52 protein-coding genes and 1 pseudogene (2 of these 53 running past the window's edge) are annotated in these 56,690 nt (G+C 67.7%); 21 read left to right on the top strand and 32 right to left on the bottom strand.

Features of this window, described 5'->3' with window-relative positions; all coding sequences use genetic code 11:
* The 3 genes and pseudogenes from BLS50_RS16270 to BLS50_RS16260 all read right to left on the bottom strand — a co-directional run.
* Positions 1-902 carry the 5' portion of a sugar kinase gene (locus BLS50_RS16270; RefSeq protein WP_074802643.1) on the bottom strand. 91 nt of this gene lie to the left of the window's left edge, so only the first 902 of its 993 coding nucleotides appear in the window; its start codon is at positions 900-902; its stop codon lies off the left edge, out of view.
* 36 nt (positions 903-938) lie between these two features.
* Positions 939-1,703 (bottom strand): TIM barrel protein, encoded by a 765-nt coding sequence (locus BLS50_RS16265; protein WP_074802642.1) that lies wholly within the window; start codon positions 1,701-1,703, stop codon positions 939-941.
* Positions 1,704-1,935: 232 nt separating this feature from the next.
* Positions 1,936-2,523 (bottom strand): annotated as a pseudogene (locus tag BLS50_RS16260) (LysR family transcriptional regulator); the annotation flags it as partial.
* Between the two features lie 111 nt (positions 2,524-2,634).
* On the opposite strand from BLS50_RS16260, the gene BLS50_RS16255 reads away from it, so the two are divergent.
* Both BLS50_RS16255 and BLS50_RS16245 read left to right on the top strand, forming a co-directional pair.
* Entirely contained in the window at positions 2,635-3,720 is a 1,086-nt protein-coding gene (locus tag BLS50_RS16255) for a YeiH family protein (protein ID WP_074802640.1), read from the top strand.
* Between the two features lie 115 nt (positions 3,721-3,835).
* Entirely contained in the window at positions 3,836-5,569 is a 1,734-nt protein-coding gene (locus tag BLS50_RS16245; RefSeq protein WP_218133158.1) for a ClcB-like voltage-gated chloride channel protein, read from the top strand.
* Between the two features lie 36 nt (positions 5,570-5,605).
* Here BLS50_RS16245 and BLS50_RS16240 read toward each other — a convergent pair whose 3' ends face one another.
* Complete coding sequence (locus BLS50_RS16240) at positions 5,606-6,226, bottom strand: TetR/AcrR family transcriptional regulator (protein ID WP_006475958.1); 621 nt, start codon at positions 6,224-6,226, stop codon at positions 5,606-5,608.
* Positions 6,227-6,414: 188 nt separating this feature from the next.
* Between BLS50_RS16240 and BLS50_RS16235 the strand changes: the two genes are divergently transcribed.
* The 4 genes from BLS50_RS16235 (at position 6,415) to BLS50_RS16220 (ending at position 13,392) form a co-directional block, all read left to right on the top strand.
* A complete protein-coding gene (locus tag BLS50_RS16235) occupies positions 6,415-7,524 on the top strand; it encodes an efflux RND transporter periplasmic adaptor subunit (RefSeq protein ID WP_074802637.1) in 1,110 nt (369 codons plus the stop codon).
* Entirely contained in the window at positions 7,521-10,667 is a 3,147-nt protein-coding gene (locus BLS50_RS16230; protein ID WP_074802636.1) for an efflux RND transporter permease subunit, read from the top strand. Before BLS50_RS16235 ends, BLS50_RS16230 begins: the two co-directional genes overlap by 4 nt.
* A gap of 2 nt (positions 10,668-10,669) precedes the next feature.
* Positions 10,670-12,238: an efflux transporter outer membrane subunit gene (locus BLS50_RS16225; protein WP_074802635.1), complete on the top strand. Its 1,569-nt coding sequence runs from the start codon at positions 10,670-10,672 to the stop codon at positions 12,236-12,238.
* A 125-nt stretch (positions 12,239-12,363) separates the two neighbouring features.
* On the top strand, positions 12,364-13,392 hold the full coding sequence (locus tag BLS50_RS16220) for a MerR family transcriptional regulator (RefSeq protein ID WP_011549746.1): 1,029 nt from the start codon (positions 12,364-12,366) through the stop codon (positions 13,390-13,392).
* Positions 13,393-13,485: 93 nt separating this feature from the next.
* Here BLS50_RS16220 and BLS50_RS16215 read toward each other — a convergent pair whose 3' ends face one another.
* Both BLS50_RS16215 and BLS50_RS16210 read right to left on the bottom strand, forming a co-directional pair.
* Positions 13,486-14,010, bottom strand: a complete 525-nt coding sequence (locus tag BLS50_RS16215; protein ID WP_074802634.1) for a M949_RS01915 family surface polysaccharide biosynthesis protein — start codon at positions 14,008-14,010, stop codon at positions 13,486-13,488.
* A gap of 83 nt (positions 14,011-14,093) precedes the next feature.
* On the bottom strand, positions 14,094-15,476 hold the full coding sequence (locus tag BLS50_RS16210) for a sigma-54 interaction domain-containing protein (RefSeq protein ID WP_074802633.1): 1,383 nt from the start codon (positions 15,474-15,476) through the stop codon (positions 14,094-14,096).
* Between the two features lie 253 nt (positions 15,477-15,729).
* Here BLS50_RS16210 and BLS50_RS16205 point away from each other — a divergent pair, with 253 nt between their 5' ends.
* From BLS50_RS16205 to BLS50_RS16195, 3 genes are read left to right on the top strand one after another with little or no spacing between them, the layout of a single operon-like run.
* Positions 15,730-16,614: an MBL fold metallo-hydrolase gene (locus BLS50_RS16205; RefSeq protein WP_074802632.1), complete on the top strand. Its 885-nt coding sequence runs from the start codon at positions 15,730-15,732 to the stop codon at positions 16,612-16,614.
* A gap of 28 nt (positions 16,615-16,642) precedes the next feature.
* A complete protein-coding gene (locus BLS50_RS16200) occupies positions 16,643-18,313 on the top strand; it encodes a bifunctional protein tyrosine phosphatase family protein/NAD(P)/FAD-dependent oxidoreductase (RefSeq protein WP_074802631.1) in 1,671 nt (556 codons plus the stop codon).
* Between the two features lie 18 nt (positions 18,314-18,331).
* Positions 18,332-19,138 (top strand): sulfite exporter TauE/SafE family protein, encoded by an 807-nt coding sequence (locus BLS50_RS16195; protein WP_074802630.1) that lies wholly within the window; start codon positions 18,332-18,334, stop codon positions 19,136-19,138.
* Positions 19,139-19,242: 104 nt separating this feature from the next.
* Here BLS50_RS16195 and BLS50_RS16190 read toward each other — a convergent pair whose 3' ends face one another.
* The 4 genes from BLS50_RS16190 to BLS50_RS16175 form a co-directional block, all read right to left on the bottom strand.
* Positions 19,243-20,064 carry an ABC transporter permease subunit gene (locus BLS50_RS16190; RefSeq protein WP_006475948.1) on the bottom strand — a complete coding sequence of 274 codons (822 nt, stop codon included), beginning with the start codon at positions 20,062-20,064 and terminating at the stop codon, positions 19,243-19,245.
* The gene (locus BLS50_RS16185; RefSeq protein ID WP_006488137.1) at positions 20,061-20,987 is read right to left on the bottom strand and encodes an ABC transporter permease subunit; all 927 of its coding nucleotides are present in this window, start codon (positions 20,985-20,987) and stop codon (positions 20,061-20,063) included. The genes BLS50_RS16190 and BLS50_RS16185 overlap by 4 nt, the downstream gene beginning before the upstream one ends.
* Entirely contained in the window at positions 20,984-22,144 is a 1,161-nt protein-coding gene (locus BLS50_RS16180) for an ABC transporter ATP-binding protein (protein WP_006488129.1), read from the bottom strand. Before BLS50_RS16180 ends, BLS50_RS16185 begins: the two co-directional genes overlap by 4 nt.
* An 86-nt stretch (positions 22,145-22,230) precedes the next feature.
* Positions 22,231-23,325, bottom strand: a complete 1,095-nt coding sequence (locus BLS50_RS16175) for a polyamine ABC transporter substrate-binding protein (protein ID WP_011549740.1) — start codon at positions 23,323-23,325, stop codon at positions 22,231-22,233.
* A gap of 415 nt (positions 23,326-23,740) precedes the next feature.
* Between BLS50_RS16175 and BLS50_RS16170 the strand changes: the two genes are divergently transcribed.
* Entirely contained in the window at positions 23,741-23,944 is a 204-nt protein-coding gene (locus tag BLS50_RS16170; RefSeq protein ID WP_006493160.1) for a DUF1289 domain-containing protein, read from the top strand.
* A 75-nt stretch (positions 23,945-24,019) separates the two neighbouring features.
* Here BLS50_RS16170 and BLS50_RS16165 read toward each other — a convergent pair whose 3' ends face one another.
* From BLS50_RS16165 to BLS50_RS16155, 3 genes are all read right to left on the bottom strand, one after another.
* On the bottom strand, positions 24,020-24,658 hold the full coding sequence (locus BLS50_RS16165; RefSeq protein WP_011549736.1) for an OmpW/AlkL family protein: 639 nt from the start codon (positions 24,656-24,658) through the stop codon (positions 24,020-24,022).
* A gap of 65 nt (positions 24,659-24,723) precedes the next feature.
* Positions 24,724-25,914, bottom strand: coding sequence for an NAD(P)H-dependent flavin oxidoreductase (locus BLS50_RS16160; protein ID WP_074802629.1), 1,191 nt, complete (start codon positions 25,912-25,914; stop codon positions 24,724-24,726).
* 124 nt (positions 25,915-26,038) lie between these two features.
* Positions 26,039-27,475 (bottom strand): aldehyde dehydrogenase family protein, encoded by a 1,437-nt coding sequence (locus BLS50_RS16155; protein WP_074802628.1) that lies wholly within the window; start codon positions 27,473-27,475, stop codon positions 26,039-26,041.
* 268 nt (positions 27,476-27,743) lie between these two features.
* Here BLS50_RS16155 and BLS50_RS16150 point away from each other — a divergent pair, with 268 nt between their 5' ends.
* Complete coding sequence (locus tag BLS50_RS16150) at positions 27,744-28,109, top strand: hypothetical protein (RefSeq protein WP_074802627.1); 366 nt, start codon at positions 27,744-27,746, stop codon at positions 28,107-28,109.
* Positions 28,110-28,265: 156 nt separating this feature from the next.
* Here the strand turns inward: BLS50_RS16150 and BLS50_RS16145 are convergent, their stop codons facing one another.
* Positions 28,266-28,754: a YjjA family protein gene (locus tag BLS50_RS16145; protein WP_074802626.1), complete on the bottom strand. Its 489-nt coding sequence runs from the start codon at positions 28,752-28,754 to the stop codon at positions 28,266-28,268.
* 337 nt (positions 28,755-29,091) lie between these two features.
* On the opposite strand from BLS50_RS16145, the gene BLS50_RS16140 reads away from it, so the two are divergent.
* Positions 29,092-29,604 (top strand): hypothetical protein, encoded by a 513-nt coding sequence (locus tag BLS50_RS16140; protein WP_074802625.1) that lies wholly within the window; start codon positions 29,092-29,094, stop codon positions 29,602-29,604.
* Between the two features lie 16 nt (positions 29,605-29,620).
* On the top strand, positions 29,621-30,199 hold the full coding sequence (locus tag BLS50_RS16135; RefSeq protein ID WP_074802624.1) for a polysaccharide deacetylase family protein: 579 nt from the start codon (positions 29,621-29,623) through the stop codon (positions 30,197-30,199).
* A 12-nt stretch (positions 30,200-30,211) separates the two neighbouring features.
* Here the strand turns inward: BLS50_RS16135 and BLS50_RS16130 are convergent, their stop codons facing one another.
* On the bottom strand, positions 30,212-31,177 hold the full coding sequence (locus tag BLS50_RS16130; protein WP_074802623.1) for a phosphotransferase: 966 nt from the start codon (positions 31,175-31,177) through the stop codon (positions 30,212-30,214).
* A 25-nt stretch (positions 31,178-31,202) separates the two neighbouring features.
* Between BLS50_RS16130 and BLS50_RS16125 the strand changes: the two genes are divergently transcribed.
* The gene (locus BLS50_RS16125; RefSeq protein WP_074802622.1) at positions 31,203-31,892 is read left to right on the top strand and encodes a cephalosporin hydroxylase family protein; all 690 of its coding nucleotides are present in this window, start codon (positions 31,203-31,205) and stop codon (positions 31,890-31,892) included.
* Here BLS50_RS16125 and BLS50_RS16120 read toward each other — a convergent pair.
* From BLS50_RS16120 to BLS50_RS16095, 6 genes are all read right to left on the bottom strand, one after another.
* Positions 31,849-33,057 carry a glycosyltransferase gene (locus tag BLS50_RS16120; protein WP_074802621.1) on the bottom strand — a complete coding sequence of 403 codons (1,209 nt, stop codon included), beginning with the start codon at positions 33,055-33,057 and terminating at the stop codon, positions 31,849-31,851. The genes BLS50_RS16125 and BLS50_RS16120 overlap by 44 nt on opposite strands.
* Before the next feature lie 7 nt (positions 33,058-33,064).
* The gene (locus BLS50_RS16115; protein WP_074802620.1) at positions 33,065-34,132 is read right to left on the bottom strand and encodes an asparagine synthase-related protein; all 1,068 of its coding nucleotides are present in this window, start codon (positions 34,130-34,132) and stop codon (positions 33,065-33,067) included.
* Positions 34,129-35,007, bottom strand: coding sequence for a radical SAM protein (locus BLS50_RS16110; protein WP_074802619.1), 879 nt, complete (start codon positions 35,005-35,007; stop codon positions 34,129-34,131). Before BLS50_RS16110 ends, BLS50_RS16115 begins: the two co-directional genes overlap by 4 nt.
* 1 nt (position 35,008) lies before the next feature.
* Complete coding sequence (locus BLS50_RS16105; protein WP_074802618.1) at positions 35,009-36,007, bottom strand: phosphotransferase enzyme family protein; 999 nt, start codon at positions 36,005-36,007, stop codon at positions 35,009-35,011.
* Positions 36,008-36,757, bottom strand: coding sequence for an FkbM family methyltransferase (locus tag BLS50_RS16100; RefSeq protein WP_074802617.1), 750 nt, complete (start codon positions 36,755-36,757; stop codon positions 36,008-36,010). It abuts the gene before it with no gap.
* 234 nt (positions 36,758-36,991) lie between these two features.
* Positions 36,992-38,584 (bottom strand): ABC-F family ATPase, encoded by a 1,593-nt coding sequence (locus tag BLS50_RS16095; protein ID WP_011549722.1) that lies wholly within the window; start codon positions 38,582-38,584, stop codon positions 36,992-36,994.
* Positions 38,585-38,753: 169 nt separating this feature from the next.
* On the opposite strand from BLS50_RS16095, the gene BLS50_RS16090 reads away from it, so the two are divergent.
* Positions 38,754-39,206, top strand: a complete 453-nt coding sequence (locus BLS50_RS16090; protein ID WP_006475929.1) for a lipocalin-like domain-containing protein — start codon at positions 38,754-38,756, stop codon at positions 39,204-39,206.
* Positions 39,207-39,303: 97 nt separating this feature from the next.
* Here BLS50_RS16090 and BLS50_RS16085 read toward each other — a convergent pair whose 3' ends face one another.
* Entirely contained in the window at positions 39,304-41,610 is a 2,307-nt protein-coding gene (locus BLS50_RS16085; RefSeq protein ID WP_074802616.1) for an AsmA family protein, read from the bottom strand.
* Positions 41,611-41,762: 152 nt separating this feature from the next.
* Here BLS50_RS16085 and BLS50_RS16080 point away from each other — a divergent pair, with 152 nt between their 5' ends.
* The gene (locus BLS50_RS16080; RefSeq protein ID WP_074802615.1) at positions 41,763-42,464 is read left to right on the top strand and encodes an ABC transporter ATP-binding protein; all 702 of its coding nucleotides are present in this window, start codon (positions 41,763-41,765) and stop codon (positions 42,462-42,464) included.
* The gene (locus BLS50_RS16075) at positions 42,461-43,264 is read left to right on the top strand and encodes an ABC transporter permease (protein WP_034174107.1); all 804 of its coding nucleotides are present in this window, start codon (positions 42,461-42,463) and stop codon (positions 43,262-43,264) included. Before BLS50_RS16080 ends, BLS50_RS16075 begins: the two co-directional genes overlap by 4 nt.
* Before the next feature lie 270 nt (positions 43,265-43,534).
* Here the strand turns inward: BLS50_RS16075 and BLS50_RS16070 are convergent, their stop codons facing one another.
* Positions 43,535-44,086 carry a DUF6013 family protein gene (locus tag BLS50_RS16070; RefSeq protein WP_041489573.1) on the bottom strand — a complete coding sequence of 184 codons (552 nt, stop codon included), beginning with the start codon at positions 44,084-44,086 and terminating at the stop codon, positions 43,535-43,537.
* Between the two features lie 157 nt (positions 44,087-44,243).
* On the bottom strand, positions 44,244-45,260 hold the full coding sequence (locus tag BLS50_RS16065) for a zinc-binding alcohol dehydrogenase family protein (RefSeq protein ID WP_074802614.1): 1,017 nt from the start codon (positions 45,258-45,260) through the stop codon (positions 44,244-44,246).
* A gap of 125 nt (positions 45,261-45,385) precedes the next feature.
* Between BLS50_RS16065 and BLS50_RS16060 the strand changes: the two genes are divergently transcribed.
* Together BLS50_RS16060 and serB are read left to right on the top strand one after the other, a co-directional pair.
* Positions 45,386-46,336 carry a LysR family transcriptional regulator gene (locus BLS50_RS16060; protein WP_011549715.1) on the top strand — a complete coding sequence of 317 codons (951 nt, stop codon included), beginning with the start codon at positions 45,386-45,388 and terminating at the stop codon, positions 46,334-46,336.
* A 169-nt stretch (positions 46,337-46,505) separates the two neighbouring features.
* A complete protein-coding gene (gene serB / locus BLS50_RS16055) occupies positions 46,506-47,351 on the top strand; it encodes a phosphoserine phosphatase SerB (RefSeq protein WP_074802613.1) in 846 nt (281 codons plus the stop codon).
* 87 nt (positions 47,352-47,438) lie between these two features.
* On the opposite strand, the gene BLS50_RS16050 is transcribed toward serB, so the two are convergent.
* The 4 genes from BLS50_RS16050 to rimO form a co-directional block, all read right to left on the bottom strand.
* The gene (locus tag BLS50_RS16050) at positions 47,439-48,620 is read right to left on the bottom strand and encodes a cystathionine beta-lyase (protein ID WP_074802612.1); all 1,182 of its coding nucleotides are present in this window, start codon (positions 48,618-48,620) and stop codon (positions 47,439-47,441) included.
* Between the two features lie 114 nt (positions 48,621-48,734).
* Entirely contained in the window at positions 48,735-49,277 is a 543-nt protein-coding gene (locus BLS50_RS16045; RefSeq protein ID WP_074802611.1) for a hypothetical protein, read from the bottom strand.
* Positions 49,278-49,402: 125 nt separating this feature from the next.
* Positions 49,403-50,329, bottom strand: coding sequence for a sugar kinase (locus tag BLS50_RS16040; protein ID WP_074802610.1), 927 nt, complete (start codon positions 50,327-50,329; stop codon positions 49,403-49,405).
* A gap of 3 nt (positions 50,330-50,332) precedes the next feature.
* Positions 50,333-51,694, bottom strand: a complete 1,362-nt coding sequence (rimO, locus tag BLS50_RS16035) for a 30S ribosomal protein S12 methylthiotransferase RimO (protein WP_027806526.1) — start codon at positions 51,692-51,694, stop codon at positions 50,333-50,335.
* 274 nt (positions 51,695-51,968) lie between these two features.
* Between rimO and BLS50_RS16030 the strand changes: the two genes are divergently transcribed.
* Together BLS50_RS16030 and BLS50_RS16025 are read left to right on the top strand one after the other, a co-directional pair.
* Positions 51,969-52,166 (top strand): transporter suffix domain-containing protein, encoded by a 198-nt coding sequence (locus BLS50_RS16030; RefSeq protein WP_412668058.1) that lies wholly within the window; start codon positions 51,969-51,971, stop codon positions 52,164-52,166.
* 137 nt (positions 52,167-52,303) lie between these two features.
* Positions 52,304-52,558, top strand: coding sequence for a hypothetical protein (locus BLS50_RS16025; RefSeq protein WP_011549708.1), 255 nt, complete (start codon positions 52,304-52,306; stop codon positions 52,556-52,558).
* Positions 52,559-52,769: 211 nt separating this feature from the next.
* On the opposite strand, the gene BLS50_RS16020 is transcribed toward BLS50_RS16025, so the two are convergent.
* The 4 genes from BLS50_RS16020 to BLS50_RS16005 form a co-directional block, all read right to left on the bottom strand.
* Positions 52,770-53,756 (bottom strand): lysozyme inhibitor LprI family protein, encoded by a 987-nt coding sequence (locus tag BLS50_RS16020; protein WP_256334023.1) that lies wholly within the window; start codon positions 53,754-53,756, stop codon positions 52,770-52,772.
* 268 nt (positions 53,757-54,024) lie between these two features.
* The gene (phaR, locus tag BLS50_RS16015) at positions 54,025-54,591 is read right to left on the bottom strand and encodes a polyhydroxyalkanoate synthesis repressor PhaR (protein WP_006478701.1); all 567 of its coding nucleotides are present in this window, start codon (positions 54,589-54,591) and stop codon (positions 54,025-54,027) included.
* A 119-nt stretch (positions 54,592-54,710) separates the two neighbouring features.
* Positions 54,711-55,451: a 3-ketoacyl-ACP reductase gene (locus BLS50_RS16010; RefSeq protein ID WP_074802607.1), complete on the bottom strand. Its 741-nt coding sequence runs from the start codon at positions 55,449-55,451 to the stop codon at positions 54,711-54,713.
* 120 nt (positions 55,452-55,571) lie between these two features.
* On the bottom strand, positions 55,572-56,690 hold the 3' portion of the coding sequence (locus BLS50_RS16005) for an acetyl-CoA C-acetyltransferase (RefSeq protein ID WP_074802606.1). Its footprint extends 63 nt past the window's final position; only the last 1,119 of its 1,182 coding nucleotides appear in the window; its start codon lies beyond the right edge, outside the window; it ends in the stop codon at positions 55,572-55,574.

The following is a 56,690-nucleotide window of genomic DNA, read 5'->3' as shown; positions in this document are numbered from 1 at the left end:
GAATCGCCGATCACCTGGATCGCGAGCGCACCGATCCGGTTGCCGCGTGCGACCGCCTGCTCGACGCTGCGCCCTTCGAGCAGCGCGCTGACCACGCCGACCGCGAAGCCGTCGCCGGCGCCGACCGTATCGACGACCTTGTCGACGCGCTCGCCGGCGACCGTGCCTTCGCGGCCGTCGGCCGTGCGGAAATACGCGCCCTGCTCGCCGAGCTTGATCACGACGCCGCGCGCGCCCTGCGCGAGATAGAAGCCCGCGATGTCGGCCGGCCTGTCGTGCCCGGTGAGTTGCCGCCCTTCGGCGAGGCCCGGCAGCACCCAGTCGGCGAGCGTCGCGAGCGCATTCAGCGTCTTCGCCATCACGTCGGCGGACGGCCACAGCGTCGGGCGCAGGTTCGGGTCGAACGAGATCGTCTTGCCCGCCGCACGCATCTCGCGCGCGAGCCGGAATGCGAGTTCGCACGACGTCGCCGAGATCGCCGGCGCGACGCCGGTCAGGTGCAGGTGGCGCGCGCCGAGCACGTAGTCGGCCACGTAGTCGTCGCACGACAGGTGGCTCGCCGCCGAACCCTTGCGGAAATATTCGACGGTCGGGTCGCTGCCGTCGTCGTTGCGCGACTTCAGCTGGAAACCGGTCGGGTAGCGCGGGTCGACGGTCACGCACGACGCGTCGATGCCCTCGCGCGCCAGCGTGTCGAGCACGTAGCGGCCGAACGAATCGCGGCCGACCCGGCTCATCCAGCCGACCCGGAAACCGAGCCGAGACAGGCCGATCGCGACATTCAGGTCGGCGCCGGCGATCCGCTTCGCGAATTGCCCGGCGTGCGCGAGGTGGCCGGGCTCCGTCGCGACGAACATCGCCATCGCTTCGCCGTAGGTCACGACATCGAGTGCTGCTTTCATGACTGAACTCCTCAGAATCCTGCTGCGGTCACGTGGTCACGCGGTCGCGAGCCACGCGACGCGCCGGCACGCATCGCCGGCCAGGTCGGCCGCGTCGAACGGGAACTCGATGCCGCGCGGCGCGTGCTGCGGCAGCGCCGCGAGCACGCCGGTCACGAGCGGATCGTTCGGCGCCGGTGCGACGGCGAAACGACGCGCACCCTCGCCTTCGATGATCTTGCAATGAATGTATTCCACGTGCGGCGCGAGCACCTGCGCGCAGTCGAGCGGCGCTTCGCCGCGCCACTGCCAGTTGCCGATGTCGAACGTCATGCCGAGCGCATCGGGCAGGCCGGCATCGGCGAGCGCGTCGAACAGCCCGCGGAACTGCACGAACGCGCCGCCGATCTCGGGCTGGCCGTTTTCGACCACCACGCGAGCCCGCGCCCCGCGCGACAGCGCGACGATCTCGGCCGCATGCGCGTCGCCGGCAAAGCCGCCGAGCTGGAATTTCACGAAGCGCGCGCCGAGTGCGTCGGCTTGCGCGAGTGCGTCGCGCAAGGCGTCGACGTCGAGCGCACCCGTTTCCGTATACAGCGAGTCGGGGGTCGAATAGACCGACCACAGTCCGTGGCCGACGATCTGCGCGCCGAGCGCGGCCAGCGCGCCGGGCGCCGTATCGTCGTCCGACGCGAACAGTTCGCGCCGCACCTCGAAACCGGTCGCGCCGGATGCCGCCACGGTCGCGATGAATGCACTGTGGCCCTCCTGGCGCACCCGGTCCATCCCGAATGCGCTCGCCACGATCACGATGTCTGCCATGTTGCCCTTTTTCACCGGAATGGAACCGGTTCCATTTGCTTGAGACGGATGGTGCGCTTCGCTTCGGACCCACGCCATAGAGGAAATCCCTAAGGCTAGGTTGTCCCGTGAATACGCGTCCGCCAGCGCGCAACGCGCGTTCCCGGCACGGTGTCGGCGCCTACGCGAGGTCCTGCGCGAGACTCATTTCGAGGAATTGCGCGGCGACCCGCGACGGCGCGCCGCCATGCGGCACGAGCGGATGCGCGGCCAGCGCGTCGAGCGTCACGCCCGCGTCGTAGCCGGGCGCCGCGAGCGGATGGCCGGCCGGCACGATCGCGACGATCTCGTCCTCGTGCCACGCGTGCACGGCCGTGCCCGGCGGCAGCGCCTCGCCGGGCGGCCCTTCGATCAGCGCGATGTCGAGCGACGGCAGCGCCGCGACCACGTCGGCCGTATTGCCGCTCATCGTCTGGATCGACACACGCGGCGCGTGCGGCTGAAACGCCGCGATCAGGTACGGCAGCAGGTAGCTCGCGGGCGTCGTGCTCGCGCCGATGCGCAGCGTGCCGGCTTCCAGCCCGCGCACCGCATCGCGAAACGCACGCGCCTGCGCGAACGTGTCGCGCTGCGCCTTCGCATACTGCGCGAGCTGTTCGCCGACCGGCGTCAGGCGGATGCCGCGGCCGTCGCGCTGGTACAGCGGCTCGCCGAACTCGTCCTGCAGCAGCCGCAACTGGCCCGACACGGCCGGCTGCGACAGATGCAGCGCCACGGCGGCGCGGCTGATGTTCAGATGCTCGGCGACGGCGGCGAACGTTATCAGTTGATCCGGGGTCATGGGGATGAATTATCAGTTTTCCAGATAGTTTATGTCACAAATCACAATTTTTCATATCGATATAACGAAACTAGGATTACAACATCGCCACACGCTCCATCACGGTGCTCCATGTCCACTGCTCCGACTCCCCCTCTCAGCCACGCCGCGCCGTCGATGCGCGGCCAGTTGAACGGCGTGCTGTTCGTCGCGCTGTTCGCCGCCGCCGTCACGAGCCTGTCCGAGCTTCCCGCGATCGCGGGGCTCGGCCTGTCGCCGCTGATCGTCGGCATCGTCGCCGGCGCGCTGTACGGCAACGCGCTGCGCGACGGCATGCCGGCCAGCTGGGCGGCCGGCGTCAATTTCTCCGCGCGCAAGCTGCTGCGCATCGCGGTCGCGTTCTTCGGCTTGCGCGTAAGCCTGCAGGAAATCGCGCAAGTCGGGCTGCCGGGCCTCGCGGTGTCGATACTGATCGTCGTCAGCACGCTCGCGATCGGTACCTGGGTCGGCATGAAGCTGATGAAGCTCGACCGCGACGCCGCACTGCTGACCGCCGCCGGCAGCGCGATCTGCGGCGCGGCCGCGGTGCTCGCGTTCGAGTCGACGCTGCAGTCGAAGCCGCACCAGAGCGCGATGGCCGTGGGCAGCGTCGTGCTGTTCGGCACGCTGTCGATGTTCCTGTATCCGCTCGCCTATCACGCCGGGCTGCTGAACCTCGATCCGGCCGGCCTCGGCCTGTTCTTCGGCGGCACGATCCACGAAGTCGCGCAGGTGGTCGGCGCGGCGAGCGACATCAGCCCGGAGGTCGTGCACGTCGCGACGATCGTGAAGATGACGCGCGTGATGCTGCTGGTGCCGGTGCTGCTCGCGCTCGGCTGGTGGCTCGCCCGTTCGTCCCGCTCCGCGCGCTCGGCTCACGACACGGCCGGCGGCACGCAACGCCAGCGCAAGGTGGCGGTGCCGTGGTTCGCGCTCGGCTTCCTCGGCTTCGTGATCGTCAATTCGCTGAACGTATTGCCCACGGACGTCACGCATACGCTGAACGTGCTCGACACCTTCGCGCTGACGATGGCCATGACCGCACTCGGCATCGAGACGCGCGTCGCGCAGATCCGCGCGGCCGGCCCGCGTGCGCTGATGACCGGCCTGATTCTGAACGTGTGGCTGATCGCCGGCGGCTACGGGATCACCTGGGCCGTGCAGCACTGGCTTGGCTGAGCCGCACGTCCGTGACGGCTCGCGCGCCGCGCCCGACGGGAAGCCCCACGAGGCGGTCCCGCAGGCGCGGCGCAGTGCTATGCTTCGCGTCGTTTTCCATCGCCCCCTTTCAGCCGTGCTCTCGTTCCTGCTGAAGCTGCGCACTCGCGCCCGAACGCTGTTCCGCCTGTCGGACGCCCATACGATGCTGATCTGGTCGGCCATCGTCGGCGTCGGTGGCGCCTTTGCCACGATGGCGTTCCGCGAGGGCATCGACCTGATGCAGCGGTTGATCTCGGGGCACAGCGGCAGCTTCGTGCAGATGGCCAAGAGCCTGCCGTGGTACGTGCGGTTCTGGATGCCGGCCGCGGGCGGCTTCCTCGCCGGCTGCGTGCTGCTGCTCGCGACGCGCGGCGACAAGGAGGCCGCCAAGACCGACTACATGGAGTCGGTCGCGCTCGGCAACGGCGTCGTGCCGGTACGGCAGAGCCTGTGGCGCAGCGTGTCGTCGCTGCTGACGATCGGCAGCGGCGGCTCGATCGGCCGCGAAGGCCCGATGGTGCAGCTCGCGGCGCTCGCCGCGTCGCTCGTCGGCCGCTTCGCGCACTTCGACCCGCCGCGCCTGCGCCTGTTGGTCGCGTGCGGGGCGGCGGCCGGCATCACGTCCGCGTACAACGCGCCGATCGCCGGCGCGTTCTTCGTATCGGAGATCGTGCTCGGCACGATCGCGATGGAGAGCTTCGGGCCGATGGTCGTCGCGTCGGTCGTCGCGAACATCGTGATGCGCGAATTCGCCGGCTACCGGCCGCCATACGAGATGCCGGTGTTTCCGGCCGTGACCGGCCCCGAGGTACTGCCGTTCGTCGTGCTCGGCGCGCTGTGCGGCGTGCTCGCGCCACAGTTCCTGCACCTGCTCGACGCGTCGAAGACGCAGTTCAAGCGGCTGCCGGTGCCGTTACCCGTGCGGCTCGCGCTCGGCGGCCTCGTCGTCGGCGTGATCTCGGTGTGGATTCCGGACGTGTGGGGCAACGGCTACAGCGTCGTGAACCACATCCTCCATTCGCCGTGGACCTGGCAGGCGCTCGTCGCGGTACTGGTGTTCAAGGTGATCGCGACCGCCGCGACGGCCGGCTCGGGCGCGATCGGCGGCGTGTTCACGCCGACGCTGTTCGTCGGCGCCGTGTTCGGCTCGCTGTTCGGGCTCGCGATGGACGCGCTGTGGCCCGGCCATACGTCCGCGTATTTCGCGTACGCGATCGTCGGGATGGGTGCGTTCATGGCGGGCGCCACGCAGGCGCCGCTGATGGCGATCCTGATGATCTTCGAGATGACGCTGAGCTATCAGGTCGTGCTGCCGCTGCTGGTGTCGTGCGTGTTCGCGTATTTCGTCGCGCGCGCGACGGGCACGACGTCGATGTACGAAATCACGCAGCACCACTACCAGGACGCGCAGGAGCGGCAGCGGCTGCGCACCACGCAGATGCGCGAGCTGATCCAGCCCGCGCAGACGGTCGTGCCGCTCACCGCGAGCGTCGCCGACATGACGCGCGTGTTTCTCGAATATCCGGTGAAGTATCTGTACGTGACCGACGATGCCGGGCGCTTTCGCGGCGCGGTCGCGTTGAAGGACATCACGTCCGACTTGCTCGACAAGCGCGACACGACCGACAAGACGGCCGCGCACTACGCGCACACGCCGTTTCCGCTGCTCACGCCCGACATGCCGCTCGCGACCGCGCTCCAGCGCTTCATGGCGTTCCAGGGTGAACGCCTGCCGGTAATCGAGAGCGAAGCCGAGCCGACGCTCGCGGGCGTGGTCTACAAGACGTCGCTGCTCGACGCGTACCGGCGGATGACCGGCGAACGCTGACGCGCGTCGCCGCACCACTCGCACCGCCCGCGCCGGTCAGTCCGGCGCACGCCCCAGCACGACCCGCGCGAAGAAGCCGCCGAGCACCGACTCGGCCACGTCGGCCGACACGTGCTGCGGATCGGCCGTGTAGTACGACTGCACGCCGTCGCACAGGCACATCAGCCCGAACGCGAGCGTATCGGCCGGCAACAGCAGCGGCGTACCCGAGCGCTCGGCGAAGCGCTGGATGAATTCGGCCATCTGCACGCGCTTGCCGTGCAGGAACTGGTTGAAGCGCACGCGGAACTTCGCGTCGCGCGCGGCCTGCAGCTTCGCCTCGCCCCACAGCAGCGAGTATTCGTCGTCGCGAAACAGCGTCCGGTAGTACGCGAGCGACATCGATTCCATCTGCTCGCGCGTGCCGCCCCCTTCGAAAATCGCGACGAAATCGGCCTGCACCTCCTCGTGGTTGCGCTCCAGCAATTCCAGCAACAGGTCGGACTTGCTGCGGAAATTCGAGTAGAACGCGCCGCGCGTGTAGCCGGCGGCCGCCGCGATGTCCTCGACGCTCGCGGCCACATACCCTTTCTTCAGAAAAATGCGATGCGCGGCTTTCAGCAGACGTTCGCGCGTCTGGTCCCTGCTCTGCTCGCGAGTTAAGCGCTGTGGTTTCATGCCGCGCAGTCTAGCATCCCTTCCCTTTCAGATTCATCTTTGCATTCAGATACAGGTGTGTATTAGAATTCGCCACAGTTTCTGAAGATGTCGTCCGTCTTTCCGTGTGCGCCGCTGCCGGCGCCGCTTGGGGCAAGCGCCCGCCGCGCTTGCCGGCTTCGTTCCGCTCCACCTCACCTGGGGGTTTCGTGAATCGCTCCGGTTCCCGCGCCGCGCTGCTGATCGGCGCCGCGCTCGTCCTTGCCGCCTGTCATCCGAAAGAATCCGCACCGCCCGCCCCGCGCCCCGTCGTCGCGCTGCCCGCGCGGGCCGACACCGCCGCGGCCGCACGCACGCTGCCCGGCGACATCCAGCCGCGCTATGCGACCCCGCTGTCGTTCCGCATCGCCGGCAAGATCATCGAGCGCAAGGTGCGGCTCGGCGATACGGTGAAAGTCGGCCAGATCGTCGCGCTGCTCGATCCGTCCGACGTCGAGAAGAACGCCGCGAGTGCGCAGGCGCAATTCGATGCCGCGTCGCACAGCCTCGCGTTCGCGAAGCAACAGCTCGACCGCGATCGTGCGCAGGCCCGCGAAAACCTGATCGCGACCGCGCAACTCGAACAGACGCAGAACAGCTACACGTCGGCGCTCGCGCAGCGCGACCAGGCGCAGCAGCAGCTCGCGCTCGCGAAGAACCAGCTGCGCTACGCGACGCTCGTCGCCGATCATGCGGGCACCATCACCGCCGAACAGGCCGATACCGGCCAGAACGTGTCGGCCGGCCAGCCGGTCTACCAGCTCGCGTGGTCGGGCGACGTCGACGTGGTCAGCGACGTGCCCGAGGCCGCGCTCGCGTCGCTCGCGCCCGGTCATGCGGCCACCGTCACGCTGCCGTCGCTGCCGGGCCGCCAGTTCGCCGCGAAGGTGCGCGAAATCGCGCCGGCCGCCGATCCGCAGAGCCGCACCTACCGCGTGAAGCTCACGCTCGGCACGCCCGATCCGGCGATCCGGCTCGGCATGACCGCGGACGTCGCGTTCGACGGCGCGCCGGCCGCCGGCGACGCGCAGCCGATCACGCTGCCCGCGACCGCGCTGTTCCACGACGGCCCGCATCCGGCCGTTTGGATCGTGCGCACCAAGGACGACACGCTCGAGTTGCGCCGCGTCGACGTCGCGCGCTTCAACGAGCGCACCGTCACCGTGTCGCACGGGCTGCAGCCGGGCGAGCGCGTCGTGCTGCAGGGCGTGCATACGGTCAGCGCGGGCGAGAAGGTGCGCGCGATCGCGCCGCTGCACCCGGAGGACTTCGCATCGTGAGCGTCTCCCGCGAAGAAGGCCGCTTCAATCTGTCCGCCTGGGCGCTGCGCCATCAGGCGCTGGTCGTCTACCTGATCGCGCTCGCGACGCTCGCGGGCATCCTCGCCTATACGCGGCTCGCGCAATCCGAAGACCCGCCGTTCACGTTCCGCGTGATGGTGATCCGCACCTTCTGGCCCGGCGCGAGCGCGCGACAGGTGCAGGAACAGGTGACCGACCGGATCGGCCGCAAGCTGCAGGAAACGCCGGCCATCGACTTCCTGCGCAGCTATTCGCGCCCCGGCGAATCACTGATCTTCTTCACGATGAAGGATTCGGCGCCCGTGAAGGACGTGCCCGAAACCTGGTACCAGATCCGCAAGAAGGTGGGCGACATCGGCTATACGCTGCCGCCCGGCGTGCAGGGCCCGTTCTTCAACGACGAATTCGGCGACGTCTACACCAACATCTGGACGCTCGAGGGCGACGGCTTCACGCCCGCGCAACTGCACGACTACGCGGACCAGTTGCGCACCGTGCTGCTGCGTGTGCCGGGCGTCGGCAAGGTCGACTATTTCGGCGACCCCGACCAGCGGATCTTCATCGAGGTCAACAACGCGCAGCTCACGCGCCTCGGCATCTCGCCGCAGCAGCTCGGGCAGGCGATCAACGCGCAGAACGACATCTCGTCGGCCGGCGTGCTGACGACCGCCGACGATCGCGTGTTCGTGCGGCCGAGCGGCCAGTTCGACAACGTCGATGCGATCGCGAATACGCTGATCCGCATCAACGGCCGCACGTTCCGGCTCGGCGATCTCGCAACCGTGAAACGCGGCTACGACGATCCTCAAGTCACGCAGATGCGAACCAACGGCCATGCCGTGCTCGGCATCGGCGTGACGATGCAGCCGGGCGGCGACGTGATCCGGCTCGGCAAGGCGCTCGACGCCGAATCGAAGGACCTGCAGGCGCAACTGCCGGCCGGCCTCAAGCTGACGCTGGTGTCGAGCATGCCGCACGCGGTCGCTCATTCGGTCGACGACTTCCTCGAAGCCGTCGCCGAGGCGGTCGCGATCGTGCTGGTCGTGAGCCTCGTGTCGCTCGGGCTGCGCACCGGGATGGTCGTCGTGATCTCGATTCCGGTCGTGCTCGCGGTCACCGCGCTGTTCATGTACCTGTTCGACATCGGGCTGCACAAGGTGTCGCTCGGCACGCTCGTGCTCGCGCTCGGGCTGCTCGTCGACGACGCGATCATCGCGGTCGAGATGATGGCCGTGAAGCTCGAACAGGGCTATACCCGCGCCCGCGCCGCCGCATTCGCGTACACCAGCACCGCGTTCCCGATGCTGACGGGCACGCTCGTCACGGTGTCGGGCTTCCTGCCGATCGCGCTCGCGAAATCGAGCACCGGCGAATACACGCGCTCGATCTTCGAGGTGTCGGCGATCGCGCTGGTCGCGTCGTGGTTCGCGGCCGTCGTGCTGATCCCGCTGCTGGGCTTCCACCTGCTGCCCGAGCGCAAGCGGCACGCGCACGAGGCGCACCTGCCCGACGATCACGAGCACGACATCTACGATACGCGCTTCTACCGGCGGCTGCGCGGCTGGATCGACTGGTGCATCGAACGGCGCCTCGTCGTGCTGCTGATCACGGGCGCCCTGTTCGTCGTCGCGATGATGGGCTTCTCGCTGGTGCCGCAGCAGTTCTTCCCGAGCTCCGACCGGCCCGAGCTGCTGGTCGACCTGCGGCTGCCCGAAGGCGCGTCGTTCGCGGCGACGCTGCGCGAAACCGAGCGTCTCGAGAAAGCGATCGCCAAGCGGCCCGAAATCGACCATGCGGTGAACTTCGTCGGCAGCGGCGCGCCGCGCTTCTACCTGCCGCTCGACCAGCAACTGCAACTGCCGAATTTCGCGCAGTTCGTGATCACCGCGAAATCGGTCGAGGATCGCGAGAAGCTCGCGACCTGGCTCGAAACCACGCTGCGCGACACGTTCCCGGCCGTGCGCTGGCGGCTGTCGCGGCTCGAGAACGGGCCGCCGGTCGGCTATCCGGTGCAGTTCCGCGTGAGCGGCGACAGCATCGCGACGGTCCGCTCGATCGCCGAGAAGGTCGCGGCGACGATGCGCGGCGATGCGCGCACGGTCAACGTGCAGTTCGACTGGGACGAGCCGGCCGAGCGCTCGGTGCGCTTCGAGCTCGACCAGAAGAAGGCGCGCGAGCTGAACGTCACGTCGCAGGACGTGTCGAGCTTCCTCGCGATGACGCTGTCCGGCACGACCGTCACGCAGTATCGCGAGCGCGACAAGCTGATCGCCGTCGACCTGCGCGCGCCGCGCGCCGACCGCGTCGATCCGGCCAAGCTCGCGGGCCTCGCGCTGCCGACGCCGAACGGCCCCGTGCCGCTCGGCTCGCTCGGCCGCTTCACGCCGACGCTCGAATACGGCGTCGTGTGGGAGCGCGACCGCCAGCCGACCATCACCGTGCAGTCGGACGTGCGCGCCGGCGCCCAGGGCATCGACGTCACGCATGCGGTCGACGCGAAGCTGAATGCGCTGCGCGCGCAGTTGCCGGTCGGCTATCAGATCAACATCGGCGGCTCGGTCGAGGAAAGCGCGAAGGCGCAGAAGTCGATCAACGCGCAGATGCCGCTGATGGCGATCGCCGTGTTCACGCTGCTGATGATCCAGCTGCAGAGCTTCTCGCGCGTGCTGATGGTCGTGCTGACCGCCCCGCTCGGGCTGATCGGCGTGGTCGCGACGCTGCTGCTGTTCGGCCAGCCGTTCGGCTTCGTCGCGATGCTCGGCGTGATCGCGATGTTCGGGATCATCATGCGCAACTCGGTGATCCTGGTCGACCAGATCGAGCAGGACATCGCGGCCGGCCACGGCCGTGTCGACGCGATCATCGGCGCGACCGTGCGGCGCTTCCGGCCGATCACGCTGACGGCCGCGGCCGCGGTGCTCGCGCTGATCCCGCTGCTGCGCTCGAACTTCTTCGGGCCGATGGCGACCGCGCTGATGGGCGGCATCACGAGCGCAACCGTGCTGACGCTGTTCTACCTGCCCGCGCTGTACGCGACGTGGTTCCGCGTGAAGCGCGACGAACGCGACCCGCAGGACGGCCCGCCGCCAGGCGGCACGCCTGCCGCGCCGTCGGGAGTCTGACCATGGATCGATCGATGACCCTGAAAACGAAAGCCGTGCGGGCGCTCACGGTGGTGAGCATCGCCGGCCCGCTCGCGGGCTGCGCGTGGTTCGCACCGAGCGGCGAGCCGCCCGCGATGCCGTCGCCCGCGCACTACGGCGCCGCGCCGCAAGTCGAGCAGACCGTGTCCGCACAAGGCGTCGCGCAGCAGTTCGAGGTCGGCGCGCAGCCGGTGCCGGACTGGTGGAAACAGTACCGTTCCGACGCGCTGAACGCGCTCGTCGACGAAGGGCTGCGCAACAGCCCGACGCTGAGCGCGGCGTCGCATTCGCTCGATGCGGCGCGCGAACAGTTGCGCGGGCAGATCGGCAGCTCGATGCTGCCGTCGATCGACGCGGTCGGCCAGGCCACGCGCCAGCGCGCGCTCGGCGTGCCGATTCCCGCGCTCGGCGCGCCGACGCTGCTGTACGACACGTTCGTCGGGCAACTGCAGGCGAGCTATACGGTCGACCTGTTCGGCGTGTCGCGCTTCGCGAACCGCGCGCTCGCGAAACGCGTCGACGTCAGCGCGTTCCAGCTCGAATCCGCGCGGCGCGCGCTGGCCGCGAACATCGTGACCGCGTCGATCACCGTGTCGGTGCTCAATGCGCAGATCGACACGACCGAGCGGCTCGTCGCGCTCGCGAACGACCAGGCGCACGACGCCGAGCGCCGCCATGCGCTCGGTTCGGCCTCGCGCAGCGACGCGCTCAATGCCCGGCAAAGCGCCGACACGTTCGCCGCGAGCCTGCCCGCGCTGCGCCAGCAGCGCGACTCGGCGCGCCATGCGCTGGCGGTGCTGGTCGGCCGCACGCCCGACCGGCCGCCGGCCGATCTCGCGCTCACCGATCTGCACCTGCCCGAGCAGGTGCCCGTCGTCGTGCCGTCGGACCTGCTGCAAAGCCGCCCCGACATCCAGGCCGCCGACGCGGGGCTGAAGGCCGCCGCCGCCGAAGTCGGCCTCGCGACCGCGCAGATGTTTCCGCAACTGTCGCTGTCGGCGGCGATGGGCAAAGGCGGCTTCAGCTGGCCGGCGATGCTGTCGGGCGCCGGCGCGATCTGGAACGTCGGCGCGTCGCTGAGCCAGCCGATCTTCCATGGCGGCGCGCTGCTCGCCCAGCGCCGCGCGGCGAAGGCGACCTACGAGGCCGCGGTCGACCAGTACAAGCAGGCGGTGCTCGGCGCGTTCCAGAACGTCGCCGATTCGCTTGCGGCGCTCGAGCACGACGCGGAGGCGCTCGATGCATCGTCGCGCGCCGCGCTGTCCGCACGGGGCGCGTACGACGACGCGGCCGCCCGCGTGCGGCTCGGTGCGCTGCCGCCGTCGGCGGCGCGCGCGAGCGAGCTGCAGTACCGCAATGCGCGGCTCGACGAGATTCGCGCGACCGGCGCACGGTTCGCGGATACCGCGCGGCTTTACCAGGCGATGGGGACGCCGCCGGCCGGCAACGACGACAAGTCCGGTAAAACCGGTCACGCGGCCGGCGACGGCACGGCCGGCACGCAAGCACGCGCCGCCACGCCCGACGCCGCCGTCCCTTCGGCGCAATAACCAGCCCCCTTCGATCGGATGCGCGTGCGGATTCCCGCCACGCGCGTCCGATCGCCGCTCTTTCGCTTGACCCTCACGTAGCGTAACGTTCGAGACTCCAGTGTGCGCACCGAACGGAGGAACGAATGCGGCTGAAAGTGGGAGACCTGGCGAAACGCAGCGGACTGACCGTCCGCACGCTTCATCACTATCACGCAATCGGTTTGCTGACGCCTTCGGCGCGCGCCGACAACGGCTACCGGCTGTACGACCGCGACGACATCGCCCGGCTTCACCAGATCCAGGCCCTGCGTCGCTTCGGACTGTCGCTCGCCGAAATCGGCGACTACCTGAACCAGCCCGGTACCCCGCTCGTCGATCTCGTCGCCAGGCAGATCGCGTCGCTCGACCGCCAGCTCGCGCAAACCGCGCAGCTGCGCGAGCGGCTCGCGAGCCTGCATGCGCAGCTCGCTGCGGGCACCGAGCCGGAACTGGCCGATTGGCTCACCACACTGGAGTTGATGACCGTGTACGACAAATATTTTTCCGAGGAAGAACTCGCGCGCCTGCCGATGTACCAGAAGAGCCAGGCGGGCGACGCGGAATGGATCGCGCTCGTTGCCGAAGTGCGCGCGCTGCACGAGGCGGGCGTGCCTGCCGAGGACGAACGCGTCCGTGCGCTCGCCGCGCGCTGGATGGCGCAACTGGTGCGCGACACGAACAACGATCCGCGGTTGCTCGCGAAGCTGAACCTGATGCACGAGCACGAACCGTCGATGCAGTCGAAGATCGGCATTTCGACCGCGTTGCGCGACTATGTGCTGCGCGCTTCGGCGGAAACGAAGATGCGGCTCTTCGAGAAGTATCTGGCGCCCGACGAGATCCGCTTCATGCGGGCGCACTACGGCGAACGCTCGATGGAATGGCCGCAACTGATGGCCGACGTACGCGACGCGATCGATGCGGGCGCGCAGCCCGATTCGCCGCAAGGCCGCGCGCTCGCGCAGCGCTGGCTCGAGCTGTTCTGCAGCTACGCGGGCCACGATCCGGCCACGCACGCGAAATTCCGTCACGCGCTGATGAACGAGCCGGCGCTGACGAAGGATTCGTGGACCGACGACACGCTGCTCGGTTTCGTGCGCGAAGCGATGGCGCAGCTGGCGCCGGCGCGTTGATCGCATGACGGGCGGGCGGCAGGCGGGGTTCCCGTGTGCCGCCCGTTTCACCATTGGCAGCCGGTATCGCGCGTACGACGGCCCGGCGCCCGTCTAGTCGTTGCGCACGCTGATCCCTCGCCAGCGCTTCGTCATGTAGCGCAGAAACGCGGGCTGCGCCTTCAGGTCCGCGTTCGGCACGGGCGCCGCGCCACCGTCGACGAACCTGCCGTTGACCGTGACGGTTTCCTCGCCGCGCAGCACGTATTTCGTGCCCGCGTCGATCAGGAAGTACTTCACCTGATCGGCGCTCACGTCTCCCCGGCAACCAATCTTGTACGCGAACAGGAACTGCTTGCGGCCGTTGCCGAGCATGTCGCGCATTTCGATCGACTTCGGCACGACATCGAGAATCACGTCGACCGGGCAATCCTTCACGTAGTCGCGCACCGTCCAGTCGGGGCGGCCGTCGAGCGTCGCGGACACCTTGAGCTCGACGTCGTCGCCGGACGCGGTTCTGGCGAGCGTCACCGCGTGCGCGCCGGCCGCATCGGTCCACGTGTAGTCGGCGGCGTGCGCCGGGCTGGCCAGCGCTGCGACTGCGAGCAACAAGCAACGCGAAAGGGCATGTCTTTTCATCGGCGGGAGCGAAAGCGCTGAAATCGAACGCGCCATTATCGGCAAAGCCGCGTGCCGCCGCCAGCCGCGCGCGACCCGCCCGTTCAGCGCTCGCGCGAGCCGAGGCCGAGCGCCTTCATCCGCCGGTACAGCGTACGCTCGCTTAATCCGAGCTGCTCGGCCAGCGCCTTGCGCGTGCCGTCGAACGTGCGCGCGATACGGACCAGCTCGGCATCCGACACGCCGCGCGCGTCGGCCGCAAGCGCGTGCGGCGCCGCCGCTGCCGCGACGAGTTCGGCCGGCAAATGTTCGACGCGGATCGTCCCGTCGTCCGCGAACAGGCACGCGCGTTCGAGCACGTTGCGCAACTCGCGGATGTTGCCGGGCCACGCATATGCCTCGAGGCACGCCCGCGCGCGCTCGGTCAGCGTGAATGGCCGCGCATTCGCGTCGCCCGCGTTGCCGCGCGCGTTCGCGATCCGCCGCAGGATCGATTCAGCCAGCAGCGCGACGTCGCCCTGCCGTTCGCGCAGCGCCGGCAGCGGAATCGGAAACGCGTTGATCCGGTAGTAAAGATCCTGCCGGAACCGGCCATCGTCGATCATCTCGCGCAGCGGCTTGTGCGTGGCCGCGACCAGCCGGAAATCGGCGCGCAGCGCCTCAACGCCGCCCACGCGCCGGAACGTGCCCGATTCGATCAGCCGCAGCAGCTTCACCTGCATCGGCAGCGGCACGTCGCCGATCTCGTCGAGAAACAGCGTGCCGCCCTGCGCGGTTTCGACGAGGCCCGGCTTGCGCTGGTTCGCGCCCGTGAACGCGCCTTTCTCGTAGCCGAACAGTTCGCTCTCGAACAGCGTCTCGGCGATTCCCGAGCAATCGACGACGACGAACGGCCCCATCGCGCGGTCGCTCGCCTCGTGCAGCGCGCGGGCGAACAACTCCTTGCCGGTGCCCGATTCACCGAGCAGCAACACCGGCAGTGTCGACGGCGCCACGCGCTGCAATGCGCCGAGCGCCGCGTTGAACGCGTCCGAGCCGCCGACGAGCCCTTCCGCGCTCGGCTGCGCCGATGCGCTGCGCACGGTCGTCAGCCGCTCGACATACGCGATCACGTTGCCGTGTGCATCGAAGATCGGCCGCAGCTCGACGTCGACATGCTCGGGGCCGCGCGGCGTGTGATGGATGTGCAGCACGCGGTTCAGCCCGCGCGACTCGAGCGCCTGCTTCATCGGGCAATGCTCGCCCGCCTGGTCGCACGGCACGTCGTAGTGATGCGATACCTGGAAACAGTGCCGGCCCACGTGCTCGACGCCGGCCACGCCGAACTGACGCCGGTACGCATCGTTCGCCGCGAGGATGCGGTAGTCGGGGTCGACCACGATCATCGGCTGCGGGTCCTGCTCGAGATACGCGACGAGCGCGCGCACGTCGGGCATCGCGTCGTGGCGCGGGACGGGGACGATCGGGATGGTGTCGTGCGGATTCATGCGGCGGCTCGCTCGGCGAAGGGGCGCCCGGACGGACTGCCAGGCTGGCTGCCAATTCTGCCACGACACTGCCAGTTGTGGCAGTCCCCGTCTGCCGCCGGATGTCGCCGCCACCTTCTCGGGGCCGCCGACGCGCCCAAAAACCGTGTTGAATCAAGCCCCTGCCACATCGGCGGATGCTGCGCCGCAGACTGGCACGCTTCTTGAAGTAAAGGTCCTGATTGCAGATGCAGAACCCGATCGAGGACACCCCGTGAGCAACACCCCCGCCCTGTCGGTCGAAGGCTTTTTCGACCCAGCGACCCACACCGTCAGCTATCTGCTGCTCGATACCGCGAGCCGCGCGTGCGCGCTGATCGACAGCGTGCTCGACTACGACCCGAAATCCGGCCGCACACGCACCGCGAGCGCCGACCGGCTGATCGCGCGCGTCGCCGAACTCGGCGCGACCGTGCACTGGCTGCTGGAAACGCATGTGCATGCCGACCACCTGTCGGCTGCGCCCTACCTGAAAGCACGGGTTGGCGGCCAGATCGCGATCGGTTCGCACGTGCGCCGCGTGCAGCACGTGTTCGGCACGCTGTTCAACGCAGGGCCGGGCTTTGCGGAAGACGGCCGCCAGTTCGACCGGCTCGTCGACGACGGCGACACGCTCGCGCTCGGCGCGCTGACGATCCGCGCGCTGCACACGCCGGGCCACACGCCCGCGTGCATGACCTACTGCGTGGACGACGCGACGCAGCGCGCGGCGTTCGTCGGCGACACGCTGTTCATGCCCGACTACGGCACGGCCCGCTGCGACTTCCCCGGCGGCGACGCGCGCACGCTGTACCGCTCGATCGCGCGGGTGCTCGCGCTGCCGCCCGACACGCGCCTGTACCTGTGCCACGACTACCAGCCGGGCGGCCGCGACGTGCAGTTCGTGACGACCGTCGCCGAGCAGCGCCGTGCGAACGTGCACGTGAGGGACGGCGTGACCGAGGACGATTTCGTCGCGATGCGCACCGCGCGCGACGCGACGCTCGACATGCCCGTGCTGATGCTGCCGTCTGTGCAGGTCAACATGCGCGCCGGCCACCTGCCCGAACCCGAGAACAACGGCGTGCGCTACCTGAAGATTCCGCTCGACGCGATCTGAGCGCCTGCACCCCACCGAGAACCCCGACATGACCACCCTCCGCAAGCTGACCGACACGCTGTCGGTCTCGCCGCAGATCGCGGCGGCCGACCTGCCCGCGCTTCACGCGGCGGGCATCCGCGCGATCATCTGCAACCGGCCCGACGGCGAAGGCGCCGACCAGCCGACCGTCACCGAGATCCGCGCGGCCGCCGCGCCGCTCGGCATCGACGTGCATTACCTGCCGGTCGATACCGGCAAGGTGACCGACGATCAGGCTGCGCAGTTCGGCGCGCTCGTCGCGTCGCTCGACGGGCCCGTGCTCGCGTACTGCCGCAGCGGCACGCGCTCGGCCACGCTGTGGGCGCTGTCGCAGGCGGAGCTGCGTCCGCTGGACGACCTCGTCGCCACCGCCGGCGCAGCCGGCTACGACCTGAGCGCGCTTGCATCGCGTATCGCGCAGGACAGCCGCCAGAGCACGCCCGCCGTCGACGCACGGCACGACATCGTGATCGTCGGCGCGGGTGCGGCCGGCATCGCCGTCGCGTCGAGCCTGCTCGCGCGCGACGCGTCGCTCGACATCGCGATGATCGATCCCGCCGACGTCCACTATTACCAGCCCGGCTGGACGATGGTCGGCGCGGGCGTGTTCCAGCCCGAAACGACCGCGCGCAGAATGACCGACGTGCTGCCGCGCGGTGTACACCGCATCCGGGCCGCCGTCGCGGGCTTCGAGCCCGACGCGCACGTCGTTGTGCTCGACGGCTGCCGGCGCATCGGTTATCGCAAGCTCGTCGTGTGCCCGGGGCTCAAGCTCGACTGGCACGCGATCGACGGCCTCGCCGACACGCTCGGCCGCAACGGCGTCACGTCGAACTACCGCTACGATCTCGCGCCGTACACGTGGGAGCTCGTGCGCGCGTTCCGCGGCGGCAATGCGCTCTTCACGCAGCCGCCGATGCCGATCAAGTGCGCGGGCGCGCCGCAAAAGGCGATGTACCTGTCATGCGATCACTGGCGGCGCACGGGGCGCCTCGACGCCGCGAACGTCGAATTCCTGAATGCAGGCGGCGCGTTGTTCGGCGTCGCCGATTACGTACCCGCGCTGATGGAGTACGTGAAAAGCTACGACATCGCGCTGGCGTTCGGCCACAACCTCGTCGCGATCGACGGGCCCGCGCGCCGTGCGACGTTCTCGCGCGCGCTGCCCGACGGCGGCAAGGAAACCGTCGAGCGTTCGTTCGACATGATCCACGTCGTGCCGCCGCAGAAGGCGCCCGATTTCGTGCGCGCGAGCCCGCTCGCCGACGCGGCCGGCTGGATCGACGTCGATCCGGCGACGCTGCGCCACAAGCAGTTCGAGGACATCTACGCGCTCGGCGACGTCACCAACACGACCAATGCAAAAACGGCCGCGGCCGCCCGCAAGCAGGCGCCCGTCGTCGCGCACAACCTGCTCGCGTCGCTCGGCCGCGCGCACGGCGACGCCGCGTACGACGGCTACGGCTCGTGCCCGCTCACCGTCGAGCGCGGCAAGATCGTGCTCGCCGAATTCCTGTACGGCGGCAAGGTCGCGCCGACCTTCCCCGCCTGGCTGATCGACGGCAAGCGCCCGTCGCGGCTCGCGTGGCTGCTCAAGGAACGCGTGCTGCCGCCGCTCTACTGGAAGGCGATGCTCAAGGGCCGCGAATGGCTCGCGAAGCCCGCGATCGCGCGTTGACCGGAGCCGGATGACGTCATGCTGATTTCCCTCGTACTCGGCGGCTTCGTCGGCGCCGTGCTCGGTTTGACCGGCGCCGGCGGCGGCATTCTTGCGGTGCCCGCGCTCGTCGTCGGGATGAGCTGGCCGATGCAGCAGGCCACGCCGGTCGCGCTCGTCGCGGTGGCGGGCAGCGCCGCGCTCGGCGCGCTCGAAGGCTTTCGCCGCGGGCTCGTGCGCTACCGCGCGGCGCTGCTGATGGCGGTGGCCGGCGTGCCGCTGACCACGCTTGGCGTGCGGCTCGCGCACGTGCTGCCGCAGCGCCTGCTGCTCACGCTGTTCGCGCTGACGATGCTGGTGGTTGCCGGCCGCCTGCTGCGACAGGCACTGCGGCGGCAGGCCGCCGATACGGACGCGTCGCCGCTGTGCGTCGGCCGCGTGAATCCCGATACGGGCCGGCTCGTGTGGTCGTGGCCCGTGGGCATCGCGCTGGCGTCGACCGGCGCGGTCACGGGCTTGATGACGGGGCTACTCGGCGTCGGCGGTGGCTTCGTGATCGTGCCGATGCTGCGCAAGTTCACGAACGTGTCGATGCATGGCGTGGTCGCGACGTCGCTGATGGTGATCGCGCTGGTCGGCACCGGCGGCGTGCTCGCGACGCTCGTGTCGGGCACGCGCGCGCCGCTCGACGTGACGCTGTGGTTCACCGTCGCGACCGCGCTCGGCATGGCCGCCGGCCGCGGTGCGTCGCGCCACCTCGCCGCACGGCATGTGCAGGCCGGTTTTGCGACCGTGCTCGTGTGCGTCGCGCTCGGCTTGCTGGCCAAGGCAGCGTTCGGCGCATGAACGACGGCGACGCGCCGGCAATCGTTACGCGCCGCCAAAACGAAACGCCCGGCCCGACTCGTCGTCGGCACCGGGCGTTTTTCATGATGGCCGCAATCGGCGTGTCAGGCCGCGAACCCCGCCAGCCGCTTGCGCTCCTGACGCAGCATCACGAAGTTCGCGATCACGACGCCGGCCGTCACCGCGATGATGAACAGCGTCGCGAGCGCGTTCATCTCCGGGTTCAGGCCGAGGCGCACGCGCGAGAACACGACGAGCGGCAGCGTCGTCGAGCCGGGGCCCGACAGGAACGCCGACAGCACCAGATCGTCGATCGACAGCGTGAACGACAGCAGCCAGCCCGCGATCAGCGCCTGCGAGATCAGCGGCAGCGTGATCGTGAAGAACACCTTCAGCGGCGTCGCGCCGAGATCGAGCGCGGCTTCTTCCAGCGACGGATTCAGCTCACGCACGCGCGACTGCACGATGATCGCGACGTACGAGATGCACAGCATCACGTGGCCGAGCCAGATCGTGAACACGCCGCGCTCGGCCGGCCAGCCGATCCACTTCGCCAGCTCGATGAACAGCAGCAGCAGCGAGATCCCCTGGATTACCTCGGGAATCACGAGCGGCGCATTGATCATCCCGCTGAACAGCGCGAAGCCGCGAAAGCGCCCCATCCGCGCGAGCACGAAGCCGGCCCACGTGCCGATGAACACCGACGCGAACGCGGTCAGCACGCCGATCTTCAGCGACAGCCACGCGGCCGTCAGCAGCTCGTCGTCCTCGACGAGCGCCGCGTACCAGCGGAACGAAAAGCCCGACCACACGGTGACGAGCTTCGACTCGTTGAACGAATAGACGATCAGGCTGATGATCGGGATGTACAGGAACGCAAAGCCGACGAACAGCGCCGCGAACTGCAGGTAGCGATTCGGCTTCATCGACGGCCTCCCTGTTCCTTCGCCTGGAAGTGCTGGAACATCGCCATCGGCACGAGCAGCAGCAGCACCATCGCGCAGGTCACGGCAGACGCCATCGGCCAGTCCGCGTTGTTGAAGAACTCGTTCCACATCACGCGGCCGATCATCAGCGTATTCGCGCCGCCGAGCAGCTCCGGAATCACGTACTCGCCGACCGCCGGGATGAACACCAGCAGGCAGCCCGCGATGATGCCGTTCTTCGACAGCGGCAGCGTGATCTGCACGAATGCCTTCCACGGCTTCGCGCCGAGGTCGTACGCAGCCTCGAGCAGGCGCAGGTCCATCTTCACGAGGTGCGCGTAGAGCGGCATCACGAGGAACGGCAGGTACGAATACACCATCCCGATGTATACCGCGTAGTTGGTGCGGTACAGCTCGATCGGCGTATGGGTGAGCCCGATCCACATCAGGAAGTTGTTCAGGAGCCCGTTGTTCTTCAGGATGCCGATCCACGCATACACGCGGATCAGGAACGACGTCCAGAACGGCAGCATCACGCCCATCATCAGCAGGTTGCGGGTGGCCGGGTTCGAGCGCGCGATGTAGTACGCCATCGGATAGCCGAGCAGCAAACACAGCAGCGTCGTGATCGCGGCGACCCACACCGAGTTCACGTAGGTCGCGAAATACAGGCTGTCCGTAAACAGGAACGCGTAGTGCGACAGGTTCAGCGCGATGTGCACGACGCCGTCCGCGTACGACGCGAGCTCCGTATACGGCGGAATACCGAGTTGCAGCTCCGCGAAGCTGATCTTCACGACCAGCACGAACGGCACGAGGAAGAACAGCACGAGCCACGTGAACGGCCCGGCCACGACCGCCGTGGCGCCCGTCAGGTTGAAGCGCCGCACCGGCCACTCGAGCAGGGACTTGAACGCGTTCATGACGTCAGCACCACACCGGCGGTCGCGCTCCAGCGCACGTAGATCTCGTCGCCGAGCGCCGGCGTGTCGAGTTCGGAAATCGCGAGGCTCGACACGTTCGCGATCACCGTCTTGCCGCCGTCGAGCTTCACGTGATACAGCGAATAGCCGCCCATGTACGCGACGTTGCTGATCCGGCCGCGCGCCCAGTTGAACGCGCCTTCGGGCGGCTTGCGCGTGAGCGCGATCCGCTCGGGGCGCACCGACACCGTGACCGGCATCCCGAGCGGGCCCGAGATCCCGTGGCTCACGTACAGCCGGCTCGGCAGTTCCGGCGATTCGATGTACACGTGATCGGGCTCGTCCTCGACCGTCACGCCGTCGAACAGGTTCGTCGAGCCGATGAATTCGGCCGAGAAGCGGCTGTTCGGGTATTCGTACACTTCGTTCGGCGAGCCGATCTGCACGATCTGGCCTTCGCTCATCACCGCGAGGCGGTTCGCCATCGTCATCGCCTCTTCCTGATCGTGCGTGACCATGATGCAGGTGACGCCGACCTTGTTCAGGATGTTGACGAGCTCGATCTGCGTGCGCTGGCGAATCTGCTTGTCGAGCGCGGACATCGGCTCGTCGAGCAGCAGCAGCTTCGGGCGCTTGACCAGCGAGCGGGCCAACGCAACACGCTGCTGCTGGCCGCCGGAGAGTTGATGCGGCTTGCGCTTCGCGTACTTGCCCATCTGCACGAGTTCGAGCGCGGATGCGACGCGCGCCTTCAGCTCGGCCTTCGGCGTGCCTTCCTGCTTCAGCCCGAACGCGACGTTCGACTCGACCGACATGTGCGGGAACAGCGCATACGACTGGAACATCATGTTCACGGGCCGCTTGTACGGCGGCATCTGCGCGAGGTCCTCGCCGTCGATCAGGATCTTGCCCGACGTGACCGTCTCGAGGCCCGCGAGCATCCGCAGCAACGTCGACTTGCCGCAGCCCGAGCTGCCGAGCAGCGCGAACAGCTCGCCCTGGCGCACGGTCAGGTTGACGCTGCGCACGGCTTCGGTGTCGCCGAATTTCTTGACGACGTCGACGATCTGGACAAAGTTCTCGGCGCGCGCATCGGCGCCGGAGGAGGAAACGGAGAACGGCGCGCCCGCGACCGGCGCGCCCGACTGGCTATTCATGATGTGCTGCTTCTCTCCTGCGTTAGACGAACAAAGCCCCCGGGGGCACCAGGGGCTTCACGACTGCTGATTCACTTCGGCTCGCGTCAGCGGCCCGACTTCAGCTCGGTCCACAAACGCGTCTGCAGACGCTGGATTTCAGGCGGCAGCGGCTTGAGCAGGAACAGCGTCTTCACGACGTCGGCCGGCGGATAGACGGCCGGGTCGTTCGCGACGTCGGGCCGCACGTACTTGCGTGCCTCGGCGTTGGCGCTCGGGTAGTACACCGCGTTGGTGATCGCCGCGTGCACCTTCGGATCCTCGATGTAGTTGATCCACTGCAGCGCGGCTTCCTTGTTCTTCGCATCCTTCGGGATCGCCATCACGTCGAACCACACCGGCGCGCCGCCCTTCGGAATGTAGTACTCGATCTTGTACGGCTTCTTCGCCTCGATCGCGCGATGCTTCGCGATCACGACGTCGCCCGACCAGCCGAACGCGAAGCAGATGTCGCCGCCGACCAGGTCGTTGATGTAGCCCGACGAGTTGAATTGCGTGATGTACGGACGGATCTTCTTCAGCACGTCCATCGCGGCCTTGTAGTCGGCCGGGTTCGTGCTCATCGGGTCCTTGCCGATGTAGTGCAGCGTCGCCGCGAACATCTGGTCGGGTGCGTCGAGCACCGACACGCCGCAGGTCTTCAGCTTCGCGAGGTTTTCCGGCTTGAACAGGATGTCCCAGTTGTCGAGCGGCACCTTGCCGAGCGCCTGCTGCGCCTTCGTCAGGTTGTACGCGAGGCCGGTCGTGCCGTATGCCCAGGGCACCGAGTACTTGTTGCCCGGGTCCGCGCCGGCGACGAGCGCCATCAGTTGCGGATCGAGGTACTTGAGGTTCGGCAGCTTCGACTTGTCGAGCGGCGCGAAGATGCCGGCGGCAATCTGCTTGCCCGCGTAGTTGCTGGTCGGCACGACGATGTCGTAGCCCGAGCTGCCCGTCAGCAGCTTCGCCTGCAGCGTGTCGTCGCTGTCGTAGTTGTCGTAGCGGACCTTGACACCCGCCTGCTTCTCGAAGTTCGGGATCGTGTCCTTCGCAATGTAGTCCGACCAGTTATAGACATTGAGCTGCGTATCCTTCGCCGCTGCCGCCGACGCACCCACGCACAGCGCGAGCGCTGCGAACCGGCCCACTACCTTTGCTTTCATCCCGTTCTCCCTCCGGCCGGACGCATTGCCCGGCTGCCGTCTGCCTCGTCATGGCGGCGCATTCCGGCGCGCCACCCCTCGAAAACCCCGAAAACTACCATCATTCGCGCCCCGTCACAAAAAAATCATGCCGGTGTCGCGCAAACGGAACAGATTCCCGCCGCCGGCCCGTCGGGCCGCCCGTGCGGGGCGCTCCGGGGGAATTCTATCGGGTAATCGACGGCTGTCCACCGGGAAAAACGGACAGCGGCGAAGCTGCGTTCGCACGCCGCATGCGGCCGCCCGGCGACGGCGCCCGACGCACGGCCCAACTGTCACGCTCCCGCACCGGGACGGCACGCCGGCGCGAGCGTCCGGCCGGGCCGCCGCGATGCATTAAAATGGCGGCTGACGATTCAACTGCGCGAACCCTCCGATGGCCTCCAATCTTCACGATCTTCCCGACAGCCCCTGCATCGGCGTGTGCTCGACGCTCTTCGACGAAGTCTGCAAGGGCTGCGGCCGCACGGCCGCCGAAGTCTCGAACTGGGTGTTCCTGAGCGACGACGAAAAGCGCGCGGTGTGGGAGCGCATCACGCGCGAAGGCACCGCGATGCGCTTCCAGTACGACAAGCTGTAAACCGGCCGCCCATAAAAAAAGCGGCATGCAGACCGCCATGCCGCCAACCCCAACTCTGTTCTTGTTCCGTCGCGTCTAGAACTTCATCCCGACGCCCACGCCGACGATCAGCGGATCGATGTGCAGCGTGCCGATGCCCTTGTCGCCCAGCGTCGCATCGGTGCTCATCCAGATCTTCTTCACGTCGACGTTCATGAACACCTTCTTGGTCAACTGCACGTCCACGCCGAACTGCAGCGCGGGGCCGAAGCTGCTCTTGTTGATCGACACGCCCTCCCCGCCGACGTTGAGCCCGTTGTTGTAGAAGTACGTGTAGTTCAACCCGGCGCCGACGTACGGGCGCACCTTGCCCGCATGGTTGAAGTGATACTGCAGCAAGAGCGTCGGCGGCAGCACGCCCACGCCGCCGAGATTGCCGAGGCTCGACGTCAGCTGATGCCGCGACGTGCCGAGGATCAGCTCGACGCCGAGGTAGTCGCGGATCATGTACGTGAAGTCGAGCTCGGGCACGATCGCGTTGTTCACGCCGGTGTTGATCGCGCCGAGCGTATCGCTCGCGCGCTCGTTCGGCTGAATGCTGATCGCGCGCAGCCGGACCAGTACGTCCCCCTGGTTGATGCCGTCGCCCGGCGACGCCGCGTGCGACAGCGACGGCATCGCGATGGCGGCCGCGACGACGGCTGCGGTGACACAAGTTCGAATAGTTTTATGCATGGTACGGACCCCCAAAGAATGGTTTCCATTCTCCCTGTAGGGTCTTTTCGTCATCTTGATATTGGTCAAGCCAGCGTAAACGTGGGACGGTTTGCCGCAGGCTCGGTCGCACTGCCCGTCAGCAGCAGGTCGAGCAGATCGCGCACGCTGCGGATCGCGCGGCCGAACGGCAATGCTTCGCGGCCGCGGAAGAACAGCCCGTTCGCGACGTCGCCGCGCAGCGCGGCCGCGAGCCGCGTGTCGATGCAGAAGTGGCCGAACTTCTCGATGCCGTCGCGCAGCCCGCATACGCTCAGGCATTCGAGCGCGGTCGGGCAGCGCTGCTTGAACGCGCCGAGCTTGTTGCGGATACGCGTCTCGTTGCGCAGGTAGCGATCGAGCCACGGCGTCTTCACCGCACGCGCGGGCAGGCCCGTCACGCTGACGAATTCGACGATGTCGTCGGGCGTCGCATCGGCGAGCACGCGCTTGAAGTGCGGATGCGCGTCGCCCTCTTCGGTCACCGCGAACGGCGTCCCGACCTGCACGCCATTCGCGCCGGCCGCGAACGCCGCGCGCACCGTGTCGTGACTGTTGATCCCGCCGGCCACGATCAGCGGGATCGTGTCGCGGGCGATGCCGAGCGACGCCATCACTTGCGCGGTTTCGTCCAGCACGCGCGCGAAATCGAAGCGGGCGTCGTGCATGTCGTCGATCTGCGTGACGCCGAGGTGGCCGCCCGCGTGCGCCGGATGCTCGATCACGATCGCATCGGGCAGGCGCCCCTTCTTCATCCACTTCTTCAGCACCAGCGCGATCCCGCGGCTGTCCGACAGGATCGGGATCAGCGCGACGTCGTGCCCTTGCGTGAGGTCGGGCAGATCGAGCGGCAGGCCCGCGCCCATCACGATCGCATCCGCGCCCTCGTCGCACACGACCCGCACGTAGTCCGCCTGTGCGCTCACCGCCTTCATCACGTTGACCGCGATCATCCCGCGCCCTTCGCTGTACGTTTTCGCGAGACGGATCTCGCGCGCGAGCGCGTCGAGGTTCGCCGCCTCGAGCGTCGCGCGATCGGGTTGCGCGCGACACCGCGCGAGCAGATCCGCATGATGGTGACGCAGGTCGATGCTCGCGATCGTGCCGACCGCGCCTTCGCGCGCGACGCTGCCCGCCAGCCGGTGCGCGGAGATGCCGACGCCCATGCCGCCCTGCACGACGGGCAGCAAGGTGCGGCCGCGGATCGTCAGCGGCGGAAAGGAAGTGCGTACGGTCATCTGAAACCTCGTCGGAACATCGGAAACGCGATGATCGACGATCCACCGCCGCGCACCTTGACGGCCGTCAATAAAAAATGGCACGCAAGCGTGCCGTTTTTCCGGTTCGGGCCGCGCGCGGCGTTCAGGCCGGCCTGGCCGGCTTCAACTGCATCGACTTGTACTCGAGATACTCGTCGAGCCCGTACACGCCGTTCTCGCGGCCATACCCCGACTGCTTGAAGCCGCCGAACGGCGCGGCGCCGTTCCACGTGCCGCCGTTGATGTCGACCTGCCCGGTGCGGATGCGGCGCGCGACGCGCATCGCGCGTTCGTCGCTGCCGGCCCACACCGCGCCGCCGAGCCCGTACGGCGAATCGTTCGCGATCCGCACGGCCTCGTCTTCATCGCGATAGGTGATGATCGACAGCACCGGCCCGAAGATTTCTTCCTGCGCGATCGTCGCTTTCGGATCGACCCGGCCGAACACGGTCGGCTTCACGAAGAAGCCCTTCGCGAGCCCTTCCGGCAAGCCGGTGCCGCCCGTCACGAGTTCCGCGCCTTCGTCGATGCCGCGCTGGATGTAGGCCTGCACGCGCTGCTGCTGCGCGGCCGACGCCAGCGCGCCGAGGCGCGTCGCGTCGTGCCGCGGGTCGCCCGCGACGTACGCTTCGGCCGAGGCCTTCGCGAGCTCGCGCGCCTCTTCGTAGCGCGCTTCCGGCACCAGCATCCGCGTATGCGCGGAGCAGGTCTGGCCCGCGTTCAAGTAGCACGCGTTGACCGTGCCCTTCACCGCCGTCGCGAAATCCGCATCGTCGAGGATCACCGACGCCGACTTGCCGCCCAGCTCCAGCGCGACCCGCTTGACGCCCGCGGCCGCCAGTTCGGCCACGCGCTTGCCCGCGCGCGTCGAGCCGGTGAACGACACCATGTCGACGTCCGGATCGGTGGCCAGCACCTCGCCGACGACCGGGCCGTACCCGCACACGAGGTTGAACACGCCGGCCGGCAGCCCGGCCTCGTGGATCGCTTCGGCAAGCATGAACGCGTTGAGCGGCGCGACTTCGGACGGCTTGAGCACCACCGTGCAGCCGGCCGCGAGCGCCGGCGCGACCTTCAGCGTGACCTGGTTGAGCGGGTAGTTCCACGGCGTGATCGCCGCGACGACGCCGACCGGCTCGCGCACCACCAGCGAATTGCCGACCTGCGCCTCGAATTCGAACGATTCGGCCAGCTTCGCGTACGCCTTCCAGTTGTAGATCGGGCCGCCGACCTGAATCGCGCGCGACAGCTTGATCGGCATGCCGACTTCGCCGGTGATCGACTGCGCGAGTTCCTCGCTGCGCGCCTGCAGGCGCTCGACGATCTTGCGCAGGTAGCCCGCGCGCGTCGCGGCCGGCGTGGCCGCCCACGCATCGAACGCCGCGCGCGCCGCACGGATCGCGTCCTGTGCGTCGGACGCAACGCCCTCGGGAATCCGGCCGATCACGGCTTCGGTGCCCGAATCGATCACGTCGATGGTGCCGGTGCCGGCCGGTTTGCGCCATGCGCCGTCGATGTAGAACTGGTCGTAGATTTTCATCGTGTTCCGCCTCCAGGGAAGCCGCCATTCTAGCGAGCGTTTCGGTGACTGGTGTGACGAATGACAGCGATTCGAAAGGGCCGGCACGCCCGCGCGCCGCTGCTCCGCCGTCCGCCGCGTATGGCCGGGAAGGCATTCGTCGGGCCGCCGCCACGTCAGCATCCGCCCGGGTGCGCGGCCGGGCCCGCATCGTGCTATGTTTTTATTATCGGCATCGGCCCTTTGCGGCCGGCGCCGCCCGGAATCGACGCACTTCGTGAGCGCTGCCATGTCCGACGCATCCCATACCCTCGGCTCGCAAGACCGCCTGGAGCTGCTTTGCTGGCTCACCTGCGGCAACCTCGGCGCGTTTTACCTCAACGAATCATGGCCGGACGCCGCGTTCCAGGTGCAAGCCGCGCACCGCTGGCTCGACCGCCATTACCGCCAGGCCGACTGGCTCTCGGTCGCCAAACTCGCGGCACTCGCGCAAGACATCGCGAAGCGTCATGCGGGGTTCGTCGACGCGTCGTGGGCGCGCGACGCGGTCGAGGAAATCGTCGATACCGACGATCTCGACTATCGGGCCAAACTCGTGCAATGGGTGTACGAAGACTGCTGCAAGGCACTCGCGGACAAGCGGCTGGCGGATTGAGCCGCGCAGTCGCCGCCTTGCGCCTTGCGCGGGTCGCGGCATCGACTCGCGCGACGTGCTTTTCGCCATGACGAACGTCACGGCCGGAATGACCGCCGGGGGGCGGCACCTGCGCACCGCTCCCGGCGCTGGCACGCGCGATGCGTGCCGATGCGCTTACAGCAGCGACTTGGCTTGCGTGAGCACCTTGTCACAAATCTGCTTGGTCAGCTGCTGCTTCAGGCCGCCGCCGCTCAGGTCGAGCTTGCTGCCGTTGCCGGCGTCGAGAATCCCGCTCGCACCGCTCGTATAGCCACTGTCGGACGACGCGGACGCGGTGCCGCCGAGCTTGCCGAGCAGCGCGTCCTTCACCGACGATGCGCCGCTGCCCGTTGCGCCGCCAAGATAGTTGTTCTGGATGCAGAACTGCAGCAGGCCCGCGACGTTGCCGGTGCTGCCCGGCGTCAGCGACGCACCGCCGCCGCCCGTCAGCGCGCCGCCAAGGCCGCCGAGGTTGCCGAGCGCCCCGCCCGCGCTGCCGCCCGAATCGCCGCCACCGCCGACCTGTTTCAGGACGTCGCCCAGTTGCGCATGGGCGACCGAAAACGGCGCGAGCAATCCGATCAGCGCGCCGGCAACGGTCGCGCGGTAAAGACGTGCATTCATGTAAAGCCTCCCGGTTGTGACTGCGTGAATACCGCGAATCGCATTCAAGGATACGCAATCGAGCGGGGCATGACAGCCTTCGAAGCCGCATGAAACGTCAGGCATCGTGATATATCGCGGCGATTTGACGATGCTTGACGGACGGTTGCGCACGGCATCGCCGGCTCGGCAGGTGCGCAACCACCGTGCCGTGTCGCCAGCCCGCGCGAAGCGTCATAGAATCGTCGTCGCCGGCCGTTCGGCGGCTGCGGCTCGACATTCACCTCGAATACGAAAGGACATTCGCGTGGCGCCTGCCCATCGATTTCTGCTGATCGCCGGCGCATCCGCTGCGCTGATGGGTAGCGCCGGTGCAGCCCAAGCTGTCGAGGCTGCGCCCGCCACCACGGCGACCGCGTCCTGTGCATCGCCTTCGTTCGACCGCTATCCGGCACCGGCCGCCGCCCCCACACCACGCAAACCAACCGCCGCACCCCGACTCACCAGCAAGGAGGCGCGCCTGTACCGCACCGTCATTCGCGACGAATTCGCGCAACCGGCCAATTTTGCCGGTCACTATCGCATCGCGATCTGGGGTTGCGGAACGGATTGCCGAAATTTCGCGATTGTCGACAAGAACACGGGCGCGACGTACACGATGCCCGGCGTGAAGGCCATCTCGGGCGTAATGGGCAACGACGACGAGCGCGTCGACTTCCGAGCCGGCAGCAGGCTGCTGATCGTCGCCGGCTGCTTCAACGACGATTGCGATGCCGGCAACGCGAAAGCGGCCCGATTCTTCTACGAATGGACCGGCACCGGGCTGCGTCCGGTCGGCAGATGCCCGCTGGCCATCGAGCCGGTTCAGTGAGCGGCCCGGGCGACCGATGATCTCCATTCACCTCAGTTTCGACGACGGCCCCGGCCCCTCGACGCCCGCGCTGCTCGATGTGCTGCGCGACGCCTCGTGCTCGGCGACCTTCTTCGTGCTCGGCCAGCACCTGGCGGACGCACCCGACGTCGCGACGAGAATCGTGCGCGGCGGCCACCGGCTCGGCAATCACACCTATTCGCACGCGAAACCGGGCGCGCTCGCCGACGCCGCACTCATCGACGAGATCGACACGACCGACGCGCTGATTCGCGACGTCTACCGCCGCGCCAGCCTTCCCGCACCGGACGCGATCCCGCTGCGTCTTCCGTACGGGTTGATGCCGCGGGACGATCGCGCCGCCGTGCTCGCGCGCCTGCCACGCGAACACACGGGCTGGACCGCGATCCTGGACGACTGGCAACGGCCGGCGCCGTCGCCGCAGGCGCTGTTCGACGCGATGTGCGCGCATGTCGATGCGTGCACGGCACAGCATCGCGACGTGCTGTTCTGCCTGCACGACGGATCGCGGCACGGCGATGCGCGGCCCAACACGGTCGAGGCCGTGCGGCTGTTCCTGAACCGCCAGCGCTGACGCGACGGCCGGCTAACCCGCGGGCACCGCCCCGTCCAGCAACTGGCGCCAGCCGCCGAGGAATCCGATGCCAGGGCCCGGCATCCATAGGCCCCGCTGCGCCGCTTCGAGATGGATCAGCGTCTGGTCAGCGCAGAACAACGTCATCAGCGCGTCGTCGTTATCGCGCAGCCAATCCGGCGCCGCGTCCGACCGTGTCGCCGCATAGGTCTCCAGACCGGCCTTCCATCGCCCGCGATCGAACACGAAGCCGTCATCCCGGCTCGCATCGCGCGACAGCGCGAACGACGCAAAGGCCGCTTCGAGCCATTGCGCTCCCTGCCCCACATCGTCGAAATCCAGCACGCCGTTCACCGCGTTGCCGACATACAGCAGGTTGCCCGCGTGATAGTCGCCGTGCAGCCAATACACTGCCCCCGTGAGCCACGAGGCTGCCGCGTCGAGATGTATGCCGATTCGCCGGATCACCGTGTCGTAGGCGTCGCGCAGATCGCCAGGCAGCGACGGCATCGCGCGAGCCGCGACACGCGCATGACGGGCCGACAGCCACGCGAGCGGCGCCGCTTCGCTTGCCGGTATCGCGGCCAGCGCCGTATGCAGATGCGCAAGCGTGCGCATCGCATCGGTCGCCCCCGCGTGCGCGTCGTCCGGGAGGCCGGGACGGCCGTCGATCTGCTCGAACATATGCAGCCACCTTCCGTCCGGCATCTGCACGCCGGTTTGTGCATCGACGGTCGGCCGCAGCCGTGGCAGCGCGGGCAGCAGCCGCGCCGTGCGCGCCTCGCCGAGACGGCCGAGGATCGACGCCTCGCGCCGCATTTGCCCGACCGGCTTGCCGGACCACGATACGCGCAGCACCGCGCGCCCCGCGTCGCACTCGACGAGATAGGTTTTGTTAGTATGGCCCGACGCCAGCGCCTGCAGGCGCGCCGGCCCGACGTTCCAGTACCGGTGAAGCCACGGTTCCAGCGTTTTCACGTCACTCCTACTCGTTGCATCGACCATGTCAGAGCGTCCTTCGGCCCGCATGCGGGACATCAACATCGAATGGCTGACGCGCGCCGCCGAATTCGGCCATCTGTTCCAGACCCGCTGGCTCGGCGAGCGCTTCTTCCATCTGCCCGGCGACATGCTCGCGCTGCAGGAACTGATCTGGCGCGAGCGCCCCGACTGCATCGTCCAGACCGGCATCGCGGCGGGTGGCGGCGTGGTGTTCACCGCGTCGATGCTCGAGCTGGCCGGCGCCCCGGGCCGCGTCGTCGCGATCGAACCGCGCCTGCGCGACGAGGTCCGGCAGCGCCTGCAATCGCACCGGCTCGCCCATCGCATGGTGCTGATCGAAGGGGAATCGTGCGCGGCCGACACGCTCGCATCGGTGCACGCGCAGATCGACGACGACGCACGCGTGATGGCGATCCTCGATCTCACGCATACGCACGCGCACGTGCTGCGCGAACTCGAATGCTATGCGCCGTTCGTGACGCCCGGCAGCTACGCGATCGTGATGGACACCATCATGGAGTACCTGCCCGAGTCGATGTTCGACGGCAAGCCGTACGGCCGCGGCAACAATCCGGCCACGGCCACCCGTGAATTTCTCGCCCGCGACGACCGGTTCGAAATCGACCACGACATCGAGGACCGCGTGCTCATGACGCTGTCGCCAGGCGGCTTCCTGAAGCGAGTGCGCTGATCAGGCGGGCGGCTTGCGCGGAGCCGTCGCACGCGACATAGCTGTCGCGAATCCGCGCCGCGTGCTCGCGCAACGGTCCGGCGCGTAACAGGCGTTCGAGCGCATCCGTAATGTCCGTAACGCCGGCCCGCTGCAGATCGAGCACGCAACCCGCGCCGGCCCGCTCGACGAAATGCGCCGAATGGAACTGGTCGTTGCAGAACGGCGACAGCAGCATCGGCACGCCGCACGCGAGTGACTCCATCACCGAATTCGCGCCGCCGTGGCTGACGAACGCGTGCGTGCGCCGCAGCAGCGTCAGTTGCGGCGCGTAACGCACCGCGATCACGCGTTCGTCGCCGGCCGGCAACAGATCCGAATCGACCAGTTCGCCCACCGACAGCACCAATTGCGCCGGGGTCGCGCGCGTCGCGTCGATCACTTTCGCGAACACCTCCGGGTGGTAGTAAAGCTGGCTGCCGAGCGACATGTAGACGAGCGGGCGATCCGCGTCGACGCGTTCCCACGGGAACGCCGTCTCGTCACCGCGCGGGCCCGACGGCATCGCCGGGCCGACCAGTTCGACACCGGGCGGCGGCGCGCCCACCAGCGCATCGGTCGTGAACGCGAGCGTCAGGTGCGGCGACAGCACGTCGCAACCGCGAAAGCGCGCGTCGAGACCGTAGCGCGCGAACAGGCGCGTACGTTCCGGTTCGAGCCAGCGCACCGTGCGCAGCAGTTCCGAATCGAGATCGTCCGGCAGCACCGGATTCAGCGAATTGGACATCGAAACCCACGGCAGCCCTTCCAGCTCGGCCGCGATCGCGGCGGCATAGAGCAGCGGGTCGATCACGACCACGTCGGGCCGCCAGTCGCGCAGCACTGCTCGGATGCCGTCCACCTGCGCGGGCGCGAGGTCGATCAGCAACGTGCGGATCCAGTGACGCAGCCAGTCGGCGTCGCGAATGTTCGCGGCGAAACTCGCGCCGCGCGACAGGTCGTGGCGCTCGGGCGTCTCGCGCGGCCCGACGAACGCGAAGTCGCCGGCGCCGTCGAGCTGTTCGCTGATGTCGGCCGGCGCATAGAATGCGACGTCGCAGCCGGCGGCGCGCAGATGCTGGGCCGGGCCGATGCACGGATTGACATGGCCCTTCTCGGGCACCACGCAGAACAGGATGCGTTTCATGAGCGGCTCAGGTTGGGCGATGCACGGCATCGGAATGAAGGCGATCGAGATGGTCGAGAAGCAGTGTCAGCGTCGTCCACAGCACGCGTTCGGTATCCGCCTGCAGCGTCGGCGCAGCGAGGCCGAGCGTGTCGGCCAGTGCATGCGTGCGGTCGCGATCGAGCAGCGTCGCGAGATCCATCGCTGGCGCGAGCCGGCCGCGCTTGGGGCCGTGCACGAGACGCTCCGGCAGATTCAGGCGCGCACCGAGCTCGCGCAGGCACTGCTTGTTCGGGTCGGGCGCGAGGCTGGTCAGATGCGCGACGACGGCCGCATCCACGAACGGCGGATGCAGCTCGACCGACGCCTCGTCGAACAACGCGTGGCACAGCGGCAGATAGTTGGCCGATACGTCGCGGCGCAACACCTGATCCGCGCCGTCGCCGGTAATCGCCACTTCGACGCCGTCCGCCGCCATCGCGTCGGCCAGCAGCAGCTTCGCGACCGGATGCAGGTTGAACATCGGTTCCTCGACCGCGTACGTCGTTCTCGGCAGCGACGCGATGAAATCGGCCTCGTTTGCGCGCACGATCTTCACGTTCGCCTGCATCTGCGTGGCGAGTTCGAGCGCCGCGTCGAGTTCGCAGTAATCGGGCATGTCGGTCGCGAGGATGTAGGCGGTCACGTGCCGCAATGCGCCGAGCTCGCGCAACAACGCAAGCAGCAGCGCCGAATCGAGCCCGCCGCTCAGCGCCAGCGCGACGCGCTTGCCGCTGTCGAGCGCACGTTGCAGCGACGCGCGCAGCACGGTGTCGAGATCGGCTTGCTGCGGCCGCTCGGGCGCCGGCTGCACCGTCAGCCCTTGCGGCGACCGGATCAGTGCATGACCGGGCGGCACCGCGAGCACGTCGCGCAGCACGGTGCGGCCGATCAGGCGCTCCCCGCTCAGATAGCCCGCGATGGCGGCCGTGTCCGGCGCGCCGGCCGGTTGCCCCGACGCCCGCAATACGGCGCGGATACCGGACGCCGACACGCCGCTGCGCGGATGGTAGTGCAGACGATCGAAACCGAACGGGTCGCGCGTACCGACGATCATGGATAACGAGCCTTCAAGGTGTCCACTTCAATGCGTTTGAGGATGCGATGGGGCGCCACCGGCGCGCTGCCGCCCTGGCAATGCAGGCACGCTTCGAGCGGCGTCTCGCGTTGCAGATAGGCGAGCATCGCGTCGAGCATGCCCGCGTCGTCGCGCAGCGGCAGGCCGTCGGCCTGAAAATCCTTGTCGCCCTTGTACAGCGTATGGAAATGCGCGGGACGCGTGCACGTGTAGAACATGCCGTCGCGAATCATATGGCAGCGCTCGCGAATCCAGCAATCGTGATACAGGCGCTGGGCTTCGTCGCGATCCGTGCCAGGTTGGGCGCGGTTCATCGTCGTGAACACGTCCTGTACCTTCCAGTTCAGACGCACGTCGAAGCGCGCCGCCTGGCGCTCGACATGCGCGACCAGGTCGGCGGAAAGCGCCGGCTTCGGATAGCGCGAGATCGTCAGCGCATCCACCGCTTGCCAGAACGCGTCCGGCATCTCGGCGAGTTTCAGGCCGTTCGTCGTGACCGAGATCACGGGCGCGATGCCGGTCGCGCGTACGCGCTCGATCATTTCAACGAGCGCCGGATGCAGCAACGGTTCGCCACCGACCAGCTTGAACATGCGCGGGCGCAACACTTTCGCGGCCTTGCGCAGATCGGCTTCGATCGATTCGGGGCTCGCATGCCACTCGGGCAACAGCGGCGACAGCGAGCAGCATTCCGCGCAGGTCAGATTGCAGTGATCGACGATATGCGCTTCAAGCGAGCGCGTCTGCACGCGCCCGTCCTCGACGCGGTAATCGCGATCCAGCGGCGGCGGAAACACGTGCTGCCGCTCGCCGGGCGGCGGCGGATTCGGGATCTCGTTCGGATTCGCACTCACATCAGCTTCCTGTTTCCACGCAGCGGGAAAAGAAATCTACTAGACGGTCACGCGCGTTCACCATCGCGGACGCCATCGTCACCGCACCGTTCAGATGCGATGCGAAACGCGACGGATCGTCGAGCCAGCCCTGCACGATCCACAGCTTGAGCGCGTGCTGCAAGCAGGCGGCATCGACTGCCCATGCGATGTACGCCGGATTCACGGGCCGTACCCGCTGGTACGCATGCACGAACGCTTGCGCGAGGTGCGGTGCTTCCAGCGGCAGATGATTCAGGCAGCGCACCAGCTCGTATTCGCGCGGCGCGCCGATCGACGCTTCCCAGTCGAGGATCAGCGGCGGCAGCGTACCCGTGAACAGATAGTTGAACTGGTTGTAGTCGTTGTGGATCGGGTGCTGCGGATCGTCGACCGGAAACGCATCGATGCTGCCCGGATAGTAGCGGTCGAGCATACGCAGCGCGAGATCGACGTAGCGGCGCAGATTCGCGGCACCGCTGACGTTCGCATCCGCTCGATCGAGTGCATCCAGCAGGCTGCGGCGTACCGCATCCGCATCGATCGACGTCAGCCGCGCGCGGATCGTATTGGGCGACGGCAGAGGCAGTCGTTCAAGGCTCAGGTGCAACGCGGCCAGACTTGCGCCGAGCGCATCCCATTCGGTTGGCGAGAACCTATCGTAGGTTTTGAATTGCCCGGCTTCCCAGCGCGTCAGCATCGCATGGGAATGTTGTCCCGACCACAGCGATTCGCCGGACCTCGTGCGCTTCAGCGTCTGCACATGGAAGCGCGTATCGCCGTGCGTTTCCAGATGCGCGAGGACGGCGGTTTCCTTGGCTGCGCGCGCATGGTGTTCGAGTGCATAGAGTTTGACCGCCACACCCGCGCCGCTACTTGTCGGCAGATGCCACACCCGTTCGCTCACTTGCGTCGGCGGCCCGCCGCGACCGAGCCCATAGGCATCGCGAATCTCGTCGAAGGTGACGGCAAGCGCATCCATTCAGATGTGCTCGGCCGGCCCGTGCCGATACGGATGACCAGTCAGGAACGTGTTGTGTCCGACGTAGCGCAGCTTGTACATCGCTGGCCGGAACAACACCGACGGATCGTTGTTCGCGATGCCGAGCAGCGGGTACAGGTCGCGTCGCACGAAGAACGCGTTGTTGCCCATGTCGTCGCAGCAGACGAGCTCGTAGCCCTTCTGCCTGCCGAGATGAACGAGCGATTCGAGGCTCGCGCCGTAATAAGTCGAGCCGTCCCATTCGTGGTCCGGATTGAAGCACATGACCCAGCGCTCGGGCGGCGTGTAGTACGGGTTGTATTCGATTACGACGATGCGCGGCTGGAACGCTTGCAGGCCGCGCCACACCCAGTAATCGTTGCCATCGATGTCGATCGACAGCAGGTCGAAGTCGGTCGGTACGTTCGCGTCGACGAGCAGTGGGTCGATCGTATCGGGCTGGACGCGATCGTGATGCAGGCGGACGCGCGCCACGCCCTCGTAGTGCGCGGCGAGCTTGCCGAACCGGTACGCACTGCCTTCCACCAGTACGCCGGCCCAATCCTGTTCGCGCAGCAGCCGCGCGGTATTGCTGTTGCGCAGGCCGTCGCTCGCGCCGATATCGACGCAGAAGCGGTTGGTCGGCGCAATCCGCTCCATCAGGCGCGACAGGATGCCCTCCTCAGTGCCCTGCGCGTACAGGCTGGGCGCAAGGCCGGACAGGTCGAGCGGGAGAGGATGGTCCTGCATCGAAGGCGGCTCCGGGGCGAAATGGGGAATGATGGGGGTGTTGGGTGGGTAATTTACCTGAAGTCGATTGAGCAGAGGAAACTGGGATGTCCGGCGCGGTGGGGTTTTGCCGCGGCAGAAATGAAAAAGCCCGCATCGACATTGCTGTCGATGCGGGCTTGTAGCGCCTCTGGCGATTCGCTCCGTGCGGTGATGCCTAACCTGGCCCCGTGACCGGAGAAAACCTTACGGCACTTACTCCTGCCCCTGACTCGTCAGGAACTCCTCATAATTCCCGCCGAAGTCGAACAGCGTCCCGTCCGTCTTCACTTCGATGATCCGGTTCGCCAGCCCGCTCACGAACTCGCGGTCGTGCGACACGAAAATCAGCGTGCCTTCGAACTGCTCGAGCGCGATCTGCAGCGACTCGATCGACTCCATGTCCATGTGGTTGGTCGGCTCGTCCATCAGCAGCACGTTGTGGCGGCCGAGCATCAGCTTGCCCCAGATCATGCGGCCCTTCTCGCCGCCCGACAGCACCTTCACCGACTTCTTGATGTCGTCCGACGAGAACAGCAGGCGGCCCAGCGTGCCGCGCACCATCGTTTCGTCGTCGCCGTCCTTGCGGTACTGGTCGATCCAGTCCATCAGCGTGATGTCGTTCGGGAATTCCTCGTACGTGTCCTGCGGCATGTAGCCAACGTTCGCGTTCTCGGACCACTTCACCGTGCCGTGATCGAGCGGCAGCGCGCCGAGCAGCGAGCGCAGCAGCGTCGTCTTGCCCGCGCCGTTCTCGCCGATGATCGCGATGCGCTCGCCCGGCTGAACCGACAGGTTGAAGTTCTGGAAGATCGTGCGCTCGTACTTCTTGGTGATCTCTTCGGCGACCACCGCGACGTTGTGCAGCTTCTTCTCGAACTCGAAGCGGATGAACGGGTTCTGGCGCGACGACGGCTTGAATTCCTCGATCTTGATCTTGTCGATCTGCTTCGCGCGGCTGGTGGCCTGGCGCGCCTTCGACTTGTTCGCCGAGAAGCGGCGCACGAAGTCCTGCAGCTCGGCCACGCGTTCCTTCGCACGCGTATTCGCCGCGGCCTGGCGCTCGCGCGCCTGCGCCGATGCGAGCATGTAGTCGTCGTAGTTGCCCGGCCAGACCTTCAGCGTGCCGAAGTCCATGTCGGCCATGTGCGTGCACACCGAGTTCAGGAAGTGACGATCGTGCGAGATGATGATCATCGTCGAGTTGTACTCGTTGAGCGTCTGCTCGAGCCAACGGATCGAGTTGATGTCGAGGTTGTTGGTCGGTTCGTCGAGCAGCAGCACGTCCGGCTTCGAGAACAGCGCCTGCGCGAGCAGCACGCGCAGCTTCCAACCCGGCGCGACGTCGGCCATCGTGCCGTTGTGGAATTTCTCCTCGATGCCGATGCCGAGCAGTAGCGCGCCCGCGCGCGCCTCGGCGTCGTAGCCGCCGTATTCGGCGAACTTGCCTTCGAGTTCGGCCGCGTGCATGTAGTCGTCGTCGGTGGCGTCCGGGTTCGCGTAGATCGCGTCACGCTCGGTCATCGCGGCCCACATCTCGGTGTGACCCATCATCACGACGTCGAGCACGCGCACGTCTTCGTACGCGAACTGGTCCTGGCGCAGCTTGCCCAGGCGGACGTTCGGCTCCAGCGCGACGTTGCCGGCGCTCGGCTCGAGGTCGCCGCCGAGGATCTTCATGAAGGTCGACTTGCCACAGCCGTTCGCGCCGATCAGACCGTAGCGGTTGCCCTCGCCGAATTTGACCGAGATATTCTCGAACAAGGGCTTCGGCCCGAATTGCATCGTGATGTTGGCAGTAGAAAGCACGGCAGGTCCCGTAAGAGAGAAATCGACGGAAAACCGTGTATTTTAGCAGGTGTCGGAGAAACTGCCGACCGCACCGCCCCGGCGGCGTATTCCCGGCCCTCAGCCGCGGCGCCCGCCGGCCCGTCAACACGACGGCACGCGCCCCACCGCCGTCCTACCGGAATCCCGCATGCTCGCCAGTCAGCTTCGTGAACAACTCGTCGGCGCGTGGCGTCTCGTGTCCTACGAAATCCGCCCGCGCGACGGCGGGACCGTCACCTATCCGCTCGGCCGCGACGCGCGGGGCTGGATCCTCTATACGCCCGACGGCTACATGTCCGCGCAGTTGATGGCGGCCGGCCGCCCGCCGTACGCCGACGGCGACCTGCAGGGCGGCAGCGTCGAGGAGCGTGCGGCCGCGGCCCGCGGCTACATCGCGTATTCGGGCCCCTTCAACGTCGACGACGACGGCACGTTGACCCATGAAATGGACGTCAGCCTGTATCCGAACTGGATCGGCAACGTCCAGCAGCGTGTCGTCAGCCTGGACGGCGACCGGCTGCAGCTCGGCACCGCCGGACCGGTGCGGATCGCCGGCCGGGAGGTCGAACCGGTGATCGTCTGGGCGCGCGCTCGCCGCTGAGCGCCTCGGCGGCGCCGCACGGCCAGCGCTCAGCCGGTCGCGGCAACGACGCCGAGCCGCCGCACCGCGGCGCAAGCCGCTCCGACGGCTGCACGCATCACTTGCCGGCCTTCTTGGCCGCTTTCTGCGCCGCCTGCGCCTTCATCTGCCCGAACAGTTCCGAGCACGGCACGTCGCGGTTGTTGCTCGGCGCGATCAGCGGAAGCAGCGCCGCGAACGGGTTGATCAGCCCGAGCCCGACCATCGCGCCGGCGCGCAGCGCGAGCGCGCCCGCATCGACGCCGACCTTCGGGTTCTTGAACGTGCCCTTCGCATACAACGGCGAGCGCAGCGAGAAGATCCGGAAGCCCTTCGTGTGCGGATGGATCTTCAGGTCGAGCGATTCGTCGCGCAGGTTGATCGGGCCGTCGACGTTGATGAGCGCATCGTCGGTATCGAGCGCGAAGACCTTCGGGTCGAGCATGCCGTCGGTCGCGACGAAATCGATCGCCGCGCAATTGATGTTGACGTCGCGGTTGCCGAACAGCTTCTCGTAGACGACGTTCGCGACGTTCAACCCCGCGGCCTCCATCAGCAGGCGGCTGATGCGGCCGTTGGTGATGAGCGCCTTCACTTCGCCGGTCGACGTCGCCGCGAGCGCGGCCGGCGAATTGCCCGTTGCCGACAGCGACGCGTCGCCGTTGATTTCGCCGAACGCCGACTGCATCACCTTCTGCGTCGGGAACAGCTGCTTGAGCTTCAGATGCCGCGCGGCCAGCGTGAAGCGGCCCTTGAGCGGCGTGCGGCTGCCGTCGAGATGCGCATTCGTCGCGAGCGTGCCGCCCGCGACGCCGAACTGCAGCGGCTCCAGCGTCAGCACGCCGTCCTGCATCAGAATGTGCGTGTACAGGTTCGTGATCGGCAGGTCCGCGCTCTTGATCAGCTTGCGGCCGGTGAACTTCACGTCCGCATCGATCGCGCTCCACCGTTCGGTGCGGAACGCCGCGACCGGCAGCACGCGGTCGGGCGGCTGGCGCGTCGTGTCGCCGCGCTTCTTCTTGCTCGCGGCCGAGTCGGCGCCGATCACCGGCGCGAGATCGGAAAACTGCAGCAGGTTCGACACGAGTTCGCCCGACAGCTTCGGCCGCGGCTCGCGCTGCGCCCAGGTGAGCGTGCCGCCGAGATCGCTGCCGCCGACGCGACCGTTGAAGTTCTCGTAGCGGAAGGTGCTCGCATTCGGCTTGAAGTTGCCGATCAAGCGCCCTTCGGTCGCGTAAGGCGGCGTATCGGGCAGCGTGATGCCGGTGAGCTGGTAAAGGTGCGACATCGACGTGCCCTGCAGCCACAGCCGCAGGTCGAGCGCCGCGAGATGCCTCGGATCGGTCAGCGTGCCGACGATCGCGAGCCGCGTATCGCCGGCCTTCACGTCGGCCTGCAGCGGGAACGGCTGCGACGTATCCTGGATCGCGAGCACGCCGCCGACCTTGCCGGTGCCGCTGATCGGCACGTTCTTGTAGCGGCCGTCGACCTTCAGCCCGAACGCATAGGTGGGGCCCGCCGGCTTCGCGGGCGCCGCGGCGCCGCTCGCGCCGGACGCGGCAGCAGCAGCCGGCGCGGAAGGCGCGGAAGGCGCGGACGAAGCGGATGAACCGGACGAACCTGAAGCAGCCGAAGCAACGCCGCTCGCTGCCGACGCACCCGAGGCCGCGGCCGCACTCGCCCCCGACGCGCCCGACGCGGCTTGCGCATCGGCCTTCGCGCCCAGTTGCGCGGCGCCATGCTTGCCGACGCGCTGCGCCGACGCCGCACGCGAGGTCTGCTCCTGCTCCTTCAGCACGTCGCCGAGCGGAATCGGCTGCCCGAGCGTATCGATCGCGACGGTCAGGTCGGCCTTCGTGATCGCATCGCGATACGTGACGGTGCCCTTCGCGAAACCGAAGCTGTCGAGCCGCACCTTCCACCGCGAAGGCTGCGACGATTGCTTGAACTGGAAGGTCCACGTATTGCTGCCGTCCGCGCGCCGTTCGAGATCGACGGCAGGATTCACGACGTCGATCGACGGGATGACGATTTCATGCGCCAGCAGCGGCAGGAGCGCGAGATCGAAGTGCGCGGCATCGAGCGTGACGAACTTGGGCGCCTGCGCCCAGTCGGGATTGCCGATCTCGAGTTGCGTGGCGGAGAAGCTCGGCCAGGGCACCCATGCGCGCCAGCCGGTCTCGCCATCGGGACGACGCCAGCCGACCTTGAGATCCCCGTTGATCGCGAACGGGCGGCCGAGCGCGGTACTCACCTGTTCGTTGACCCACGGCTTCGCGCGGTTCCAGTCGAACGTGAAGATAAAGATGCCGGCCGCCGCGATGAGCACCGCGACGATACCGACGATCCATGCAGCCGATTTGCCGATGGCTCGGGTTAGCGTCATGGCGGTTCCGTTGTTGTTCTGAAGCGTTGCCGCGCCATGCCGGGCCGCTTGCGTGGACGAACGGCGCACGACAACTGCGGCTTTTCAATCGGTATTATGGCGCACGACATGGTGGCCTTTCGGCGCCATTAACGCTTTTTTTCATTTTTGACATGACCTCCCCCACCGGCCTCATCGACGCGCAGCACATCACGCGGCGCGACGCCAGCAGCGGCAAGACGCTGCTCGCCCCGACCGATTTCAGCCTTGCGGCGGGATCGCGAATTGCTATCACGGGACCGTCCGGGTCGGGCAAGAGCGTGCTGCTGCGCGCGCTCGCGCTGCTCGATCCGCTCGACGGCGGTCACATCCTGTGGCGCGGCCGCCGGATCAGGCGCAGCGCGATTCCGCGCTATCGGCGCAGCGTCGCGTATGTCCGCCAGCGCCCCGCGCAGATGGACGGCACCGTCGAAGCGCAATTGCGCTACCCGTATTCGCTCGCGATCTATCGCGACGTCGCGTTCGACCGCGCCCGCGCCGAAGCGCTCGCCGCGCAGGCGGGCCGCGGCGCCGACTTTCTCGACAAGCGCGCGAGCGACCTGTCCGGCGGCGAAGCGCAGATCACCGCGCTGCTGCGCGTGCTGCAGCTCGATCCCGACGTGCTGCTGCTCGACGAGCCGACCTCCGCCCTCGATCCCGAATCGGCGCGCGCGATCGAAGCGCTCGTCGGTGCGTGGTTCGACGCGGCGCCCGATGCGCGCGCCTACATGTGGATCTCGCACGATCCGGCCCAGGCCGCGCGGATCGCCACGATGCGGCTCGTGATGCAGGCCGGCGTCCTGCACGCGGCCCACCCGACGGGGGCTGCGCAATGAGCCCGGCACTGCAGGACCTGAGCCTCGTCGACGTCGGCATCGCCGCCGCGCTCGTCGCCGTCAACGGTGCGATCTCCGCGGCGCTGTCGCTCGGCCTCGGCCGCAAGCTCGCGCTCGCGGCGGTGCGCACCGTCGTGCAGTTGCTCGCGATCGGCTACGTGCTCGGCTGGGTGTTCGGCCATCCGCACTGGTACGTCGTGCTGCCGCTCACCGCGCTGATGACGCTGATCGCCGGTTTCGCCGGCGCGGGGCGCGGCAAGCGCACGTATCGCGGCCAGCGCGTCGACAGCATCGCGTCGATCTGGTTCAGCAGCTGGTTCGTCGCGGCGGTCGGCCTGTTCGTCGTGATCCGCATCCATCCGTGGTTCGCGCCGCAATATGCGATCCCGATCCTCGGGATGATTCTCGGCAATACGCTGACCGGCGTATCGCTCGGCGTCGAGCGGATGATGGAAGAGCTCACCGCGCGCCGCGATCGCGTCGAAACCGCGCTCGCGCTCGGCGCGACGCGCTGGGAGGCCGCGCAGGACGCCGCGCGCCAGGCCGTGCGCGCCGGCATGCTGCCGACGCTGAACCAGATGGCGGTGGTCGGCGTCGTGAGCCTGCCGGGGATGATGACGGGCCAGGTGCTGGCCGGCCAGTCGCCGCTGCAGGCCGTGCGTTACCAGATCGTGATCATGTTCCTGATCGCCGCGGCGTCCGCGCTCGGCACCGTGGGCGCGGTGCTGATGACCTATCGCCGGCTGTTCTCGGCCGATCACCGCTTTCTCGCGTCGCGGCTCGAAGAGCGCACGCGGTGACGCGCGGCGGCGCGCTGCGCGGTCAGCACGCGCCTGCGACGTTTAATCGGAACGTGATGATCGGGAGGACGGAATGCGGGCGCGCATGACGTGACATCCGCATGACATCGTGCAGCGCCGTTGTACGGCCGTGGCACCGTGCCGCGAAACAGGCAGCGGCACGCGTTGCAACGGCGGCACGACAGGCGCTGCTCGCGTGCCGCCCTGCTCGTTCCGCCCATCGAACCGGTTGCGCGCGCACCAAACGAAACGCCGGCCCGCGCGTGCCGCTCAATGCTTGATCGACACCGTCACCCGGGTGCCGTCGCTCATCGACACGGATTTCGACCCGCCGTTGGTCGGAATCGATACCCACTTCACCTGGCTTACCGACACGACGTCCGGACACTGCAGCGACTTGCCCCCGGCCGTCACGCCGCGCGTGCCCTTCGGCGCGGCCGCCTGGAAGCTCAACTGCACGTTGGCGACACCCTTGGCGTCGACCGACGGTGCGAGCCGCACCTGGGTCTGCCGCACCATCGCGCCGTTCGCGTCGCGCGGCAGGTTGTCGGCGTTCGGGCAGCCGTCCGGCATCGCGACCGCGCCGCTCGGCGGCACCGACTTCCAGTTGAAATCGTCCGTCTCGCCCGAGCGGATCTTGCGGGTCTCCTGCGTATTGCCGAAGGTCTTCGAGTCGACCTTGACGGTGTATTCGAGCTGTCCCGTCCCGCCGCCCTTCAGGCTGCCCTTGACCGGCGGCGCCGCGAATACGCTCGCGCTGACGCACGCCGCCGCGAACACGACCGACCACGATGCGGCGACTGACAAGCTGCGTTGGCTCATGCTGACCTCCTTGTAATGCGGCGGCACGCGCGTGCCGCGCGGTTTTCGATGCATGATGCGCTGCCAGTCTACCGCCAAGCGCGGTGCAATGCGCCGCAAACGCATCGGGTGTTACCCCGCTTGCGTTCGCGGCGCCGCAACCTTACGCGCTCCGCGCTCAGAAACCGCTGAGCACCAGCTTGCCGATCGCGCGCCCGCCCTCGAGCATCTGATGCGCGCGCCGCACGTTCGCTGCGTTGATCGTGCCGAGCTGTTCGCCGAGCGTCGTGCGCAGCGTGCCGGCGTCGACGAGCCGCGCCACTTCGCCGAGGATCTTGTGCTGCTCGATCATGTCCGGCGTCTCGAACATCGCACGCGTGAACATGAATTCCCAGTGAAACGCCGCGCTCTTCGCCTTCAGCAGTTCGACCGGCACCGGCTTCGCGTTCTCGACGATCGTGCAAATGCCGCCCTGCGGCCGGATGACTTCCGCTGCGGCCGGGAAATGATGGTCGGTATCGTTGAAGATCAGCACGTAGTCGACGCTCGGATGGCCGGCCTCGCGCAACTGCGCAGGCAGGTCGCCGAAATGGTCGACCACCGCATCCGCGCCGAGCGCGCGCACCCATTCGGCCGACGCCGGCCGCGACGCGGTCGCGATCACGTGCAGCTTGCCGAGCGTCTTCGCGAGCTGGATCGCGATCGAGCCCACGCCGCCCGCGCCGCCGATGATCAGCACCGACTTGCCGGCGTCGGCACCCTGCGGCGACACGCGCAACCGGTCGAACAGCGCTTCCCACGCGGTCAGCGCGGTGAGCGGCAGCGCGGCGGCGGCCGCGAAGTCGAGCGTGCGCGGCTTCAACGCGGCGATCCGCTCGTCGACCGTATGGAATTCGCTGTTCGCGCCGGGCCGCGTGATGCTGCCCGCGTAGAACACTTCGTCGCCGGGCCGGAACAGCGTGACGTCGGCGCCGACCGCGACGACCGTGCCGGCCGCATCCCAGCCGAGCACGCGCGGCGTCTCCTCGACCTGCGGCTTCGGCGCACGCACCTTGGTGTCGACCGGGTTCACGGAAATCGCCTCGACCTTCACGAGCAGATCGCGCGAGCCCGGCACGGGCTGCGGCAGTTCGACGTCGAGCAACGCTTGCGGGTCGTCGATCGGCAGATAACGGGTCAATCCAACGGCTTTCATCTCGATACTCCTTTCAGGGGAATCCGGCGGGCTGCGGCGCAACCTCCATGCGTGCCATCGTAGGCAACCCGATCCTTCGAGAAAACCGCTATATTTCCTGAAACATTTTCAGGAATTTCAGAATAATGACGTCCGATCCTGGGTCCGATCCGATTCCCGCGCCCGACAAGCCGCTCGACCTGCTCGACGTCGCGCTGTTCGTGCGCGCGGCGCTGCTCGCGAACGTCACCGCGGCCGGGCGCGAATTCGGCGTGTCGGCCGCGGTCGCGAGCGCGCGCATCGCCCAGCTCGAACGGCAGCTCGGCGCGCGGCTGCTGCACCGCACCACGCGCCGCATCAGCCTCACGCAGGACGGCGAAGTCTTCATGGCGCGGGCCGACGCGCTGCTGGCGGCCGCCGACGCCGCGCGCGCGTCGGTCGGCCGCGGCCGCAGCGAGCCGTACGGGCGGCTGAAGGTGTCGATGTCCTCGTCGTTCGGCCGCCAGCACGTCGCGCCGGTGATTCCGGCGTTCCTGCGCCGCTACCCGTCCGTGTCGCTCGATCTGCGGCTGTCCGACGAGATCGTCGATCTGGTCGATGACGGCTACGACGTCGCGATCCGGCTCGGCGCGCTGAAGGATTCGACGCTCGTCGCCCGCAAGCTCGCCACCAACCGCCGCGTGCTGTGCTGCTCGCCCGCCTATCTCGCCGAACGCGGCACGCCGCGCCATCCGGCCGACTTGACGCAGCACGAATGCGTGATCCTCGGCGACCAGCGCGACTGGTCGTTCGCAACGCCGCAGGGCCCGCTCACGGTGCGGGTCGGCGGCCGGCTCGTCGCGAGCAACGGCGAGGCGATCCGCGAAGCGCTCGTCGACGGCTTCGGGATCGCGATCAAGTCGACCTGGGACGTCGGCCCGCTGCTCGCGAGCGGCGCGCTCGTCAGCGTGCTCGACGACTACCCGTTCGCGGACGACGTCGCGATCTGGGCCGTCTATCCCAGCCGCGCGCACGTGCCGCTGAAAACGCTCGCTTTCATTGCGTTCCTGGCCGAGCATTTCGGCGATCCGCCGTACTGGGATCGTGCAAACGGCTGACCACTACCGCCCCGCGCCCGGTTTCGCGCCTGCGCCGGCCGCCCTGCGCGGCCAACCGGCTACAATGGCGCGTTCGCGACGCAACGGCCCGCAGCCGCACGGGGCCCGCGTTCGCAGGCGGCCGCCCGCGGGCCGCGCACGTCATTCATTCGCCTCCCAACCACTCGTCATGACCCACAATCTCGTCATCCAGAGTCTTGCGCCGCTGTCGGACGCCCATCACAAACCGCTGCTCGCGCTGTCGCGCGGCACCCGCGTCGTGCAGACCGACGATCACGCGCTGCGCATCGAAAACGCGAGCCCGGCGCAGCGCCTCGACATCGACGCATACTGCGGCACGCATGCGCTCGATTTCGGCTTCGTCGAGGCCGGCCTCACGCTCGGCGATTTCGGGCTCGCGGTGATGGACATGGATTCGACGCTGATCACGATCGAGTGCATCGACGAGATCGCCGATTTCTGCGGATTGAAAACGCAGGTCGCGGAGATCACCGAAGCGTCGATGCGCGGCGAGATCCGCGATTTCAACGAAAGCCTGACGCGCCGCGTCGCGCTGCTGGCCGGGCTCGACGCGCACGCGCTCGAGCGCGTGTACGAAGAACGGCTGCAACTGTCGCCGGGCGCCGAGACGATGCTGGCCGGCGTGAAAGCCGCCGGCATGAAGACGCTGCTCGTGTCGGGCGGCTTCACGTTCTTCACCGAGCGGCTGAAAGCCCGCCTCGGCCTCGACTACGCGCATGCGAACACGCTCGAGATCGTCGACGGCAAGCTCACCGGCAAGGTGCTCGGCGAAATCGTCAACGCCGACGTGAAGGCGCGCCTGCTGCGCGAGACGTGCGCGTCGCTCGGCCTCGAGCCGCGCCGCGCGATCGCGATGGGCGACGGCTCGAACGACCTGAAGATGATGGCCGACGCCGGGCTGTCGGTCGCGTTCCACGCGAAGCCCGTCGTGCGCGATGCGGCCACCGTCGCGTTCGACCATGTCGGCCTCGACGGGCTGCTGCGACTGTTCTGATCCCGCGGCACCCTCAATGAAAAACGCCGGCGCGATATCACATCGCGCCGGCGTTTCGTTTTCGTGCCGGACGGTGCCGGCCTGCGATCAGCCGAGTGCGGCCTGCATCGCGCGCTCGATGTCCGCGCGCAGGTCGGTTTCGTCTTCCAGACCGACGTAAAAACGCACCAGCGTGCCGCGATGCGGCCAGTCCGGACGCATCGACGCGACGTCGTACGGCATCGCGAGGCTGCACGCGCCGCCCCAGCTCCAGCCGATCGCGAACAGTTCGAGCGACTCGACGAAACGGTCGACCTGCTCCGCGCTGTAGCGTTCGTCGAACACCACCGAGAACAGCCCGCCCGCCCCCTTGAAATCGCGCATGAACGACGCGTGCCCCGGGCAGTCCGCAATCTGCGGATGCAGCACCGCGGCGATCTCCGGCCGCGCCTTCAGCCATTGCGCGAGCGCGAGCGCGCTCTTGCTGTGCGCATCGAAGCGCACCTGCATGCTCGGCAGGCTGCGCAGCACGAGCGAGCAATCGTCGACCGACACGCCGATCCCGCAGCGCATCCGCGCGAGCTTCAGCTTCGCGTGCAGTTCCGCGTTCGCGGTGATCGTCGCACCCATCAGCACGTCGCTGCCGCCCGACTGATACTTGGTCAGCGCCTGCACCGAAATGTCGACGCCATGTTCGAACGGCTTGAACGCGAGCCCCGCCGAAAAGGTATTGTCGATCGCGGTGACGATGCCGCGCGCCTTCGCGGCCGCCGTGATCGCCTGCACGTCGGGCACTTCCATCGTCACCGAGCCGGGCGCCTCGAGCCAGATCAGCCGCGTGTTCGGCTGGATCAGCTCGGCGATGCCGGCGCCGATCAATGGATCGTAAAAACGCACGGTAATGCCGAAATCGTTCGCCAGCCAGTTGCCGAAATCGGCGTTCGGACCGTATACGTTATGCGGAACCAGCACGTCGTCGCCCGCTTTCACGATCCCGAAGTAGACGTTCATGATCGCCGCGAGACCCGACGGCTGCAGCAGCGCGTGCGTGCCGCCCTCGATCTCGGCGAGCCGCTGCGTGAGCGCGAGCGACGTCGGCGTCGCATGCAGCCCGTAGCGCCACTGGTTGTCGTCGTGCCAGACCAGCGCGCGCATCGTCGCGAGATCGGGAAACACGACCGTCGACGCGCGCGCGACCGGCGGCACGAACGAGCGGAAGCCTTCCGGAATGACGTCGTCGGGTTGAACGATGCGGGTTTGCAGCGCGCGCTTGGAAGTGGATGCAGTCATGACTTGGAGGCCGGGCACGAGGCCGTTCGGTTGCGGAATATGTCGTTAGAGTAGCCAAAATCGGCGCGGTTGGCCCGGTACAATGCGCGCCGCCGACACCGAGCCAGCACGCGCTCAGTCGTCGGGATGCAGGTTGACGACGCCGCCCACCGTCTCGATTTCGCGCACGCGGCCGTCGCGCACCTGCAGCGCCGCGCGCTTGCCCGGCGCCAGATGCAGCACGACCGGCTGCGGGTCCGATTCGTCCGAGTTCATCCGGTCGGCCTTCAGGTCGCCCGTCGCGTCGAAGCGGCCGATCCACACGCCGGTGATGTTCGTGCCGTCGTTCGACTCCTCGATTTCCAGCGTATCGCCATCGCGGTCGCCCGCGAGCAGCACCACCTCGCCCGTATCGGCGAACTGGTATTCGCCGTGCACGCCTTCCTCGTCCGTCTTCGGGCCGAGATGCACGACGATCGGCCGGTCGCCAAGCGTGCCTTCGTAGCGCGGCAGGCGGGCGAACTCGGGATTCGGCTTCAGCGGCCGCGCCGGCGCCGGTTCATCCTGCTGCACACCCGGCACGACCGCCTGCGCGGCGCCCAACCCCGGCATCGCGATGCCCGCCACCAGCGCACCGGCGACGACGAGCGCCCGTTGCCATTCCGAATATCGACCCACCTTGTGTTGCTCCTTGCTTCAGATTCGCCCGGCAATCGCGGACCGTGCCGGGTCGAGACCCGGTTCCTGCTGACCGCGCAAGCCTGCGCGGCGAATGCGTCGGCGGCCGCGTGTCCCGTGTCGCGTCAGCCTTGCATCAGGCGTTCAACCGCCTCGCGGTGCGGAATCGGCGCGACCGCGCCGTAACCGGTCGTCGACAGCGCCGCCGCCGCGTTCGCATAACGCGCGGCCGCGAACGGATCGTCGCCCGCGACGATCCGCGCGACGAACGCGCCGCCGAAGCAGTCGCCCGCGCCGGTCGCGTCGACGGCCTCGACCGCGAAGCCCGGCACGACGCGCCGCTCGTTCGGCGTCGCGACATATGCGCCTTCCTTGCCGAGTTTCAACGCGACGACCTGCGGCCCGTGTTCGAGCATCGCGTCGACGATCGCGTCGCGATCGTTCGCGCCCGTGAGCGCCGTGACGTCGTCCCAGCTCGGCAGGCAGATGTCGGTCTGGCGCAGCGCCTCGCGCATCACCGCGCGGGCACGCGCCAGCGGCCACAGCTTCAGGCGCAGGTTCGTGTCGAAGCTGACCTTCGCGCCGTGGCGACGCGCATGGTCGATCGCCGCGAATGCCGCGTCGCACGCGGCCGTGCTGATCGCAAGACTGATGCCCGACAGGTGCACGGCTTTGGCGGCCGCCAGCGCGTCGAGCGGTAAATCGCCCGTCGCATAGCGGCTCGCGGCCGACCCCGCGCGCAGATAGTCGAACTGGTGGCCGTCGGCGCCATGCGTGACGAAATACACGCCGGTCGGCGCCGAGCGGTCGATCCGCACGTACGTCGTGTCGACGCGCTCCGATGCCCACATGTCGGCGAGCATACGGCCGAACGGATCGTCGCCGATCGCCGACACGAAGCCCGTCGACGCGCCCTGGCGCGCCGCCGCGATGCAGAAGTTCGACGTGTCGCCGCCGAAGCCCTGCAGGAATTCAGGATGCCCCGGCTGCGACTGGTTGAATTCGATCATCGCCTCGCCGAGCGCGAGGATCTCCGGGAATGCAGCGGCCATCGCTTACACCTCGCCCCACAGATCGTGGCCGTCGGCGCCCGTGATCTTCACGGAGACGAAATCGCCGACCTTGTAGCGCTTCGATGCCTTCGCCGCCGGCTCGACGTAGACGACGCCGTCGATCTCCGGCGCATCGGCGGCCGTACGGCCGATGCCGCCTTCCGCGCTGACTTCGTCGATCAGCACCTTGAGCGTCTTGCCGACCTTGCGCTGCATGCGGTTCGCCGACACTTCCTCGGCCACTTCCATGAAGCGCGCGCGACGCTCCTCGCGAACCTCGTCCGGCAGCGCGCCGTCCAGGTCGTTCGCGGTCGCGCCTTCGACCGGCGAATACGCGAAACAGCCGACGCGATCGAGTTCCGCTTCGCGGATGAAGTCGAGCAGCGTTTCGAACTGTTCTTCCGTCTCGCCGGGGAAGCCCGCGATGAACGTGCTGCGGATCGTCAGGTCCGGGCAGATCTCGCGCCACTTCTGCACACGCTCGAGCACCTTCTCGGCGTTCGCCGGACGCTTCATGCGCTTCAGCACTTCCGGGTGCGCATGCTGGAACGGCACGTCGAGATACGGCAGCACGTGGCCCTTGAACGGACCTTCGGCCATCAGCGGAATCACTTCGTCGACGCTCGGATACGGATACACGTAGTGCAGGCGCACCCACGCACCGTACTGCGCGGCGAGTTCGCCGAGCGCGGCGACCAGGTCGGTCATGCGCGTCTTGATCGGCTTGCCGTTCCAGAAGCCGGTGCGGTACTTCACGTCGACGCCGTATGCGCTCGTGTCCTGCGAGATCACGAGCAGTTCCTTCACGCCCGACTTGAACAGGTTCTCGGCTTCCAGCATCACTTCGGCGACCGGACGCGACACCAGATCGCCGCGCATCGACGGGATGATGCAGAACGTGCAGCGGTGATTGCAGCCTTCGGAGATCTTCAGGTATGCGTAGTGACGCGGCGTGAGCTTGATGCCGGCTGCGGGCACGAGGTCGACGAACGGGTCGTGCGGCTTCGGCAGGTGCGAATGCACGGCCTGCATCACTTCGCCCACCGCGTGCGGGCCGGTGACCGCGAGCACCTTCGGGTGGACTTCCTCGATCAGGTTCGAGCCGCTCGCGCTCGACTTCGCGCCGAGACAGCCGGTGACGATGACCTTGCCGTTCTCGGTCAGCGCTTCGCCGATCGCGTCGAGGCTTTCCTGCACGGCTTCGTCGATGAAGCCGCAGGTGTTCACGACGACGAGGTCGGCGCCGTCGTAGCTGCCGGAGATTTCATAACCTTCGGCGCGCAGTTGCGTGATGATCTGTTCGGAATCGACGAGCGCTTTCGGGCAGCCGAGGGATACGAACCCTACTTTGGGGGATTGGGACATCTGGAATGTGGGGGCGTGGCAGCAAAAGCGTGAGTTTACAGCGATTTAGGGGCGGCGAGCCAAAATGAGCGCGGGGAAGGGCCAGCGCGTGCCGGATCGGACGAGCCGCCCCATCGCAGTGCTGGGCGACGCGATCCCGCCCTGCTGCCGCGCTCTATCCGACGACAGGTATCGCCGCACGCTTTCGAAGCCGCCGCCTGCATGAAAAAAACAGGGCCAAGGTGCCGTTTTTCGCTGTCCCAAGACCGGCCTGGCGCTACTGGGCCTCGTGCTCTTGTACTGGATCGCGGTGCCGATCCTTCCGCTCACGTCCATTCCGAACAAGGCGTTCGTGATCCCGGCATTGGTCGTGATCGGCGAAATCGTGTTCGTCGCTGCCGTCGCGCTGCTGGGAAAGGAATACTGGGCCGAGATAAAAGGATGGGCGACTCGGCGCTTTTCAAGGAAAAGCGCGAGCGGCGCCGGGAAATAATGCGCTGTGGCCGGATGCCAGGACAGACGCAACGCCCCGTCGATCAAACGCGCCGACCAAGAATCGGCACGGCGGCGATCGGCCGCTATGCGAAAATCGCGGCATCCATTCCCTTCAATCGACCCAACGGGGCTCGCATGACTACCCACCTCACGATCGAATTCACCGAACACGCCGCAGAAGCCATCGGCGAACAGACCAGCACCAGCTTTTCCTACGACCAGGGTGCGCATGTCCCGCAACCGGGCGACTTCGTCGAACTCGAAAACTCCCGGCAGACGTTTCTCGTGATCGGCCGCGTGTTCTCGCTCAAGGCCAACTACAGCGCCGTCAAGCTCGTGCTCGACCTGCCGCCGTCGGAGGACGATCAGGATTTCGGCCCGGCGCACTGAGTCAGGACGAAGCGCGTCACGCCAGCCGGAACCAGCGATCCTGCAGCGTGGTTACGCGCCGGCAGGCAGTCGATCATTTCGCATGACCTCGCGCATGCGCGCGTGGCGTCGATGCAAATGATCGTTTGCCACCAGCCGCGCGTGCACGCGTTGCCGACGCAACAAAAAAGCCCGCCATCGCGGGCCCTGCTCGAACATCGGACGCTGCGCGTCAGTGCGCATCCGGAAACACCGGCGCCGTCAGACACCGGTCGAACCACGCCGCATCGCCACCATCGCCGAGCGGCCACAATTCGGCATCGAGCTGCGGCAGGCCCGTCACCGGCGCGGGTGTACGGCTCTCGCCGCCGGGCGTCGCGGCACGCACCCATCCCGCCTGCGCGCTGCCGCTGTCGCATGCATGCGCGCCTTGCGCTTCGCAGAACGCCACCGGATGCACCTTCCCGCCATCGGCCGCGCTCACCAGACGATACTGGTAGACCGCGCCGGTCGCCCAGTCCTCGCTCTGGCTGCACACCCGCGCATGATGCTGCACGTGAATCGCGCCGAAACACGCATAAGAGACATGCGCGCCACTCGCATCGTCGGGGATGAAATCGCAGTTTGCATCGAAGCCGGCCAGCGGGCCGCTGCTGTATTTCGCGAGCCACTGCCGTTCAGCCAGTGCTCGCGCGATCAGCCCTTCGCCCGATCGGTCGGCCAGCACGGTGGTACGCCGATCGAAGGCCTTGCGCACTTCGTCGACGGCCAGCCGATGGCCTTCGTAATCGGTATCGAGGCGCTTGTTGCGCGCGTCGAGCCAGCGGCGCTGGCTACGCACCAGCATGTCGCGGATGGCGGCGTCCGGCGCGGCCTTCAGCGCGCCCGCATAGGCTGCATTCAACCGCGCATCGGCCGCGCGCAGCGCGGCGCTTGCGCAAATGCGCTTCTCGATCGGCTGGACGGCTTTCGCGCAATCCATTGCAAAGCTCGGCAAGGCCACTCCGACACCCATCATGAACATCGCAGCAAGACCGGCCAGCCTGCCGGTCGATGCCGTTCGAATCCCTCGCATGCTCTCTCTCAGTCGGTTTGTTTTTCTCGGCCGCTGCGCATCGATGCGGCATCGCACCTCTCGCCCTACGTGGGAACCGCTATCGCGTTCGCCATAAGCGGCTTCCGTGCAGCGCCGCTTATGGTACGACACGCGAGCGCCCACGCGGACACGAACGCGCCCCACCAGGCTCGGCGCGTCGCGGCGTTCATTCGTATGGACTGGATCTCGATCGACTGGAGAACGACGATGCCCGCGCATACCGGGCACGGGCATTCGGTGCCGACGATCCTGGACGACCGTCGGCGATTTCTTCCGGCAGGCGGCAACCGCGCATCGTCGTGCCCGAATGCACGACGGCGACCGACCGCCCCGCTTCGCGGCACCGACGCCCGGCGGCTCGCGCCGCCACGGCCGGCCTGCCGCGAAACCGTTACTTCTTTTCGGGCTCCGGCGTGCCCGGCTGCTTGAACGGGAACGTGCTGAACATCGACTTCGCCTGGTTCTGCATCTGCTCCTGCATCTGCACGAACATGTTCTTCGATTGCTCGATGTAGCTCGTCATCATCCCTTGCATCATCGGCGCCTGCATGTTCATGAACTGCGACCAGACTTCCGGATTCATCGCGTTACCTTCGTAGAGGTTCTTCGATTGATCCGCGAGCTTGTTCTGGATGTCGATGAACGCCTGGATGTTCTTTTCCAGGTACGTGCCCATCATGCCCTGCATCGCATGACCGTAGAAACGGATGATCTGCGACAGCATCGACGACGAGAACATCGGCACGCCACCGCTTTCCTCTTCGAGGATGATCTGCAGGAGAATGCTGCGCGTCAGGTCTTCATTGGATTTCGCATCGACGACCTTGAAATCCTCCTGCTCCAGCACGAGCTGCTTCACGTCGGTCAGCGTAATGTACGTGCTTGTCTCTGTATCGTAGAGCCGGCGGTTCGGGTACTTCTTGATGAGCCGTTCGGCCGTCTTCTTTGTAGTAGTCATGTAACGCCTTTGAGTGCAGCGTAGCGCAAGTGACGAATCCCCGCCGCCCGAATCCGGGAGGCGGGGGCCTTCGGAAAACGCCCGGCTGCGCGGCCACCCGGCCGGCGCAGCCCGGACGCTCAGCCCATGTGCAGGCCGCCGTTCAGCGAGAAGTCGGCGCCCGTCGCGAAGCCGGAATCGTTCGACGCGAGCCACGCGACGATCGAGCCGATTTCCTCGGGGCCGCCGAGACGCCGCACCGGGATCGTCGCGACGATCTTCTCGAGCACGTCGGGGCGGATCGCCTTCACCATGTCGGTACCGATGTAGCCCGGCGACACGGTGTTGACCGTCACGCCCTTCGTCGCGACTTCCTGCGCGAGCGACATCGTGAAGCCGTGAATGCCGGCCTTCGCGGTCGAGTAGTTCGTCTGGCCGAATTGCCCCTTCTGGCCGTTCACCGACGAAATGTTGACGATGCGGCCCCAGCCACGTTCGACCATCCCGTCGATCACCTGCTTCGTGACGTTGAACAGGCTCGTCAGGTTGGTGTCGATCACGGCGGTCCAGTCTTCATGCGTCATCTTGCGGAACACGACGTCGCGCGTGATGCCCGCGTTGTTGACCAGCACGTCGATCTCGCCGACTTCGGCCTTGACCTTGTCGAACGCTTCCTTGGTCGAGTCCCAGTCGCCGACGTTGCCTTCCGACGCGATGAAGTCGTACCCGAGCGCCTTCTGGTCCTCGAGCCATTTCACCCGGCGCGGCGAGTTCGGGCCACAACCTGCGACCACCTTGAAGCCGTCTTTCGACAGGCGCTGGCAGATGCTGGTGCCGATGCCGCCCATCCCGCCCGTTACGTACGCAATTCGCTGAGACATAAATCTCACTCCATTTTTTGGTTTCGAGAGCTGCCGGAGCCCCCTCTGACTTCACGTGACGCCGGCCGAAGCCGCAATCGGCCGGCGCACGAATTCGGTTCGCCGATGGCGAACGGCCGGTTACGGACGCTCGACCGCGAGCGCGACGCCCATCCCGCCGCCGATGCACAGCGACGCCAGCCCGCGCTTCGCGTCGCGCTTGGCCATCTCGTGCAGCAGCGTCACCAGAATCCGGCAGCCCGACGCGCCGATCGGATGGCCGATCGCGATCGCCCCGCCGTTCACGTTCACCTTCGACGTGTCCCAGCCCATCTGCTTGTGCACCGCCAGCGCCTGCGCCGCGAACGCTTCGTTGATCTCCATCAGGTCCAGGTCGCCCGGCGTCCAGCCCGCGCGCTCCAGCGCCCGGCGCGACGCCGGCACCGGGCCCATGCCCATCACGCTCGGGTCCACGCCCGCGTTCGCGTACGCCTTGATCCGCGCCAGCGGCGTCAGGCCCAGCGCCGCCGCCTTCTGCGCCGACATCACCAGCACCGCCGCCGCGCCGTCGTTCAACCCCGACGCGTTCGCCGCCGTCACCGAGCCGTCCTTCGAGAACGCCGGCTTCAGGCCCGCCAGCGATTCCGCCGTCACGCCGTGACGCACGAACTCGTCGGTCGCGAACTGCAGCGGCTCGCCCTTGCGTTGCGGGATCGACACCGGCACGATCTCGTCATTGAAACGGCCGGCCTTCTGCGCGGCTTCCGCCTTGTTCTGCGACAGCGCCGCGAACGCGTCCTGCTCTTCGCGCGTGATCCCGTATTCCTTCGCGACGTTCTCCGCCGTGATGCCCATGTGGTACTGGTTGTACACGTCCCACAGGCCGTCGACGATCATCGTGTCGACCAGCTTCGCGTCGCCCATCCGGAAGCCGTCGCGCGAGCCCGGCAGCACGTGCGGCGACGCGCTCATGTTCTCCTGGCCGCCCGCGATCACGATCTCCGCGTCGCCCGCGATGATCGCGTTCGCCGCCAGCATCACGGACTTCAGGCCCGAGCCGCACACCTTGTTGATCGTCATCCCCGGCACGGCCGTGGGCAGCCCCGCCTTGATCAACGACTGCCGCGCCGGGTTCTGCCCGGAGCCGGCCGTCAACACCTGGCCCATGATCACTTCGCTGACCTGCTCGGGCTTCACGCCCGCACGCTCCAGCACCGCGCGGATCACCGTCGCGCCCAGTTCGGGCGCCGCAATCTTCGC

Origin of the sequence: Burkholderia orbicola, assembly GCF_900100915.1 — a bacterium.
Lineage (GTDB): Bacteria > Pseudomonadota > Gammaproteobacteria > Burkholderiales > Burkholderiaceae > Burkholderia > Burkholderia orbicola.
The sequence above is the reverse complement of the archived record's forward strand: the minus strand, read 5'-3'. Positions and strand labels throughout refer to the sequence as shown.

What these genes read in the sequence shown, in the direction of transcription:
- BLS50_RS16265 (WP_074802642.1), bottom strand. Translation starts at nt 1,703, where the DNA reads ATGGCAGACATCGTGATCGTGGCGAGCGCATTCGGGATGGACCGGGTG.
- BLS50_RS16255 (WP_074802640.1), top strand. Translation starts at nt 2,635, where the DNA reads ATGTCCACTGCTCCGACTCCCCCTCTCAGCCACGCCGCGCCGTCGATG.
- BLS50_RS16240 (WP_006475958.1), bottom strand. Translation starts at nt 6,226, where the DNA reads ATGAAACCACAGCGCTTAACTCGCGAGCAGAGCAGGGACCAGACGCGC.
- BLS50_RS16225 (WP_074802635.1), top strand. Translation starts at nt 10,670, where the DNA reads ATGGATCGATCGATGACCCTGAAAACGAAAGCCGTGCGGGCGCTCACG.
- BLS50_RS16220 (WP_011549746.1), top strand. Translation starts at nt 12,364, where the DNA reads ATGCGGCTGAAAGTGGGAGACCTGGCGAAACGCAGCGGACTGACCGTC.
- BLS50_RS16215 (WP_074802634.1), bottom strand. Translation starts at nt 14,010, where the DNA reads ATGAAAAGACATGCCCTTTCGCGTTGCTTGTTGCTCGCAGTCGCAGCG.
- BLS50_RS16210 (WP_074802633.1), bottom strand. Translation starts at nt 15,476, where the DNA reads ATGAATCCGCACGACACCATCCCGATCGTCCCCGTCCCGCGCCACGAC.
- BLS50_RS16200 (WP_074802631.1), top strand. Translation starts at nt 16,643, where the DNA reads ATGACCACCCTCCGCAAGCTGACCGACACGCTGTCGGTCTCGCCGCAG.
- BLS50_RS16195 (WP_074802630.1), top strand. Translation starts at nt 18,332, where the DNA reads ATGCTGATTTCCCTCGTACTCGGCGGCTTCGTCGGCGCCGTGCTCGGT.
- BLS50_RS16190 (WP_006475948.1), bottom strand. Translation starts at nt 20,064, where the DNA reads ATGAAGCCGAATCGCTACCTGCAGTTCGCGGCGCTGTTCGTCGGCTTT.
- BLS50_RS16185 (WP_006488137.1), bottom strand. Translation starts at nt 20,987, where the DNA reads ATGAACGCGTTCAAGTCCCTGCTCGAGTGGCCGGTGCGGCGCTTCAAC.
- BLS50_RS16180 (WP_006488129.1), bottom strand. Translation starts at nt 22,144, where the DNA reads ATGAATAGCCAGTCGGGCGCGCCGGTCGCGGGCGCGCCGTTCTCCGTT.
- BLS50_RS16175 (WP_011549740.1), bottom strand. Translation starts at nt 23,325, where the DNA reads ATGAAAGCAAAGGTAGTGGGCCGGTTCGCAGCGCTCGCGCTGTGCGTG.
- BLS50_RS16170 (WP_006493160.1), top strand. Translation starts at nt 23,741, where the DNA reads ATGGCCTCCAATCTTCACGATCTTCCCGACAGCCCCTGCATCGGCGTG.
- BLS50_RS16165 (WP_011549736.1), bottom strand. Translation starts at nt 24,658, where the DNA reads ATGCATAAAACTATTCGAACTTGTGTCACCGCAGCCGTCGTCGCGGCC.
- BLS50_RS16160 (WP_074802629.1), bottom strand. Translation starts at nt 25,914, where the DNA reads ATGACCGTACGCACTTCCTTTCCGCCGCTGACGATCCGCGGCCGCACC.
- BLS50_RS16155 (WP_074802628.1), bottom strand. Translation starts at nt 27,475, where the DNA reads ATGAAAATCTACGACCAGTTCTACATCGACGGCGCATGGCGCAAACCG.
- BLS50_RS16150 (WP_074802627.1), top strand. Translation starts at nt 27,744, where the DNA reads ATGTCCGACGCATCCCATACCCTCGGCTCGCAAGACCGCCTGGAGCTG.
- BLS50_RS16145 (WP_074802626.1), bottom strand. Translation starts at nt 28,754, where the DNA reads ATGAATGCACGTCTTTACCGCGCGACCGTTGCCGGCGCGCTGATCGGA.
- BLS50_RS16140 (WP_074802625.1), top strand. Translation starts at nt 29,092, where the DNA reads ATGGGTAGCGCCGGTGCAGCCCAAGCTGTCGAGGCTGCGCCCGCCACC.
- BLS50_RS16135 (WP_074802624.1), top strand. Translation starts at nt 29,621, where the DNA reads ATGATCTCCATTCACCTCAGTTTCGACGACGGCCCCGGCCCCTCGACG.
- BLS50_RS16125 (WP_074802622.1), top strand. Translation starts at nt 31,203, where the DNA reads ATGTCAGAGCGTCCTTCGGCCCGCATGCGGGACATCAACATCGAATGG.
- BLS50_RS16120 (WP_074802621.1), bottom strand. Translation starts at nt 33,057, where the DNA reads ATGAAACGCATCCTGTTCTGCGTGGTGCCCGAGAAGGGCCATGTCAAT.
- BLS50_RS16115 (WP_074802620.1), bottom strand. Translation starts at nt 34,132, where the DNA reads ATGATCGTCGGTACGCGCGACCCGTTCGGTTTCGATCGTCTGCACTAC.
- BLS50_RS16105 (WP_074802618.1), bottom strand. Translation starts at nt 36,007, where the DNA reads ATGGATGCGCTTGCCGTCACCTTCGACGAGATTCGCGATGCCTATGGG.
- BLS50_RS16100 (WP_074802617.1), bottom strand. Translation starts at nt 36,757, where the DNA reads ATGCAGGACCATCCTCTCCCGCTCGACCTGTCCGGCCTTGCGCCCAGC.
- BLS50_RS16090 (WP_006475929.1), top strand. Translation starts at nt 38,754, where the DNA reads ATGCTCGCCAGTCAGCTTCGTGAACAACTCGTCGGCGCGTGGCGTCTC.
- BLS50_RS16085 (WP_074802616.1), bottom strand. Translation starts at nt 41,610, where the DNA reads ATGACGCTAACCCGAGCCATCGGCAAATCGGCTGCATGGATCGTCGGT.
- BLS50_RS16080 (WP_074802615.1), top strand. Translation starts at nt 41,763, where the DNA reads ATGACCTCCCCCACCGGCCTCATCGACGCGCAGCACATCACGCGGCGC.
- BLS50_RS16075 (WP_034174107.1), top strand. Translation starts at nt 42,461, where the DNA reads ATGAGCCCGGCACTGCAGGACCTGAGCCTCGTCGACGTCGGCATCGCC.
- BLS50_RS16070 (WP_041489573.1), bottom strand. Translation starts at nt 44,086, where the DNA reads ATGAGCCAACGCAGCTTGTCAGTCGCCGCATCGTGGTCGGTCGTGTTC.
- BLS50_RS16065 (WP_074802614.1), bottom strand. Translation starts at nt 45,260, where the DNA reads ATGAAAGCCGTTGGATTGACCCGTTATCTGCCGATCGACGACCCGCAA.
- BLS50_RS16060 (WP_011549715.1), top strand. Translation starts at nt 45,386, where the DNA reads ATGACGTCCGATCCTGGGTCCGATCCGATTCCCGCGCCCGACAAGCCG.
- serB (WP_074802613.1), top strand. Translation starts at nt 46,506, where the DNA reads ATGACCCACAATCTCGTCATCCAGAGTCTTGCGCCGCTGTCGGACGCC.
- BLS50_RS16050 (WP_074802612.1), bottom strand. Translation starts at nt 48,620, where the DNA reads ATGACTGCATCCACTTCCAAGCGCGCGCTGCAAACCCGCATCGTTCAA.
- BLS50_RS16040 (WP_074802610.1), bottom strand. Translation starts at nt 50,329, where the DNA reads ATGGCCGCTGCATTCCCGGAGATCCTCGCGCTCGGCGAGGCGATGATC.
- rimO (WP_027806526.1), bottom strand. Translation starts at nt 51,694, where the DNA reads ATGTCCCAATCCCCCAAAGTAGGGTTCGTATCCCTCGGCTGCCCGAAA.
- BLS50_RS16025 (WP_011549708.1), top strand. Translation starts at nt 52,304, where the DNA reads ATGACTACCCACCTCACGATCGAATTCACCGAACACGCCGCAGAAGCC.
- phaR (WP_006478701.1), bottom strand. Translation starts at nt 54,591, where the DNA reads ATGACTACTACAAAGAAGACGGCCGAACGGCTCATCAAGAAGTACCCG.
- BLS50_RS16010 (WP_074802607.1), bottom strand. Translation starts at nt 55,451, where the DNA reads ATGTCTCAGCGAATTGCGTACGTAACGGGCGGGATGGGCGGCATCGGC.